This is a genomic window from Saccharopolyspora cebuensis, assembly GCF_039542665.1.
Lineage (GTDB): Bacteria > Actinomycetota > Actinomycetes > Mycobacteriales > Pseudonocardiaceae > Saccharopolyspora > Saccharopolyspora cebuensis.
Window position 1 is genome coordinate 164,493 of sequence record NZ_BAABII010000016.1, and the last position, 56,544, is coordinate 221,036.

A 56,544-nucleotide genomic window follows, 5' to 3' on the forward strand; every position below is an offset into this window, starting at 1 on the left:
ACCGCCCCGGCGCTCAGCCCAGCGCGATCGAGGGCGTGCCGGGGCGGGCGCTGATCACCTCGCCGATCACCGGCGCGCCGGGGACCTCGCCCGCCACCAGCAGGCCGCCGGAGGTCTGGGCGTCGGCCAGCAGCAGCACCTCCTCCTCCGGCACCGCGCCCCGGTGCAGGTGGGCGTCGACCCACTCCAGGTTGCGCCGGGTGCCGCCGCTGACGAAGCCGTCGCGCACCGCCTCGCGGGCGCCGTCGAGGTAGGGCACCGCCGCGTGGTCGACCCGGGCGGCGGTCCCGGAGGCGCGCATCATCTTGTGGAGGTGGCCGAGCAGCCCGAAGCCGGTGATGTCGGTGGCCGCCGCCGCACCGGCGGCCACCGCCGCGGCCGACGCCTCGCGGTTGAGCGTGGTCATCGTCGTGATCGCCTGCTCGAAGCGCTCGCCGGTGGCCTTGTGCCGGGTGTTGAGCACCCCGACGCCCAGCGGTTTGGTCAGCGACAGCGGCGTGCCGGGGCGCGCGGTGTCGTTGCGCAGCATCCGCTCCGGATCGACCAGCCCGGTGACCGCCATGCCGTACTTCGGCTCGCTGTCGTCGACGCTGTGCCCACCGCCGACGTGGCACCCGGCCGCCCCGGCCACCTCGCAGCCGCCGCGCAGCACCTCGGCGGCCAGGTCGAACGGCAGCACCTCGCGGGGCCAGCACAGCAGGTTCACCGCGACCAGCGGGGTGCCGCCCATCGCGTACACATCGGACAGCGCGTTGGTCGCCGCGATGCGCCCCCAGTCGTAGGGGTCGTCGACCACGGGGGTGAAGAAGTCGGTGGTGACCACGATGCCGGAGCCGCCGTCGACCCGGACCACGGCGGCGTCGTCGCCGGTCTCCAGGCCGACGACGAGGTCGGCGCGCGGGTCGACGACCTGCGGCGAGAGCCCGGCGACGACGGTTTCGAGCTCACCCGGCGGGATCTTGCAGGCGCAGCCGCCGCCGTGCGCGTACTGGGTCAGTCGAACGGTCATACCCGCATTGAAGCAGAGAACCGGGGCGGCGGTCCGCGCCCGGCGGCGGGGGAGGTTGGCGGAGACGGACGGGAATCGAACCCGCCGCGCCGAGGTGCTCGGCGCCATCGGCTTTGAAGGCCGTGGGGGCCACCAGGCACCCTGACGTCTCCGCCGAACACCCTAGCGAACCCCGCGGCGTCCCGCGCGTCCCGGGGCGGGTCCACAGTGGCCGCTCGGGCCGCCGGTGCTCAGAGCCGGGACAGCAGCGCGGCGGTGAGCACGGCCCGCTCGGGCAGGCTCGCGGCCACGATCCGCTCGTCGGGCGCGTGCGCCCCGCGCCCGACCGGGCCGAGCCCGTCCAGGCTGGGCACGCCGAGCGAGCCGGTGAGGTTGGTGTCGGCGGCCCCGGACGCCGGGCGGCCGGTGGCCCGCTGCCCGGCGTGCTCGCCCGCTTCCGCCAGCACCCCGGTCAGCGCGCGGTCGGCGCCCGGTTCCGGCCACACCGGCCTGCTGGTGAGGACCTCGGTGGTCACCTCGGCCCCGCTCCGGTGCGCGGTGAGCCCGTCGAGCGCGGCGAGCACCGCCCGCTCGGTGCCGGTGTCGGTGAACCGCAGGCCGATCTCGCACCAGGCCCGGCCGGCGACCACGTTGGTCCGGCCCCCGCCGCCGATGGTGCCCACGTTGCACAGCACGTCCGGGTGCTGCTCGGCCAGCCGCCGGACCGCCAGGACCTGGTCGACCAGCTCCTCGATCGCCGAGGTGCCGTCCTCCGGGGCCAGCGCGGCGTGCGCTTCCCGGCCGGTGACGTCGATGCGCACCCGGGTGCTGCCCCAGCGCGCGGTCTTCACGGCACCGTCGGGGTGCGGCGGTTCGAACCCGAGGGCGGCGACGGCCCCCGCGCAGTGCTCGGCCACCAGGTCGCGGGCCGAGGCCGACCCGACCTCCTCGTCGGCCACCACGATCGCGGTGATCGGCCGGTGCGGCAGACCGCGCTCGGCGAGCAGTTCGAGCGCGGTCTCCAGCACGACCAGGCCGCCCTTCATGTCGTAGACGCCGGGTCCGCGGATGAAGCCGTCCTGCTCGACCCAGGGCACCGCGCCGGTGAGGGTGCCGGTCGGCCACACGGTGTCGTGGTGGCCGAGGCACAGCACCGGTTCCCGGTCGTGCCCGCCGTCGGAGCCGGGGAAGCGGGCGACGAGGTGCGCGCCGGTGTCGCGGGCGTGCCGCTCGACCGCCGCGCCGAGGCCGGCGTAGCGGTCCTGGATCAGGTCGAGCAGCGCATCGAGGGTGTCGGTGTGACCGCTGGGCGTCTCCAGGTCGACGTAGCACTTCAGCCGGTCGCGCATCCGGGCCGCGTCCACGTCGCGCTGAGCATCGAGGGTGTCCACAGATAAGGAACGTATCCTTACCTGATCCGCGCGGCAAGCCGGTTGACTTTCAGGTCGGATGCGCTCATCGTGTTCGACATACGTTACGCAAATTCGTCTCCGGCGGTGCCGGGGAAGGAGCAGGTGGTGTCTCGCGGACAGGGTGACGGGTTCGTCCTGCGGAACCTGGACACGGTGGAGCTGCAGCGGCAGGCCGCCGCGCTGTACCGCCGGGTCTTCGGCTACGGCGATCCGGACTTCGGCCTCAGCCCGCGGCTGCTCACCGGCCTGCTGCGCAACGGCGGATCGGTGGTCGGCGCCGTCGACCGCGACGGCGCGCTGCTCGCCTTCGCCTACGGCATGTGCGCCGCCGACAGCACCGGCGGCTACCACTACTCGCAGGCCGCCGTGGTCGCCCCGGGCAACCAGGGGCGCGGGCTCGGGCGGCTGCTCAAGCAGGCGCAGGCCGAGGTCGCCCGGAGCACCGGGACCCGCCGGATGCGCTGGTCCTACGACCCGCTGGTCGCCCGCAACGCGCACTTCAACCTCGACGTGCTCGGCGCCGTCGGCCGCTGGTACGTGGCGGACTTCTACTTCGACGGCGACTCCGACCGGGTCGTCGTGGAGTGGGACCTCGACGGCCGCGCCGAACCCGTCGCCGCCCGGAGCCCGGAACGGGGGCCGGACCGCTGGGCGTGGGGGCGGACCTGGCGCGAGGGCGACGACGGCTGGCTGGCGGTGCCCGCCGACCTCGACGGGCTGGGCGAAGCGGACCGAATCGAGCTGCGCGACCGCGTGCGGGACGGGTTCCGCGGGTTCCTCGGCGACGGCCTGGTGGCCCGCTCCTGCACCCGCGCGGACCCGGGGACCGCGGTCTACCGGTTCACCGGGCGGGGCGCGGCATGAGCGGGACCGAGGAGGCCAACAACTCGCTGCAGAGCCCCCGGCAGCGGTTCGACGCGCGGGTGCGGCGCCGGTCCGCCGCGGCGCTGCAGGACCGGGTCGTCGCGCAGGAGGTCCGCTCGCTGGACGCGGCGATGGGCTCGATCGTGGGCGACGGCTCGGTGGAACGGGCCGCCGCGCTGGTCGTCGGCGCCCGGCGGCGGTTCATCCTGGGCATGGGCAAGTCCTTCGCCTACGCCTGCCTGCTGGCCGCCGACCTCGGTGCGTCGCTGTCCAACGTGACCACCATCGACGGGCGCATCGTGCAGGCCATCGACGTGCTCACCGAGGTGCGGTCCAGCGACGTGCTCGTGGTGTTCTCGTTGCGGCGCTACCGGCGGGACACCGTCGAGGCCGCCCGCCAGTTCGCCGCCGGCGGTGGCGCGCTCGTCGTGATCACCGACTCCGAGCAGGCCCCGCTGGCCGCGGTGGCCGACGTGCTCATCGTGGTGCAGACGGAGAGCGCCTCCTATTCGGATTCGCCGACCGCCATCGCCGCCGTGGCCCACGTGCTCGCCACCCTGACCACCGCCAGCGCCAAGGGCGCGCAGCGCCGCCTCGGCGAGCGCGACCGGTTCTCCCGGGCGCTGGGCACCTACCTCGACGACGCCGGAACGGAGCTCCCGTGAAGATCGACCAGGCCACCCTGCACCGCGTCCGGCTGCCGCTCAAGCACAGCTTCCAGACCAGCTCGCACCGCAAGGCCCACCTGGAGCACGTGCTGGTGCGGCTGGTCGACGCCGACGGCGCCGAGGGCTGGGGCGAGATCGCCTCCGGCAGCGATCCCTACTACGCGCCGGACACCACCGACACGAGCTGGTTGATCGCCACCCGCTACCTGCTGCCCGCCGTCCTCGGCCACGAGGTCGACCACCCCTCGGAAGTCGCCGCGCTGCACGGCAAGGTGCGCGGCCACCGGTTCGCCGCGGCCGGGGTCGACATGGCCGCGTGGGCGCTGTGGACCCGGCGCCGCGGCGAACCGCTGGCCCGCGCGCTGGGCGGGGTCCGGGACACCGTCGTGGCCGGGGTGTCGCTGGGCATCGAGCCCACCATCGACGACCTGCTGGCGCAGGTCCAGCGGCACGTCGACGCGGGCTACCCGCGGGTGAAGCTCAAGATCGCGCCGGGCTGGGACGTCGAGCCGGTCGAGCAGGTGCGCGCCGCGTTCCCGGACCTCGACCTGCACGTCGACGCCAACGGGGCCTACCTCGACGACCCGGACCACCTGGCCGTGCTGCGCGCGCTGGACCGCTTCGGGCTGACCATGATCGAGCAGCCCTTCGCGCCCCGCGCGCTGCTGCCCTCGGCCGCGCTGCAGGCCGCCATCGACACCCCGGTGTGCCTGGACGAATCGGTGGACACCCTCGACGACCTGCGCACCGCGATCGCCCTCGGGGCGGGCCGGGTGCTCAACATCAAGGTCTCCCGGATGGGCGGCCTGACCACCGCCGTGGCCGCCCACGACCTCGCCCGGGACGCGGGCTGGCCGGTGTGGTGCGGCGGGATGCACGAGTTCGGCGTCGGCCGGATCGCCAACGTGGCGCTGTCCAGCCTGCCCGGGTTCACCCTGCCCTCGGACGTCTCCGCCTCGGACAAGTACTACGAGCGCGACGTCGTCGTCCCGCCGCTGACCGCGGACCGGGGCGTCGTCGCCGTGCCCACCGGCCCGGGGCTCGGCGTCGAGGTCGACACCGACTTCGTCCTCGCCGCCGGCGAGCAGACCTTCCGCACGCGCGCCGGCTGAACCTCGCGCGGTCGGACGCCCGTCCTGTCCCCGAAACCCGCGAGGACGTGAGGCATGGCCCGCTTCGACACCGTGATCACCGGCGGCGAGGTGGTCGACGGCACCGGCGCGCCGCGGCGGCGGCGGGACGTCGGCATCACCGGCGGCCGGATCGCCGAGATCAGCCCCGGACCGCTCACCGGCGGAACGGTCGTGGACGCCGCTGGTCAGGTGGTGGCGCCCGGCTTCATCGACCTGCACTCGCACGCCGACTACACCCTGCAGGCCGCCCCGGCGGCCACCACCCAGATCCGGCAGGGGGTGACCACGCTGATCACCGGGAACTGCGGGCACTCGCCGTTCCCGGTGCGCGACGTGGAGCTGCTGCGCCGGGCGAGCATCCTCGGCGACGCCGGGATGTCCTGGGACTGGCGGGACGCCGCGGGGTTCCGCCGGACGCTCGACGGCACCGCTCCGGCGGTCAACGTCGGCCTCCAGGTCGGGCACCACGCGGTCCGGCTCGCGGTGCTGGGCGACGCCGACCGGGCGCCCGACGCCGACGAGCTCGCCGCGATGTGCGCGCTGGTCGCCGAGGCGGGCAGGCAGGGCGCGGTCGGGTTCTCCACCGGGCTGATCTACGCGCCCGGGGTGTTCGCCGACGCCGCCGAGGTCCGGGCGCTGGTGGCGACCGCGGCCCGGGCCGGGCTGCTCTACTCCACGCACGTGCGCGACGAGTCCTCGGGGCTGCTCGACGCGGTGCGCGAGGCGATCGAGGCGGCCGAGGCGGGCGGCGCCCGGCTGGAGGTCTCGCACCTCAAGGCGACGGGCCCGGGCAACCACGGGGCCGTCGTCGAGGCGCTGGCCCTGATCGACGCGGCGCGGGAGCGCGGCCTCGACGTCGCCGCCGACGTCTACCCGTACGCCGCGTCGAGCACCGCGCTGGTCTCCCGGTTGCCGTCCTGGGCGCTCGCCGGCGGGCGGGCGGCGCTGCTGGCGCGGCTGGCCGATCCGGCGGTCCGGGACCGGATCGCGCGGGAGGTGCGGGCGAGCTTCGGCCACGACGCCGACCCGGAGGGCATCGTGCTGGCAGACCTGCCCGCCGGGCCCTACCGGGGCAGCACCGGTCGCTCGATCGCCGACATCGGGCGCGCGGAGGGCACCGATCCGGCGGAGGCGGCGCTGCGCGTGCTGGCCGCGCACGACGCCGAGGTGACCATCGTCCACCACGGCATGAGCGAGGCGGACGTGGACACCGTGCTGCGGCACCCGGAGGTCTCCGTGGCCAGCGACGGCTGGACGCTCACCGAGCGCGGTGCGGGGCGACCGCACCCGCGCAGCTTCGGCACGTTCGCCCGGGTGCTCGGCCGCTACGTGCGCGAGCGCGGGGTGCTGGAGCTGGAGGAGGCGGTGCGCAAGATGACCTCGCTGCCCGCCTCCCGCCTCCGGCTCGCCGGCCGGGGCGTGCTGGCGCCCGGCGCGGTCGCCGACGTCGTGGTGTTCGACCCGGCCACGATCGTCGACCGCGCCACCTACGAACAGCCGTGGCAGCTCGCCACCGGGTGCACCGCGGTGCTGGTCGGCGGGGTGCCCGCGCTGCTGGCGGGGGAGCCCACCGGCCGCACCGCGGGACGGGTGCTGACCGGGTGAGCGCGGGCGACCGCCGCACCTCGTCACGGACGGGGCGGTCGCGGCGCCGCCCGGGCGGGCGCACCCTGGACGGGCCCGGACGTCGCAGCAGGGGGTCACCATGATCGAGACGCAGGCGGCGGTCGCCCGGCCCGGAGCCGGGGCCTTCACCTGGGAGACCGTCCAGGTCGAGCCGCCCAGGGCCGACGAGGTGCTGGTCCGGATCGTCGCCGTCGGCATCTGCCACACCGACCTCGCCACCCGCGACGGGCTGCTGCACACCCGGCTGCCCGCCGTGCTCGGGCACGAGGGCGCCGGGGTGGTGGAGTCCGTCGGTGCCGAGGTCACCCGGGTCCGGGAGGGCGACGCGGTGCTGCTGACGTTCAGCTCGTGCGGGCGCTGCCGGTGGTGCCGGTCCGGCCATCCCGCCTACTGCGCCACGTTCATCCCGCGCAACTTCGACGCCGCCCGGCCGGACGGCAGCACCCCGTTCCGCGACGCCGGGGGCGAGCCCTTGGGCGGGCGCTTCTTCGGCCAGTCCTCGTTCGCCCGCCGCACGGTCGTCGACGAGCGCAGCGTCGTCCCGGTCGACGCGCGCGACGACGAGGAGCTCGCCCTGCTGGCGCCGCTGGGCTGCGGGATCCAGACCGGGGTCGGGGCGGTCCTCAACGAGCTGCGGCCCGGCGGCGGCGCCGTGGTCGCGGTCTTCGGCGCCGGGGCGGTCGGGCTCTCGGCGGTGCTCGGCGCGGCGCTGACCCAGGCGGGGGAGATCGTGGCGATCGACCAGCACGCCGCCCGGCTCGACCTCGCCCGCCGGATGGGCGCCACCGCGACCATCGACACCGGTGAGCAGGACCCGCTGGCGCGGCTGGGCGAGCTCACCGGCGGCCGGGGCGTGGACCGCGCGGTGGAGTGCAGCGGGGTGCCCGCGCTGCTGCGCTGGGCGGTCGACTCACTCTCGGTCGGGGGAGAGGTCGGGGTGGTGGGCGCCCCGCCGGTCGGCACCGACGGGACCTTCGACGTGAACTTCCTGCTCAACGGGCGGCGGATCCGCGGCATCACGGAAGGCGACAGCGACCCGGAGGCGTTCCTGCCCGCGCTGGTGCGCCAGCACCGCAGCGGTCGGCTGCCCTACGACGGGATGGTCCGGTCCTACTCCGCCGACCGGATCGACGCGGCGGCCGAGGACGCCGCCACCGGGCAGGTGCTCAAACCCGTGCTGCGGTTCGGCTGATCGGTGGGTGTCGCGTCGATCACCCGGTCGGATGCCGCCGGGCCGGAACCGAACGAACCGCTCTTCCGTTGACGAAATGCACACGGGTGATCATCCGCTGCGGTGGTCACCGCGACCCCAGGCGCCGCGCGGCGCCACCACGGCGGAAGGAAGCGGACCGGACATGGTCTTCAAGAAACTCCTCGGCGCGCTCGGCATCGGCGGGCCCTCGGTGGACACCGTGCTGCACCAGGACCACGTCCGGCCGGGTGGGACGGTGACCGGTGAGGTGCGGATCGAGGGCGGCAGCCAGGACGTCGTCATCGAGCGGGTCGCGCTGGGACTGGTGACCCGCGTCGAGACCGAGCACGGCGACCGCGAGGGTTCGGCGGGCGTGGAGTTCCACCAGGTCGACGTCTCCGGACGGCTGGAGCTGGCCGCCTCGGAATCGCAGGTGCTGCCGTTCGAGCTGGCGGTGCCGTGGGAGACGCCGGTGACCGCGGTGTTCGGCCAGCCGATGCCCGGCATGACGCTGGGCGTGCGCACCGAGCTCGCGGTGGCCAAGGCGGTGGACAAGGGCGATCTGGACCCGCTGCTGGTCGAGCCGCTGCCCGCCCAGCAGCGGGTGCTGGACGCCTTCGGCGAGCTCGGCTTCCAGTTCAAGGGCGCCGACCTGGAGCACGGCGTGCTGCACGGCGTCGCCCAGCGGCTCCCGTTCTTCCAGGAGATCGAGTTCTTCCCGCCCGAGCAGCACGCCGGGCGGATCAACGAGGTGGAGCTGACCTTCGTGGCGGGGGCCGAGGGGCTCACCGTCGTGCTGGAGGCGGACAAGCGCGGCGGGTTCCTCAGCTCCGGGCAGGACGTGTTCGGCCGCTACGAGTTCAGCCACCAGGACGCGCTGGAGGCCGACTGGACCCGGCTGGTCGCCGACTGGCTCGAGCAGGTCGCGCAGCGCCGGGGCGGGATGTTCGGCGGCCACGACGGGCACCACGACCACCACGGCCACGACGGGCACCGCGGCCCCGGCATGGGCGGGGTGGTCGCGGGCGCCGCGCTCGGTGCCGGCGCGGGCATCGTCGGTGGGATGCTCATCGGCGAGGCCGTCGAGGAGGTCTTCGAAGGCGAGGAGGACGAGGGCTGACGCGGGCCGGGGCCGTGCCGCGCGGTGCGACGAGGCGGGTGGCGGATTCCGCCGTCATCCGTTCCGGTTAGGTTGTGTCGCGTCAACCCGCCTCTGGACAGAGTGGAAGCGAGTATCGCGATGGCACGTGACGCGGACCGGCGAAATCCCGTTGCTGCGTTCTTCACCCGGATCGACCGGTTCTGCTGGGTTCCCGCGGGGCTGATGCTGGTGCTCGGGTTGCTCTCGCTCATCGGCGGGGTCCCGGTGCTGAGCGTTCTGCTGATCGGCGCCGCCGTCGTGCTGCTGGCCTTCGACGGCGTGGTGAACAGCCGCAAGCCGCGCAAGGGCCGCCGGGGCGGCCGGCGGTCGCGCGACGAGGACGACGAGTTCGACCTCGACCTCGACGAACCGCCGCGCCGGGTGGAGCGGGAGCCGGCGCGCGAGAGCCGGTCCCGTCCGGCCCAGGCCCCGCCGACGCGCCAGCAGCGCCAGCCGGGCGCGCCGCAGCGCCCGCAGTCGGGGGCGCCCCGGCGGGCCTCCGGGCCTCCGGCGGGCGGCCAGCGCCCGCCGCGCGGTGGCGGGCAGCGCCCGGGCACGCGCGCCCGCTGACCCGACGGACGAGGGGCACCTTCCACGCGGAAGGTGCCCCTCGTCCGTTCCCGGCCCCAGCGGCTCACCGCCGGGTGCTCCCGACCGGTGGGCTCAGGTCGCGGCCGGGGTCTGCGCCGGTGCGTCCGAGCGGGTCCGGCCGAGGTCGGCGGTGGGCACCCGGGCGGTTTCCCGGCCCGAGGCCACCGCGATCATGTTCAGCGCGCAGAGCGCGGCGGTGAACACCGCGACGTTGATCCAGCCGCCGGCCCCGGAGCCGAGCGCGGCGGCGATGCTCGGCGCGAACCCGGCCAGGGCGAACCCGATCTGGGTGCCGATCGCCATGCCGGACAGCCGGACCCGGGTGCTGAACATCTCGCCGTAGAAGGCGGGCCAGATCCCGTTCGTCGCGCTGTAGACGATGCCGAACAGCAGGATGCCGATGGTGAAGATCAGCGCGTACTGCCCGGCCGAGACCGCCCACAGGTACGCGAACATGAGCACCGCGCAGCCCGCCGAGCCGCCGAGGAACACCGGCTTGCGGCCGATCCGGTCGGCCAGCGACGCCCACAGCGGGATGGCGGCCAGCGCGACCGCGTTGGCCAGCACCCCGACCCACAGGATCGGGGTCCGCTCCAGCCCGACCTCGTTCACCGCGAAGCTCAGCGCGTAGACGGTGAAGATCGTCTGCACGCCGGAGATCAGCGAGGCCACCACGATGCGCAGCACGTCGGCCCAGTGGTCCCGGAACAGGGCGGCCAGCGGGATCCCGGACCGCTCGGTGGAGGTGGCGGCGACCTCGCGCTCGAACACCGGGGTCTCGTCCAGCGTGCGCCGGATGACCAGCCCGGCGATGACCACGAACGCGCTGAGCCAGAACGGGACCCGCCAGCCCCAGGTCATCAGGTGCTCCTCCGGCAGCGCCGCCACCGGCAGGAACACGGCGGTGGCCAGGATCTGCCCGGCCTGGGTGCCGCTGAGCGTGAAGCTCGTGTAGTAGGCGCGGCGGCGCTCCGGGGCGTGCTCCAGCGACATCGAGTTCGCCCCCGCCTGCTCGCCCGCGGCCGAGAAGCCCTGGAGCAACCGGAGCACCACCAGCAGCACCGGTGCCAGCACCCCCACCTGGTCGTAGGTGGGCAGGCAGCCGACGAGCACCGTGGACAGGCCCATCAGCAGCACGGTGAACACCAGCACCCGTTTGCGGCCCAGGGTGTCGCCGACGTGGCCCAGCACGAAGGCGCCCACCGGCCGCGCCAGGTAGCCGACGCCGAAGCTGGCCAGCGCCAGCAGGGTTCCGGTGGCGGGGGAGGCCTCCGGGAAGAAGAGGTCGTTGAAGACCAGCGCGGCAGCCGTCCCGTAGATGAAGAAGTCGTAGTACTCCAGGGCGCTGCCGACCCACGCCGCCAGCGCCGTGCGGCGCGGCTGCGCGGTGGCGTTCGATCGCTGCGTCACCGATGTGCCTCCAGGAAATCGTGCACCTTCGCCCGACCCGGTGCTAATGAACCATCTAGTTAGTCCTCTAGAGGCTGCGGGTGGGAACCCCCGCTGTCAACAGTCATTTCGCAGGCGTTCCGCCGGCCGCCCGGTCGCGGGTCAGCGCGCGGTCAGGTGCGCGACCACCAGATCGCCGAGCATGGTCCGGTAGTGCTCGCGGTCCCGGGCGGCGAGCATGTCGCGGCCGAAGATCGCCAGGAAGGTGTGCCGGTTGGCGGTGCGGAACACGCAGAACGCGCTGATCACCATGTGCACGTCCAGGGCGTCGACGTCGGCGCGGAACAGCCCCGCCGTCCGGCCGCGTTCGAGCACGCCGCTGAGCACCTCCAGGGCGGGGCCGGCCAGGCCCGGGAGCGCTTCGGACTTCGCCAGGTGTTCGGCGTGGTGGATGTTCTCGATGCTCACCAGGCGCAGGAAGTCGGGGTGCGACTCGTGGTGGTCGAAGGTGGCCTCGGCCAGCCGCCGGATCGCGGTCACCGGCTCCAGCTCGTCGAGGTCCAGGCCGCGCTCGACCTCGCGGATCACCGCGTAGGCGTTCTCCAGCGCGGCGAGGTAGAGCTGCTCCTTGCCGCCGAAGTAGTAGTAGATCATCCGCTTGGTGGTGCTGGTGCGGGCGGCGATCTCGTCCACCCGCGCCCCGGCGTAGCCCTTGTCCGCGAATTCCCGGATGGCCACGTCGAGGATCTCCGCCCGGGTGCGTTCGGCGTCGCGCTTGCGGTCGGGACCTGCGTCGGAGGTCGGTGCGGCCACGGTGGTCTCCCTGTGCTCGGCTCCGCGGTGGGGACACTGTAGTGCAGCGGCTCCTTGCGGATCCGCGACTGCGGCCTACAATTAACTCACCGTTTCGTACATTACCCCGGGAGAGACGTGGACGCTGCGGACAGCTACCTCATCGGGCTGGTGGGATCGGGCATCGCTCCCTCGCTGAGCCCGCCGCTGCACGAGCGCGAAGCCGCCGAGCTCGGCCTGGCCTACCGCTACACCCGGTGGGACCTCGACGAGCTGGGCAGCGCGCCCGAGGAGGTCGGGGACCTGCTCGCCGAAGCGCGGGCCGCCGGGTACCGCGGGCTCAACATCACGCACCCGTGCAAGCAGCTCGTGGTCGAGCACCTCGACGAGCTGTCCCCGGACGCCGCCGCCCTCGGTTCGGTGAACACCGTCGTGTTCGAACCGGGACGCGCGATCGGGCACAACACCGACTGGTCCGGCTTCTCCCGCAGCCTCACCCGCGGCCTGCCCGGCGCACCGCTGGACCGGCTCGTGCTGCTCGGCGCGGGCGGTGCCGGATCGGCGGTCGCCCACGCGCTGCTGTCCCTCGGCGCCGCCGAGCTGACCGTCGTCGACGTCGACGCGGACCGGTCCACCGCGCTGGCCGACGGGCTGCGCGCCCGGTTCGGCGACGACCGGGTCACCGCCGGGACCGAGCTGACCGCCGCGGTCGCCGCCGCGGACGGGCTGGTGCACGCCACCCCCACCGGGATGGCCGAGCACCCCGGCCTGCCGCTGCCCGCCGAGCTGCTGCGCCCGGACCTGTGGGTCGCCGACGTCGTCTACCGCCCGCTGCGCACCGAGCTGGTCGAGGCCGCGCACGAGCGCGGCTGCCGGGTGCTGCCCGGCGGGGGCATGGCGGTGTTCCAGGCGGCGGACGCGCTGGAGCTGTTCACCGGGGTCCGCCCCGACGTCGAGCGGATGCTGCGGCACTTCGCCGAGCTCGTCGACCCGGTCGCGGGGGGTGCCGGTGCGCGCGCATGACCACCGCAGGGTGATCGCCACCGTCTGCCTGTCCGGCACGCTGGAGGACAAGCTGACCGCCGCCGCGGCGGCCGGGTTCGACGGGGTGGAGCTGTTCGAGAACGACCTGATCGCCTCGGCGATGCCCCCGGAGCAGGTGCGCGAGCGGTGCGCCGAGCTGGGCCTGGGGATCGACCTCTACCAGCCGTTCCGCGACTTCGAAGCGGTCCCGCCGGACGTGCTGGCCGACAACCTGCGCCGCGCCGAGCGCAAGTTCGACGTGGTGGAACGCCTCGGCGCGACGACCGTGCTGGTGTGCTCGACGGTCTCGCCGGACGCCGTGGACGACGACGAGCTCGCCGCCGAACAGCTCCGGGCCCTGGCCGAGCGCGCCGCCGCGCGCGGGATGCGCGTCGCCTACGAAGCCCTGGCCTGGGGGCGCTTCGTCAACACCTACGAGCACTCCTGGCGGATCGTGCGCCGCGCCGACCACCCGGCGCTGGGCCTGTGCCTGGACAGCTTCCACGTGCTGTCCCGGGGCGGTGATCCGGCGCTGATCCGCACCATCCCGGCCGACAAGCTGTTCTTCCTCCAGCTCGCCGACGCCCCCGAGCTGGACATGGACGTGCTCCAGTGGAGCAGGCACCACCGGCTGTTCCCCGGGCAGGGCTCGTTCGACCTGCCCGCCTTCACCGCCGCCGTGCTCGACACCGGGTACACCGGTCCGCTGTCGCTGGAGGTGTTCAACGACGTCTTCCGGCAGGCCGACCCCGGTCCGGCGGCGATCGACGCGCGGCGGTCCCTGCACCTGCTGGAGGAGCAGCTCGGCGGGACCGGGATCGCCCCCGCACCGGAGCTCACCGGCTACGCCTTCGCCGAGCTGGCCACGGCGGGCGCTCCGGAGTTCGCCGAGGCGCTGGCCGCGCTGGGCTTCGCCCGGACCGGTCGGCACCGGAGCAAACCCGTCGAGCTGTGGCAGCAGGGCGAGGCGCGGGTGCTGCTCAACGCCGCCCCCGCGGCGGAGGTGGCCATCGCCGCGCTGGGCGTGGACACTGCCGACCCCGCGCGCTCGGCCGAGCGCGCCGGGTCCATGCTGGCGCCGATCCTGCCCCGCGAACGGGGCGCCGACGAGGCGGGCCTGTCCTCGGTGGCCGCTCCGGACGGCACCGCGGTGTTCTTCTGCCGCACCGAGGACGGCGGCGGCTGGACGCAGGACTTCCAGGCCGCGGCGGAGGAGGGCGAGGGCATCGGGATCAGCGGCATCGACCACGTCGCCCTGACCCAGCCGTTCGACCACTTCGACGAGGCGGCGCTGTTCTACCGCTCCGTGCTCGGGCTCCGGCCGGGCGCGCTGGTGGAGTACGCCGCGCCGTTCGGCATGGTGCGCAGCCGCAGCGTGCAGGACCGGAGCGGAGCCGTCCGGCTCACCCTCGACGGCGCGCTGGTCCGCCGGGGCCGGTGGGCGCCCGCGGTGCCGCACCCGCAGCACGTGGCCTTCGCCGTGGACGACGCGGTGGCCGCCGCGCGGGCCCTGCGCCGCCGCGGAGCCCCGGTGCTGCCGATCCCGGACAACTACTACGACGACCTCGACGCCCGTTTCGGCCTGGCCCCGGACTTCCTCGCCGAGCTGCGCGAGAATTCGGTGCTCTACGACCGCGACGACTCCGGTGCCCTGCTGCACGTGTTCACCCGGCTGCTCGGTGGCCGGGTGTACTTCGAGCTGGTCCAGCGCGTCGACGGCTACCGGGGATTCGGCGTGGCCAACGCGCCGGTGCGGATGGCGGCCCACCGCAGGCACCGGGGCTGAGCCCCGGCCGACGTCGCCACCACCCGAACGTGACGTGAGTGAGGGGCACCCTTGCCCGAGTAAGGACTGTTTTCAGAATGGCCTGCGTGGCGGTGCGGGTGGCGGAACCTCAGCGGTCTTCTCGCTCCGGGCGCCCTTCTTGATGTATGCCAATACACGGCATCAGGGCGTCCTCGCGAGAAGACCGCTGAGAACCCGCGGCGGTGCCGGTTGACGGCCTCACCGCATGCGGCTCCGCCGCATTCTGAAAGGACCGCTAACTTGTGGCAAGGGTGCCCCTCACTCGATTCCCGAGCGGGCGGTGTCACACCCGGAGTACGCCGATCTGGTGGCCTTCCGGGTCGGCGAACATGCCGATCTCGATCTCGTCGCTGACCTGTTCGGGACCCATGGTCCGGCGGCCGCCGAGCTCCTCGGCGCGGGCCAGCGCGGCTTCGACGTCGGGGACGCCGACGTAGAAGGTGACGTGCCCGGGGTAGTCGGACGGGCCCGCGGCGATGCCGCCGCCGATCCCGGTCCCGTCCTCGGCGGTGTTGCCCTCGCGGGGCACGATGCCGTAGTTCATCGGGTTGTCGGCGTCGACGTCCCAGCCGAACAGCCGCGAGTAGTAGTCGGACAGCCGCTGCTGGTCCTGGCCGACGATCTCGAAGTGGACCACTGGTCGTCCCATGATGGCTCCTCGATGCGCGGGGATTCCTCCTCCCCACCGTGCGTCGGCGGCGGCCGGTGCGCCCGGGTCGATGGTCCCGGTCCGCTCACCGGTCCCGCAGCGCTTCCCGGATCCGCTCGCGAAACCAGTCCACGCCGGGTGCGGGCAGCGCGCGCCGGTAGGTGTAGAGGGCCACCTCCACGTCCGGGATGCCCAGCGGCAGGGCGAAGGTCCGCACCGCGGAGGAGCGGGTGAACAGGCCCGCGACCCGGCTGGGCACCGCGGACAGGTAGTGGGTCCGGGCCAGCAGTTCCGGCAGCACCGAGAAGTGCGGCACCCGCACCGCCACGTCGCGGTGGTGGCCGCGCCGCCGCAGCTCCTCGTCGGCGTCGACGTGCCCGGCCGCGGCGTGCACCGCGATGTGCCGCTCGGCGAGGTAGTCGGCCAGCGCCGGGCGGTCGCCGATCCGCGGGTGCCCGGTGGCGCACAGCCCGACGTAGTGCTCCTGGAACAGCGGGTCGCGGCGCAGGTCCGGTGCGTCGATGCGCGGCGTGCAGATCACCGCGTCGGCGGCGCCCTCGCGCAGCGCCCGCGCCGCCCCCGCCACGTCGAGCTGCTGGACCTCGACCGAGCAGCCCGGCGCCCGGCGCTCCAGCCGGGACAGGATCGCGGGCAGCAGGCTGATCTCGCCGAGGTCGGTGGCGCGGATCCGGAACGTCCGGTCCGAGGTCGCCGGGTCGAATTCGGCGACGTCGGCGACGGTCTCGGCGATGACCTCGAGCGCTTGGTGCAGCCGCGGGTACATCCGGTCGGCCGTCCCGGTCGGTTCCAGGCCGCGCGGCGAGCGGACGAACAGCTCGTCGTGGAACTGCCGCCGCAGCCGGCGCAGCGCGTGGCTGACCGACGGCTGGGTGAGCACCAGCGCCTCCGCGGTGCGGGTGACGCTGCGGGTCTCGTAGAGCAGCACGAAGGTCTTCAGCAGGTTCAGGTCCACCTCCGCCACGCAGCGAGGATAAGCCCGGTCTATGGGCGGATCAACAGCATTCATTAGGACCATGCGGCCGCCCTCCCTAGGGTGACGGGCACCACTCCACCGACGCTGACGGAGGCGGGCCTGATGGCCGATGTGCGGGACGTGACCTACGAGCTGCTGCGGGCGCGCGGGCTGACCACCCTGTTCGGCAACCCCGGTTCCAACGAGCTGCCCTTCCTGGCCGGGATGCCCGCGGACTTCCGGTACGTGCTCGGTCTGCACGAGGGCGCCGTCCTGGCGATGGCCGACGGCTACGCCCAGGCCTCCGGGCGTCCGGCGCTGGTCAACCTGCACGCGGCGGCGGGCACCGGCAACGCGCTGGGCGCGCTGACCAACTCGGTGTACTCGCACAGCCCGCTGGTGATCACGGCCGGTCAGCAGGTCAGGTCCACGATCGGCCAGGAAGTCATGCTGGCCAACGTGGAGGCGGCCACGCTGCCCCGACCGCTGGTGAAGTGGAGCTGCGAGCCCGCCAGCGCCCAGGACGTCCCGCGCGCCCTCAGCCAGGCGCTGCACCTCGCCGAACTGCCCGCGAAGGGCCCCGTCTACGTCTCCGTGCCCTACGACGACTGGGCGCACGAGGCGCCGCCGGAGGCCCGGCACCTGCTCGCCCGCCGCACCGCGGCAGCGGGCGCGCTGACCGCCGAGCAGTGCGAGGAGCTGCTCGCCGACCTCGACGGCGCGGCGAACCCGGTGCTGGTGCTGGGCCCCGAGGTGGACGCCGAACGCGCCAACGACGACGCGGTGCGGCTGGCCGAACGGCTGGGCGCCCCGGTCTGGATCGCCCCGTCGCCGTCGCGCTGCCCGTTCCCGACCCGGCACCCGGCCTTCCGGGGCGTGCTGCCCGCCGCGGTGCGGGGCGTCACCGAGGCCCTGCGCGGGCACGACCTGATCCTGGTGGTCGGGGCGCCGGTGTTCCGCTACCACCAGTTCGTGCCCGGCGAACACCTCCCGGACGGTGCCCGGCTGCTGCACCTGACCGGGGACCCGGGTGAGGCGGCGCGGGCGCCGATGGGGGAGGCGCTGGTGTGCTCGGTCGCCGACGCGCTGGCCCGGCTCGGCGCCGCACCGGGCGGCGCCCGCCGCGCTCCGGACCCGCTGCCGGAACCGCCGCCGGTGCGCGACGGCTCGCCGGTGGACCCGGCCGCGCTGTTCGCGGCGCTGCGCGAGCACGCCCCGCACGACGCCGTCTACGTCAAGGAGTCGACCGCGACGACCGGCGACTTCTGGCGGCAGGCGGACCTGCGGCTGCCGGGCAGCTACTTCTTCCCCGCCTCCGGCGGGCTGGGCTTCGGGCTGCCCGCGGCGGTCGGCGCGCAGCTCGCGCACGACGAGCTGGGCACCGGCCGCCGGGTGATCGGGCTGATCGGCGACGGCTCGGCCAACTACGGGATCACCGCGCTGTGGACGGCCGCGCAGCAGCAGGTTCCGGTGATCTTCGTGGTGCTGAAGAACGGCACCTACGGTGCGCTGCGCTGGTTCGCCGGGGTGCTCGACGCGGTCGGCACCCCGGGGATGGACGTGCCCGGCATCGACTTCGCCGGGATCGCCCGCGGCTACGGCGTGGACGCGACCTCGGTGCGCACCACCGCGGACTTCACCGCCGCGTTCACCCGCGCCCTCGACCAGCGGCGACCGGTGCTCATCGAGGTCGAGACCGAACTCACCGAACCCTGATCCCCCACGGCAGCGGAGGAACCATGTCCCAGCGGACCGTCACGTCCGTGGTCGGCGGCGCCCGGCTCAACGGATTCCACTTCCGGGTGCTCGGCCTGTGCTCCCTGCTCATGATCATCGACGGCTACGACATGGTGTCCTACGGCACCGTCATCGCGCACCTGATGGACGAGTGGGGCATGGACCCGGTGACCGCCGGGACGCTCGGCTCGATGGCGCTGGTCGGGATGCTCGTCGGCGGCATGGGCGTGGCGCCGCTGGCCGACCGGTTCGGCAGGCGGCCGGTGATGATCACCTGCGTCGCGGTGGCCAGCCTGGCGGCGCTGGGCTGCGCGTTCACCACCGGACCGGGGCAGCTCGGGGCGCTGCGGTTCGTCGTCGGTGTCGCGCTCGGCGCCCTGGTGCCGAACTTCAACGCGATGGCGGGCGAGTTCGCGCCGAAGAACTCGCGGGCGCTGTTCGTGACGCTGGTCTCGTCGTTCTACTCGGTCGGCGGCATCGGCGCGGCCGTGTTCGCGATCTACGCGGAACCGGTGTGGACCTGGCGCGGCGTGTTCGTCCTGGCGGGACTGCCGCTGCTGCTGGTCCCGGTGCTGCTGCGCTACCTGCCGGAATCGCCCGAGCACCTGGCGGCCCGCGGCGACCGGGCCCGGCTGCTGGCGGTGCTGCGCCGGATCGATCCGCACGGCGACCACACCGACGTCGTGGTCGAGCCGAAGGCCGCCGCCGACAAGGCGCCGCTGCGCCGGTTGTTCGCCAGGGGCAACGTGCTCAACAACGCGCTGATCTGGGTGTTCTTCGCGATGTGCATGCTGCTCAGCTACGGGCTCAACACCTGGCTGCCGGAGCTGATGCAGACCGCGGGCTACCCGCTGGGCTCGGCGCTGTGGAACCTCGTGGTGCTCAACCTCGGCGGCATGGTCGGGGCGGTGTTCGGCGGCTGGCTGGCGGACCGGTGGAACTACCGCGGCACCCTGGTGATGTACTTCGGGGCGGCGTCGGTGTCGCTGGTCGGGCTCTCGTTCGACCCGAACGCCGCGGTGCTCAACGCGCTGCTGTTCGTGGCGGGCGCGGCGACCGTCGGCGTGCTGGCGATCATCCACGCCTTCGCCGTGGAGTTCTACCCCGCCGGGGTCCGTTCCACCGGCGTGGGTTGGGCCGCGGGCGTGGGTCGCATCGGTGCGATCGGCGGTCCGACGCTGGGCGGCGCGCTGCTCGCCTTGGAGCTGCCCTTCCAGCAGAACTTCATCGCGGTCGCGGTGCCCGGGGTGATCGGCGCCATCGCGGTGGCCGTCGTGGCCCGGCGGAAGTTCCGGCTCCCGGCGTCCCCGCCCGCCGCCGAGGCGGCGGCGAACTGAAAGCCTGCGCGGGAACCCGCCGCGGCGTGGTCGCGGGCGGGCGCTGAGAACGAAGCGAAGGGAAAGCTCGACATGGCATTGCTCGATCCCGCCGTCTGGGAGAAGAAGGTGTTCACCGGCCGGTGGAGCGAAGCCGGGGGCGCACCCGTGGAGGTGACCGAACCGGCCACCGGGCGGTCGCTGGGCACCGTGGGCGCCGCGACGCCCGAGGACGTCGCGGCCGCGTGCGCGGGCGCCGCCGCGGCGCAGCGGGAGTGGGCGGCCGCGCCCTTCGACGAACGCGCGGCGGTGCTGCGCCGCGCGGGGCGGCTCTTCGAGGAGCACGCCGAGGAGATCCGCGATTGGCTGGTGCGGGAGGCCGGGTCGATCCGGCCCAAGGCCGAGCTGGAGGTGCGCACGGCGGCCGGGGAGTGCTACGAGGCCGCCGCGCTGCCCTCGCACGGCAGCGGTGACCTGCTGCCCTCGGCCGAGGGCAAGCTGAGCTTCAGCCGCCGGGTCCCGGCCGGCGTGGTCGGGATCATCGCGCCGTTCAACTTCCCGCTGATCCTGTCGATCCGCGCGGTCGCTCCGGCGCTGGCGCTGGGCAACTCCGTGGTGCTCAAGCCCGACTCCCGCACGGCCGTGTGCGGCGGCGCGGTGCTGGCCGCGATCTTCGAGGCGGCGGGGGTGCCCAGCGGTGCCTTCCAGGTGCTGCCCGGTGGCGCCGACGCGGGCGCGGCGCTGGTGGCCGACCGGCACACCCGGGTCATCGCGTTCACCGGTTCCACCGGCGCGGGCCGCAAGGTCGGCGAAGCCGCCGCGACCCACCTCAAGCGCGCCCACCTGGAGCTGGGCGGCAACAACGCGGTGATCGTGCTGCCCGACGCCGACCTCGACGCCGCCGTCTCGGCCGCTGCCTGGGGCGCTTTCCTGCACCAGGGCCAGATCTGCATGGCGGCGGGCAGGCACCTGGTGCACGAGTCGATCGCCGACGAGTACGTGGCCAAGCTGGCGGCCAAGGCCGAGGGCATGGCCGTCGGCGACCCGCACACCGAGCAGGTCGCCCTCGGGCCGATCATCGACGCCAAGCAGCGCGACAACGTCCACCGGCTGGTCACCGAGAGCGTCGAGTCCGGCGCCCGGGTGGCGGCCGGGGGCGGTTTCCAGGGCCTGTTCTACCGGCCCACCGTCCTCGACGGCGTCACCCGGCAGACCCCGGCGTTCCGCGAGGAGGTGTTCGGCCCGGTGGCGCCGGTGATCCGGTACTCCACGGTGGACGAAGCCGTCGAGATCGCCGCCGACACCGAGTACGGGCTGTCGCTGAGCGTGCTCGGCGCCGACGCGATGCGGGCCTGGGAAGTCGCCCAGCGGATCCCCAGCGGACTGGTGCACATCAACGACCAGACCGTCGGGGACATGCCGCACGTCCCGTTCGGCGGGGTGAAGGACTCCGGCAACGGCGGCCGGATCGGCACCGCGGCGGCCAACCTCGAGTCGTTCACCGAGACGCAGTGGGTGACCCTCCAAGGATCGATCGAGCGCTACCCGTTCTGAGCTCCTCGGTCCCGTCCCGCTCAGCCACCGCTCCCACTGGCTCGACGACCGGGCGGCCCGGCCCCGGGGAGGGTCGGGCCGCGGCGGATCACAAGTTGAAGAGGATGCTGTTGTCGTAATGCGCGCCGAAGGCGCCGAGCGTGTCGGTGAAGAACCCGCCGGCCTCGGTCAGCTCCGGCGCGGTGTAAGGGGTGGTCTCGTCCACGGTCCTGCCTCCTCGGCGTAGGCGGTGCCGCTGGTGGTTCGCGGCACCTGCCCTGGTCGTCGGCACGATGCCCCCGGTGCCTTGACGGTCCCGGGGGCGGCCTCACCCGTGTTCCGCGGCTGATCACCCGGCCGGCCCCCGCTGCGCCGGTTCGCAACCCGACGGGGTGGGCGGACCGTGCCCGGAAACGGGACCGCGCGTCTGGCGAGCGTCACTCCACAGGGCGAAAATCGCGCGCGCACGTCGCGGAACAGCAGGTCCGCGGGCCGTTCGCCCGTCCGGAACCTTGTCGTCGCGCTCCGCGGATCGCTAGCCTCCTCGGTTGTTCCGATCTTGTCGATCGGCTTCGCCGAGCGGTGGGGGAACGGCTCCGGCGCGGGTCCTGCGGCGATCGGGCCGGAGCGCGGCGGTGGGGGGAACCAGAGTGGCCATCCGGGTGTTGATCGTCGACGACCAGGTCGTGGTGCGCCGCGGCCTGCGCGCGGTGCTCGACGCCGCACCGGACGTCGTCGTGGTCGGGGAGGCCGGCGACGGCGCCGCAGCGGTGCGGGAGGCGCAGCGGTTGCGCCCCGACGTGATGCTGATGGACGTGCGGATGCCCGGCCTCGGCGGCATCGAGGCGGTCCGCCGGCTGGTGGAGCTGTTCGGCGATGCGGTGCGGATCCTGGTGGTCACCACCTTCGACCTCGACGAGTACGTCTTCGAGAGCCTCCGCGCCGGGGCCCGCGGCTTCGTGCTCAAGGACATCGAACCCGAGGCGCTGGTCACGGCGGTGCGGGCGCTGCACGCGGGGAAGACGGTGCTGGACCCCAGCATCACCGGCCGGGTGACCGAGGAGTTCGTTCGGCTGGCGGCCGGCCAGGGCGTCCCGGTGCCGACCGCCCGTCCCGATCCGCCCGTCGACGAGCTCTCCGCCCGGCAGCGCGAGGTGGTCGCGCTGGTGGCCCGCGGGCGCAGCAACGCCGAGATCGCCGCGCAGCTGCACCTGTCGGAGACCACGGTCAAGACCCACGTCTCCACGGTGCTGGCCAAGTGGGGCCTGCGGGACCGGGTGCAGCTCGTGGTCCGGGCCTTCGAGACGGGCGTGGTGCTGCTCGACCGCGGCGAGGTCTGAGTGCGTCCCGGCGGTGCGGGGACCGCGGTGCACGGCGTGCGGGCCGCCCCCGGACCGGGGCGCACCGGCGGTGATGCCGGTTGACGAGCGGGGCCGCCGCGCCGCGGGAGCGGAGCACCACGGCCGGGGTGCGGCGGTGGCGCCCGGGAGCGCTCCGGTTCGCCCCGAGGCACTGGCTGGTGGTCGGGCTGCTCGCCCACGCCGGGCTGGTCGGCGTGCTGCTGGTCCCGCGCGGGATGTGGGGTGCCGCGGCCGTGCTCGCGCTGGCCGAGGCGCTGCCGGTGCTGTGGGCGCGGCGGTACCCGGTGCTCGCGCTGAGCGCCCACCTCGCCGTCAAACCGCTCACCTACCTGTGGCGGATGCCGGTGGGCGAGCTCGCCTGGCTGGTCCTGGTCCACTCGGTCGGCCGCTACCGCAGGCCGCGCGTCGCGCTGCCGGTGCTGGCGGGCACCGCGCTGCTGGTGCCGGTGCTGCTCGCGGCGTGCTTCCCGGCGCACGCCATCACCACCGGGGTGCTCGTCGGGCTGGTCCAGCTGGTGGCGGCGTGGGCGCTGGGCTTCGGCACCCGGCTCGCCGACGAGCGGGAGCAGCGCGCGCGGCGCGACGGCGAGCGGGAACGGCTGCACCGGTCGCTGGCCGCCGAACGCGCCACCATCGGCGCCGAACTGCACGAGATCGTCGAGAAGCAGGTCCGCCGGATCCTCGCCGGGACGACGGAGCTGCGCCGGGGCCGCCCGCCCGGCGCCGAGCCGCTGCGCGGGTTGCACCAGGAGTGCGGCGCGGCGCTGAGCTCGCTGCGGTGCATGCTCGGCCTGCTGCGCACCGACGTCCCGGACGCACCGGCTCCTCGACCGGAGCGCCGCCGCGTCGAGCGGCCGCCGGGCTCGCCGCACGACGACGTGCTGGTGGTGCTCGGCGCGGTGGTCACCGCGGTCGTGCTGCACCTGTCGGCCCCGCCGGGCCTGGCCGCCGACGCGCTGGTGATCAGCACCCTGTTCGCGCTGCCGTCCACCCCGCACCTGCCGGACACGGCGATCGGTCTCGCGCTGGTGCTGCTGCAGATCCTCCCGCTGGGCTGGCGCAACCGGTTCCCCGTGACGGCGCTGCTGGTCACCACAGCCGGGGTGGCGCTGGGCCCGGCCGCGGCGGCGAACTCCGTGGTGGGGCACCTCTGCTGGTTCGCGCTGGCCTATTCGGTGGGCGCGCGGGGGCTCCCGAGGTCGGTGCCCGCCGTCGGTGCGGCGGTGCTGGCCTGGATGGCGGGCAGCGCTTTCCTGGCGGGTGCCGGGGACCAGGCGGTCGCGGGCAGCCAGCTCTACGGCGCGCTGCTGGTCGGCGGGCTCGCCGTCGCCGGGAACGTGCACCGGCGGATCCGCGCGGCGCGGCAGAGCGCCGAACGCGCCGAGCAGGACCACCGGATCCACGAGGAGCTGCGGCGGGAGCGCAGCCGGCTGGCCTGCGAGGTGCACGACCAGGTCTCGCACCACGTGTCCGGCATGGTGGTGCAGGCCGGGGCGGCGCGGGCGCTGGCCGGGTCCCGGCCGGAAGGCGTCGACGAGGCGCTGCGCGAGATCGAGGACAGCGCGGAGCTGGCGCTGCGGGCGCTGCCGCGCCTGCTCGACGTCCTGGGGCCGGAGCCGACCGGACCGACGCGCCTCGACGGGGTCGAGCTCGAACACCTGGTGCGTCCGCTGCGCGACCTCGGGGCGCGGGTCCGCGCGGAACTGGCCGGGGACCCGCGCCGGACCGCGGGCGACCGCGCCGAACTGGGCTGCCGGGTGGTCCAGGAGGCGGTGCGCAACGTGATCCGGCACGCCGGTCCGACCGCCACCCGGGTCCGCGTCGAGCACCACCCGGCGCACCTGCTGGTGGAGGTCGCCGACGCGGGGGCGGTCGCCGGGCACCACCGGGCCGATCCGGGCTGCGGGCAGGGCCTGGCCGGGCTGGGGGAGCGGGTCGAGCTGGTCGGCGGGCGGTTGCGGGCCGGGCCGCGCGGCTCGGGGTGGCGGGTGACCGCGCTGCTGCCCCTCCGTTCCGGCTCCTCCGCAGGGAGGAAGCCGGAACCGATCACCGCCGCCGCGGAGCCGGAAATGGTCCTCGGGGACGAGGTTTCCGGCCGCCGTCGTGCCTAACCTGGGAATTGCTTGACGCACAAGGCCTTTCGCTGAGAGGCCGGGTTCATCCGACCGTGGAGGTACCGCCATGTCCGCTCCGGTTCAGGACTTCGATCTCGACGTCGACACCACCTCGTTCGCCGCGCCCGGCGGCGGTGCGCTGTCCGAGGACGGCATCGAGGCCAGGGGCCCGATCACCTTCGGCACCACCTGCTGGGGCACCCCCTGCCCGAGCGCCAACACCGTCTCCTGCTGAGCCGGGCCCGTGCGCGGCGGCCCGGTGATCGCCGCGCGCGGGCTCACCCGCCCCGCCGCCGGTGGGGCGCTCGTCGCACCGGCCCTCCGAGCCGAGGGCCGCTCCTCGATCGTGGAGGTACCGCCATGTCCGCTCCGGTTCAGGACTTCGATCTCGACGTCGACACCACCTCGTTCGCCGCGCCCGGCGGCGGCGCGCTGTCGGCCGACGGCATCGAGGCCAAGGGGGTGCTGACGTTCGGCACCACCTGCTGGGGGACGACCTGTCCGAGCAACAACACCATTTCCTGCTGATCAGCCCGTCCGGCGCCGCGAGCGCGAACCGGCGTGCGGTGGCTCGGGAGGCCGCCGCACGACCGCCGTCCCAGGAGGTGTGCCGTGGTGTTCGGAGGCAGGACCGCGGTGTCGGCGGATCCCACCGGGTGGTGGGCGGCGGCCCCGCCGCTGGGGGTGCTGGAGTACCTCGACCTCGACGACGACCGGCCGGTGCGGCTCAAACGCCGCGCCGCCTTCGCCAGCACGCTGCTGGCCGAGGACCTCGGCTACCGCAGGCTCTGGATCCCGGAGCACCACGGGACCGGGGTGCCGAGCACCAATCCCGCACTGCTGGCCGCCGTGCTGGCCAGCCACACCACGCGGATCAGGGTCGGCACGGCGGTGAACCTGGCGCGGGTCCGCGACCCGCACCTGGTCGCCGAGGACCTGGTCACCGCCGGGTCCTTCGCCGGGGACCGGCTCGACGTCGGCTTCGGCCGAGGTGACGTGTCCGGTCCGGCCGCCACCGCGCTGGCCGGGCTGCGCAAGGACGACGTCGCGACGGAGGCGGCGATCGGCACCGCGGTGGCCGCGCTGCGCGGCGGTTGCGACTGGATCGACCCGCTGGAGGTGCCCTGCCAGATGTGGATGCACGGCGCCGGGACCCGCTCCGCGGAACTGGCCGCGCGGTGGGAGTTCCACTACTGCCACGCGATGTTCTTCAACCCCGACCTGGACGCGTGCGCCAGCACCCTCGCGCGGTACCGCGCCGGATTCCCCGGCGGCCGCACCGCGGTCGCGGTCGCGGTGGTCGCCAACGACGACGCCCGCACCGCCCGCACCGACGGCCTGCGCGCCGGGATCTCGGTCGGCTGCGCCGGAACCGCGCGGCAGTGCGCCGCGACGATCGAGGCGCTGCTCGACGGCAGCGGCGCCGACGAAGTGGTGCTCACCGAGCTCTCCCGCGACGCCGGGGACCACCACCGCGCGCTGCGGGACATCCACGCCCACGTCGCCGGAGCACGGCGGTCCGCGTGCGGGGGAGGTCCGCGATGAGCCCGCACACCGGCCTGCTGCGGATCGCCGCCCTCAGCGTCGAGGACGCGGCCCGGTTGATCGCCGAGGACCGCATCGACGCCCCGGAGGTGGCCGACGCGATCGCGCTGGCCGCCGGACCGCAGTTGCTCGGCGACGCCGCGCACCGACCGCGCGCCCGCACCAGCGCGCTGCGCTACATCGCCAGGATGGGCGGCCGGGCGACCCCGTTCGGGCTGTTCGCCGGGACCGCACCGGTGCGCATCGGGCAGCGCAGGCACCTGGTGCTCGGCGACCGGCACCGGGTGCGCGTGCGGATCGACGTCGCGGCGCTGGAGGCGCTGGTCGGTCGCGCGCTGGCGGAGGCCGACCCGGCGCGGACGCCGTTGCGGGTCAACCCCAGCGCGCGGATCGCCGGGCCATCCCTGCGCTTCGCCCGCCCCGGCGACGCCACCGCCGAGGTGGTGGAGATGCGGGCCACCCCGCTGCTGCTGGAGGTCGTGGAGCTGCTGGACTGCGGTGCCGCGCCGGGGGAGGAACTCGTCGCCCGGCTGCGGGGCCGCCACCCGGGCCTGCCCACCGCGAAGCTGAGCGGGTTCCTCGACGCGGTCGTGGCGGGCGGGCTGCTGGTCCCGGCGGCCGACCTGATCGAACCCGGCGTCGAACCGGCGCGGCGGGCGCTCGACCTGCTGGAGCGGATCGGGGACGCGCCGCGGGCGGCGCTGCTGCGCTCGCTGCTCGCCGAGACCGGTGAGCGTCCCGCGGCGCCGGGGCTGGTCGCGCGCCTCGGCGCGGCGTGGCGCACCGCGACCGCGACCGAACCCGCGCTCGCCGGCATCGCCGCCAACGCCCGGTTCGACGTGCAGTTGCGGACCTGCGCCCCGGCGGCCGAGCTGGACGACGCCACCGCCGAGGACCTGCGCGGCGCCGCACTGCGGCTGGAGGCGGTGTGCGCCGAACCCGGGGCCCGGCCTCCGGTTCCCGGCGCGCTGGACCCCGCCGCCTTCCGCGCCGCGTTCCGGGCCCGCTACGAGGACGCCGAGGTGCCGCTGCTGGAGGCCGTCGACCTCGAATCCGGGGTGCTGCGGACCTGGCAGCGCGGGACCTCGGAGCTGGCCGGCGAGGCGGGGGTGGTGGCCGAAGCGGCACCGGAGGCGCCGGACCTGCCCGCGACCCCGTTGCGGGTGCTGGAGCGCTGGATGCGCGAGGGTGGGGACGTCGACATCGCCGATCTCCCGCCGGTCGAGCGCCCCCGGTCCCGCGCGGTGCTCGCGCTGCTGCTCGACGACGCCCGCGGCCCGTTCCACAGCGTGCTGGTGGGCGCGGTCGGCCGGTCCCCGCACGCGCTGTCGGCCCGCTTCGCGATGGACCGCCCCGAGCTCGCCGACGCCCTGCGACGCGAAATCCAGGGCAGCGGAATCCCGGGCAGCGAAGTCCCGGGCGCCGCGAGCGAACCGATCCGCGCCGAACTGGTGCACCACGGCGGTGGCCGGATCGGCAACGTGCTGATCCGGCCCAGGCTGCTGACCGACGCGATCGCGCTGGGCGGGGCCGCGGGCGGCACCCTCCGACCGGACCGGCTGCTGCTGCGGCTGCGCGGGGACGAGTTCCTGCTGCGCGACTCGGTCACCGGGCGGCCGGTCGTGGTGGAGCTCAACAGCGCGCACAACGTGGACCTCCACGGGCTCGACCCGCTCTACGCCGTGCTCGGCCACCTGGCCTCGGACGGCGGGGCGGGGTGGTCGTGGGGACCGCTGGCGCGGCTGCCGCACCTGCCGCGGGTGGTGTGCGGACGGGTGATCGTCGCCCCCGAGCAGTGGCGGCTGCGCGGCGAGGAGGTCCGGGAGGTGCTCACCGCGGGCGATCCGGCCGGGCGGCTGCGCAAGCTGCTGCGCGGGGCGGAGGACCGGCGCTGGGTCGGTACCGGCAGCCAGGACCACGTGCTGCCGATCGACCTGGACTCGTCCCGCTCGGTGCTCGCCGCGCTGAGCCGGGACGGTGCCGCCGACCACCTCCGGCTCGTCGAACTGCCGCAGGTCGAGGCGCCCGCCGTCACCGGCCCGACCGGCGGGCACGTCGCGGAGGCGGTGGTGCCGCTGGGGCCCGTCCACCGCACCGCCCGGTCCGAAGTGGACATCGCCGCGCCCGCGGCCGCGCGCGCGGCGAACTGGGTGTACTTCCAGTACTTCGCGGGGCAGGCCGCCTCGGACGAGGTCGTCGACCGCGCCGCCGCGCTCGCCGAGGAGCTGCGCGGGCAGGGCCTGGTCGGGGACTGGTTCTTCCTGCGGTACCAGGACGACGGTTACCACGTCCGGGTCCGGATGCGGGCCACCTCGCCGGCCGCCCGGCCGAGCGTGCTCACCGCGATGGACGCGTTCGGGCGGCGGCTGCGCGCCACCGGACTCGCCACCCGGGCCGTGCTGCGCGACTACGTCCCGGAGATCGCCCGCTACGGCGGGGAGGCCGGGCTCCCGCTCGCCGAATCGCTGTTCACCGCCTCCAGCGAACGGGCGGTGGCGCTGCTGGCCCGGGGCCGCGACGAGGAGGGCCGGTTGTTCCGCACCGTCGCCGACGTCCTGCACTGGACCGGCGCGTTGTTCCCCGACCCGGACCGCCGGCTGGAGTTCCTGCGCCGCTGCCAGGGCGGGCTCGGGGTGGCGTTCACCCCCACCGGCAACCGGCACGGCAAGTTCGCCCGGGCGCACGGCGCCCGGCTCGAGGAGCTGCTCGCCGGCACCTGCCCCGACGAACGGGTCGACGCGGCGTTGTCCCGGCTGGCCGACTCGGTGCGCGAGCGGTTGCCCGAACGGCGCGCGTGGTCGGTGTTCGGCTCGGCGCTGCACCTGCACTGCAACCGGATGTTCGCCTTCGACGCGGTCCGGCTCGAATACCTGGCCCACGAGCTGGCGATCCGCGCGGTGCGCCGGCGCAAGGCCTTGGACGGCAACGGCACATCCGGAGAGCGGGGCGCGGCGGTATGACGGCGGTCGTGGTGGCGGAGCAGGTGCGGTTGGCGCGGCGGTTGCACGCCGACGCCGCGGCGCAGGTGGCGGAGCGGCCCACGTTCCCGCTGCTGCTCGACCAGGCGCTGACGGCGATGGAGTTCGCCGCGGCGCTGGGCGAGGACGTCGACGCGCGCACCCCGTTCCGGGAAGCGATGGCCGCGCTGCGCGCCGGGACCGAGGTGGGGCCGTGGCTCTACCGGGGTGCCGCGCAGGCCGGCTGGGTCGCGATCCAGCTCGCCCGGTTCCGAGGTGCTACCGCCACCGGGCTCGGGCCGATCGACGACGCGGTGCTGGGCTGGCTGGAGGCGTTCCCCGCCGAGCACGATCTCGACCTGCCGATGGGCGCCCTCGGGCTCGGCGTCTACGGGCTCGTGCACCCCGACCCGGCGGTCCGCGACCGGATCACCGCCGGGGTGCTGGACGTGGTCGAGGACCGCACCGAACGGGACGACGCCGGGCGGTACTTCCGGCTGTCCGACTCCCCGGCGCGCCGCGCCGACGGTTCCGCCGGATCGCGCATCCTCGGCGCGGCGCACGGGGCGGCCGGACTGGTGTCCTACCTCGCTTCGGCCGCGCTGGCCGGAGGCGCTCCCGGCCCCCGGGCCCGGTGGCTGCTCGACGAGGCGCGGAGGTGGCTGGTGGGCCACCGCGCCGATGTCGGCGGCACGGTCTTCCCGCACCGCGTCGAGACCCGCTACGTCCCGTCCCGGGCGACCTGGTGCACCGGCGACCCGGGCATCGGGCTGGCGCTGTCGGTGGCCGCCGAGGCGACCGGGGATGCCGGGACCGCGGCGCTGGCCGAGGAAGTCGGCCGCCGGACGCTGGCCCGCGCCCCGCAGGACTGCGGGGTGCTCGACGGCTGCCTGTGCCACGGTGCCGCCGCGCTGTGCTGGTACGGGCGGCGGCTCCGCGACGACCACGGCGCCGACTCGGAGGGGTTCACCGCCCGCTGGGCCGGTTGGCTCGCCGAGGCGCGCGCCGAGGGGCCGCTGACCTACTTCAGCCCGGACGGCATGGTGCGCAACGCCTCGTTCCTGGAGGGCGACGCGGGCGTGGCGCTGGCCCTGCTGCACGCCGCCACCGGTGGTTCCCCGAGCTGGCAGCAACTGCTGCTGGCCGCGCCGGTCCGGTAGCCGGGTGCGCACGATCCCGGCTGGCCGCGCGCGCTCCGGCGACGGCGGTGCTCCCACCGCATGCTGGGCCGGTGCCGCGGCTGCGCGCACCGGTTTTTCGATCACCGGGTTTTCGATCACCGGGCGCGACCGGGGACGCGTCGTCCGCTGCGGACCTGCGCCCGCGTCCCGGCCTTCGCGCGGGTGGGGATCACCGGCTCGGGAGGGCCCAACCGATCGCGAGGTTCCACGACGCGACCACCGGGCAGGTCGCGTTGGAAGCGTCGACGTGCGCGAGCACCGGGTGCTGCGGCGGGGGATCGGGCCGGTGCCGCAGGTGCGCACCGGCACGGACGCGGACGAACGTCCGCTGCGGACGCCCGGAGGCCGACCGCGCGGCGGTGCAGGCGGCGGTGCGCGCGATCGGCGCGCTACCGGCCCTCGCCGCACCGCCCGGCGGTTCGGCTACGAGGTGGGGGAGCGGGGCGACGGCTGGCCGCGGGGCAACGGCAGCTCGTCGCACCGGCGCGGGCCGAGCTCGTCGATCCGGGCGTGCTGCTCGACGAGCCGACGGCCGCGCCGGACCATCTGAGCGAGGCGGCGGTGCTGGCCACCGCCGAGCGGGTGTCCCGCTCCCGCACCACCTTCGTCGTCGCGCACCGGCCGGGCGCGGCGGAGCGCATCGCGGTGCTCGACGGCGGCCGACCCGTCGCGCTCCGGGAGCTCGACGCGGCCGGTGGGCACGAGGCGCGGCCGTGGCGCCACGCCCGGGGCAACCCGGTCACCACGCGACCGGCAGGCGGTGCACGCCGTAGATCGACATGCCGTGCCGCATCGGCAGCGCGGTGACCGGTTCGGCCAGGCGCAGCTCCGGGAACCGGTGCAGCAGCGCGGTGTAGCCGATCCGCAGCTCCAGGCGGGCCAGCTGGTGTCCGAGGCAGTGGTGCGCCCCGTGGCCGAAGGCGAGGTGCCCGCCGGACGGCGTCCGCAGGTCGAGCACCTCGGGGTTCCGGAACCGGGCCGGGTCGCGGTTGGCGGCGGGCAGCGACAGCACCACCGCCTCGCCCGCGGCGATCCGCGCGCCGCCGAAGTCGAAGTCCTCCAACGCCACCCGCATCGCGCCGAACTGCATGATCGTCAGGTAGCGCAGCAGCTCCTCGACCGCGTCGTCGGCCAGCGCCGGTTCGGCGCGCAGCGCCGCGAGCTGGTCGGGGTGGGCCAGCAGCGCCAGCACGCCCAGCGCGAGCATGTTCGCCGTGGTCTCGTGACCGGCCACGAGCAGCAGGAAGGCCATCGCGGTGAGCTCGGCGTCGGTGAGGTCGCCGTCCCGGACCAAGCCGCCGAGCAGGTGGTCCCCGGGTTCGCGGCGGGTGCGCACGACGAGCTCGCCGAGGTAGGCGTTGAGCTCGGACAGCGCGGCACCGACCTGGTCGGGCCCGGCGGTGAGGTCCAGCGCGGTGGCCGTGCTCCGCTGGAAGACCTCCCGGTCGGGGTAGGGCACGCCGAGCAGTTCGCAGATCACCAGCGACGGGACCGGCACCGCGAAGCCCGGCACCAGGTCAGTGGGCGGACCGTGGTCGGCCACGGCGTCGAGGTGCTCGTGGGTGATGCGCTCGATCCGCGGAGCCAGCAGCTCCATCCGGCGCGGGGTGAACTGCGCCTGCAGCATCCGGCGGTACCGGGTGTGCTCCGGCGGGTCCATCCGGACGAAGAAGCCCGGCGCGGCGGCCGGGGGCGCGGGCTGTCCCGGCGGCGTGGTCCGGATGTCCTGGCGCGCGCTGAACCGCGGGTCCAGCAGCGCCGCGCGCACCTGCTCGTGCCCGGTGACCAACCAACCCGCGGTGCCGTCGGGGAACGACAGCGGGGCCACCGGGGTGCGGGCGCGCAGCGCGCCCAGCTCCGCGGGCGGGTCGAACGGGCCGCTGCGGGTGGTGGGCAGCGGCACCCGGGAGGTGGTCACGGCCGGATCTCCTCGCCGTCGCGGGCGGCCGCGGCCAGCGCGGACACCACCGTCGTGTGGTAGCAGGTGCGGAACACGTAGGAGGTGGCGCCGAGACCGGAGCGCTCGGTCAGCACCGCCTCGCGGAACGGGGGCCCGGGCAGCGTCCCGCGCTCGTGCTGGGCCGCGAGCAACCGGCGCCAGCCCTCGGCGGTCGCCGCGGCACCGCCCGCCCCGGTCAGCGCGGCGCACAGCAGCAGCTCGGCGACCAGGTCGAAGTGGCCCTCGCGCCGGTAGCGCTCCACCAGCGCGAGGACGAGCTGCCCGGTGCGGCGGCGGGCGCCCTCGTCGGCGAACGGGACGGGGGCGCGGCCGAAATCCGTGGCGTAGAACAGCACGTGGGTGATCTCGTAGGCGGTCTCGTCGTCGACCAGCGCGGGGTCGCGGTCGGCGATCCCGCAGCGCGCGAACAGGTCCGGGACCGCGGGCAACCGGCAGTCCACCGCGCAGAGGTCGAGGGCGTAGCGCAGTTCGAGCTGCCACGCCGGGAAGTCGCGCCACGGCGCCCGCGCGTCCCACGGCTCGCCGCGCCGGAGCACCCGGGCGATCTCCGCGCGCCACCAGGGCACCGGCCGACCCAGCCGGTGCAGCAGGCCGACGAGCCACGCGTGGTAGGTGAACTGCTCGTCCGCGGCGCGCAGTCCGTCGAGGAAGGCGGGGTCGGCGACCACCTCCTCGGCCAGATCCGCCGCCGCCGCGGTGAAGTCCCGGTGCCGCGGCCCCAGCGACCGGCACAGCAGCAGCAGTTCCAGCGCGGTGGTGCCGGGGAAGTCGCGCGGCGGGAAGTGGGCGTCCCAGGTGGCGGGCCGGAACCAGTCGAGGTGCTCGGTCAGCCAGCCGATCGAGCGGTCCAGCAGCGCGGTCGTCCCGCTGCCCGGCGATGTCGTCCCCCGCACCCGCATCCCCCTTCCCCTCGTTGTTTCGGCACTTCCCCGGCGGAACTTGATCGGTCCGCGCCGACGGCGTGGTCCGAGGTCGAGTTAAGGGCGACTGTGACTTCAGTGGAGACCGAAATCAATCCTCGGTCGACCACCGGCGAACCCCGCTGCGGCAGCCGGGGGATTGCCGCGAACCGCCGCCGACCGGTACGACGGAGCGATGGCCGGACAGCACGAGGTGACGATCGTCCGCTGCGGAACCCGCGAGGTCACGCGCGGCGAGGTGTTCCTCAACCACCACCTCTACGGCGAACCGGACGGGCCGTTCACCGTCGACTACTTCTTCTGGGTCGTGCGGGGCGGGGAGCGGACCATCCTGGTCGACACCGGGTTCGACGCGGCGGTCGCCGCGGCGCGCGGGCGGACCGCGCTGGTCGATCCGGTGGCCGCGCTGCGGGAGCTGGGCATCGACCCGGCCGGGCGGCACGACGTGATCGTCACGCACGCGCACTGGGACCACATCGGGAACCTGCCCGCCCTGTCCGGCAGCCGCATCCTGATGTCGCGCAACGAGTACCGGTTCTGGAACTCCGCGATGGCCCGCCGCCCGCTGTTCGCGCACTTCGCCGAGGAGTCGGAGATCGCCCACCTGGCCGAGGCGCGCCGGGCGGGCCGGCTGGAGTTCGTGCCCAGCGGGTACTCGCCGGCGCCCGGGGTGACCGTGCTGGAGGTCGGCGGGCACACCCCGGGGCAGCTCGTGGTCCTGGTCGACACCGCCGAGGGCACCGTGCTGCTGGCCTCCGACGCGGTGCACTTCCACGAGGAGCTGGAGCGGGACATGCCCTTCCTCGCGGTGTCCGACCTGCCGGGGACCTACGCGGGCTACGACACCGTGCGCGAGCTGCTGGGCCAGCGGGCCCGCCACCTCGTCACCGGGCACGATCCCACGACCCTGGAGCGGTTCGGCGCCCGGCCGGAGCTGCTGGGCGGCAACGCCGCCCGGATCGGTTGACCTGCCCGACGCGCCGCGCCTCGGTCCCGCCGGTGCGGTCGCGGATGCGTAGCGTCCGGTCGCGTGACGGAATCGGTTGACGCGGACGCCGGATCGGCGCCGCTGCGCTTCGCGGTCGGCATCGAGGACACCTTCGTGCCGCACGAGTTCCCCGGGCAGCGGCGGCTCGACGAGTACGAGCTGACCCAGCACTACCAGTTCTGGGAGCACGACCTGGAACTGGTGGCCGAGTCCGGCGCGGGATCGCTGCGCTGGGGCGTGCCCTGGTACCGCGTGGAGCCGGAACCGGGCCGGTTCGAGTGGGACTGGGTGGACCGGGTGGTGGCCCGGTTGGCCGAGCTCGGCGTGGGCTGCATCGTCGACCTCGTGCACTACGGCACGCCGCTGTGGCTGGACAACGCCTTCCTGCACCCCGATTACCCGAAGCGGGTCGCCGAGTACGCGGTCGCCCTCGCCGAGCGGCACGGCGACGTGCTGCGCGAGTGGACGCCGCTCAACGAGCCGGTGGTCAACGCCGAGCGCTGCGGTCAGGAGGGCGCCTGGCCGCCGTACCTGCGCGGCGACACCGGTTTCGCCGCGGTGCTGCTCCGGCTGGCCGAGGGGATCTGCCGAACCCAGGAGGCGCTGGCCGAGGTCCGCCCCGGCGCGTCGTTCGTGCACGTGGACGCGGGGCTGCGCTACACCGGGGAGCACGGTCGGCGGGAGTTCCTGGAGCACCGCCGGTTCCTCGGACTGGACCTGGTGACCGGGGCGGTGCGCGACGGCCACCCGCTCGCCGCGTGGCTGTCGGCCGCGACCGGGGACGACGCCCGGCTGGCGTGGGTGCGCGACCACGCGGTCATCCCCGACGTGGTGGGCGTCAACTACTACCCGGCCTTCAGCACCACCGGGTTCGACGAGCACGGCGGCACCCGCCCGGTCGAAGCCGGGACGGCGGGACTGGCCGAGCTGCTGCGGCTGTACTGGGAGCGCTACCGGCTGCCCGTGATGGTGACCGAGACCAGCCGGGACGACACCGTCTCCGCGCGGCGGGAGTGGCTGGCCGACAGCGTCGCCTGCGTGCGGGAGCTGCGCGCCCAGGAGGTGCCGGTGGTGGGCTACACCTGGTTCCCGTTCCTGGACATGGTCGCGTGGCGCTACCGGGAGTCCACCGCGCCGCTGGAGGACTTCATGAACCGGATGGGACTGGCCGGGCTGCACCGGGAGCCCGGCGGGGGGAGCCTGCTGCGGCGGGCCACCGAGGCGCTCGACGACTTCCGCCGCCTCTCCGGCGGGTAGCGGACCGCCCGCCCCGCTGCTACTTTCCTGAGAGGAATTCACGTTCGCTCGCCGCGCGTGGAGGGCGGGCAGCCGTCGGCGGAGCGGAGCTGGCCATGCCCGGGTGGGACCACGAAGTCGACTTCCTGGTGGTGGGCAGCGGCGGCGGGGGGATGGCCGCCGCGCTGTCCGCCGCCGACGCCGGGATGAGCGCCCTGGTCGTCGAGAAGGCCCCGCACTTCGGCGGCAGCACCGCGCTGTCCGGCGGCGGGATCTGGATCCCGAACAACCCGACGCTGCTTGCGGCCGGGCTGCACGACACCCGCGACTCGATCCGGGCCTACCTGCGCCGCCTCACCGAGGGCCGGGTGCCCGAAGCCCGCATCGACGCCTACGTCGACCGGGGCCCGGAGCTGATGGCGCTGCTGGAGCGCAGCCGGTGGCTGGAGTTCGCCTGGGTCGAGGGCTATTCCGACTACCACCCGGAGTACGAGGGCGGTCGCCCGCGCGGGCGGTCGGTGGAGGCCCTGCCGCTGGACACCCGGGTGCTCGGCGAGCTGGAGGGCGACCAGCAGCCGCACGCCCTGACCGGACCCCTCGGGCTGTGGGTGACCGCCGCCGACTACCACGACCTGGCGATGGCCACCCGCACCTGGCGCGGCCGCCGGGCCGTGGCGGTGGCGGCGTGGCGGGTCGCCTCCAACCTGGTGCGGCGGCGGCACATGGCCACCGGCGGGCGCGCCCTGTCCGCCCGGCTGCGGTTGGCGCTGCGCGATGCCGGGGTGCCGCTGCGGCTGCGCACGCCGATGCGCGGGCTGATCACCGAGGGCGGTGCGGTGACCGGGATCGAGGCCGAATCCGGTGGGCGGCCGGTGCGGCTGCGCGGGCGCCGCGGCGTGCTGCTGGCCACCGGCGGCTTCGAGCACGATCCCGCGATGCGCGCCGAGCACCTGCCCGAAGGGGGCCGGGAGGACCGCAGCGCCGGGGCGGGGGAGAACACCGGCGACGGCATCCGGGCGGGGGCGGCGCACGGGGGCGCGCTGGACCTGATGGACGACGCGTGGTGGATGCCGTCGGTGCGCGAGCCGAGCGGTTCGCTGTTCCCGCTGGTGTCGGAGCGCGCGATGCCGCGGTCGCTGATCGTCTCGGCGGCGGGGCGCCGCTTCACCAACGAATCCGCGCCCTACGTCAACTTCGTGCACGACCAGCTCGCCGACGGCAACCTGCCCGCCTGGTTCGTGATGGACGCGACCGCCCGCGCCCGCTACCCGTTCGCCGGGGTGCTGCCCGGACGTCCCTTCCCGGCCGGGTACCACCGCGACGGCGTGGTGCACCGCGCCGCCGACCTCGGGGCGCTGGCCAGGTCGATCGGGGTGCCCGCCGAGGAGCTGGTCCGCACCGTGGCCCGGTTCAACGGCATGGTCCGCGCCGGGCGGGACACCGATTTCGGGCGCGGCGAGAGCGCCTACGACCACTACTACGGCGATCCCACGCTGCCGAACCCGAACCTGGACGTGCTCGACCGGCCGCCGTACTACGCGGTCCGCATCGAGGTCGGCGACCTCGGCACCAAGGGCGGGCTGGTCTGCGACGAGCACGGCCGGGTGCTGGACGCCGAGGGCGCGGCCCTGCCCGGCCTGTACGCCACCGGGAACACCTCGGCGTCGGTGATGGGGCGCGAGTACGCCGGGCCGGGCGCGACGATCGGCCCGGCGATGGTGTTCGGCCACCTGGCGGCCCGGCACGCGGCGGGCCGCTGATCCGCCGCGGTCAGCGGCGCCCGAGCACGCGCCGCCACCACGGCGCGCGGGCCGGGGCGGGCTCGGTGCCGGGTGCGGCGGCCGGGGTGGTCGGGGCGGTCGGGACCGGTCGGGCGTCGCGCCAGCCGCGCACGACCTCCTCGGCGTCGACGGGTCCGATCACCACCGGCGGGCCGGACGGCGCCCGCAGGTGCTCGGCGATCCGGCGGTTGAGCTCGGCGACCGCGTCGCGGACCGCCCGTTCGGTGGGCAGCTCGGAGACCGTCTCGGGCAACCGCTGGACCTCCTTGCGCAGCCGCAGCGACGGCGGCAGCAGCGCCTCCCCGGAGAGCCCTTCCCGCCGCAGGTAGCCCTTGATCCACCAGGCCTCGCCCTCGTCGCCGCGGGGCAGCGGCTTGCCCGCGCCGGGCAGGTCCTCGAAGTCGCCGCGCTCCTGCGCCTCCCGGATCTGCTTGTCGATCCAGGACTCGAAGCTGACCTCGGGCGGCTTGCGTTCGGTCATGCCCCCATCATCCAGGTCCGGAGCCCGGAGGGCGAGCACCCGCGGGGACGTCAGCGCTCGCGGGCGGGCACCGGGATCCGCATCAGGTCCTCGGCGACCACGATCTCGCCGTCGAACACCGCCGCCGCTTCGTCGTGGAACCGGGCGATGTCGTTGTAGCGCTGCGAGAAGTGGGTGAGCACGAGCGTGCGGACCCCGGACTCGGCGGCGATCCGCCCGGCCTGGGCGGCGGTGAGGTGCCGGTACTGCTCGGCGAGGCGGGCGTCCTCGGCCAGGAACGTCGCCTCGGCCACCAGCAGGTCGGCGCCCTCGGCCAGGGCGAACGCGGCGTCGCAGAGCCGGGTGTCCATGACGAAGGCGAACCGCTGCCCCGGGCGCGGCGCGCTCACCTCCGCCAGCGCGACGCGCTCGCCGTCGACCACGAGTTCCCCAGCGCGCTGCAGCTCGCCGACCCGGGGGCCGGTGATGCCGCGGCTGCGCAAGCGGTCCGGCAGCATCCGGACCCCGTCCGGTTCCACCAGCCGGTAGCCGAAGGTCTCGATCCGGTGGTCCAGGCGGGCGGCGTGCAGCTCGCCGAAGCTCCCGGTGGCGATCAGCCCGTCCGCGCGCACCGGGCACTGCTCGAGCACCGCCGCGTCCTGGAACGGCGTGGCGTGCCGCAGCCGTTCGAAGTAGTGCTCGCCATCGGCCGGGTAGTGCGCCCGCACCGGGTGGTCGACCTGGTCCAGGGACATCCGCTGGATCACACCGGGGACGCCGAGGCAGTGGTCGCCGTGGAAGTGCGTCAGGCACAGGTGGTGGACGTCCTGGGCGCTGACCCCGGCGAACCGCATCTGGCGCTGGGTGCCCTCGCCCGGGTCGAACAGCAGTCCCACGCCGTCCCAGCGCAGCAGGTACCCGTTGTGGTTGCGCCGCCGGGTCGGCGTCTGGCTCGCCGTCCCCAGCACCACGAGTTCGCGACCCGACACGCCCGCCACCCTAGCCGGTCACCAGCGGCGCTCGGCGTCGGTCAGCGGCCGCGCTCCAGCACGCCGCGCACGAACGCGGCCTGGCCGACGTGCTGCATGTCGTCGCCGACCACGCTGACCAACCGCACCCCGGCGGTCACCGGCGGGTCCCACCCGGGGTCGACGACCTCGTCGAGGTCCTCGTCGGTGATCCCGGCGAGGTACTCGGCGGTGCGCTGGTGCACCGCGTCGTGGTACTCGGTGAGCAGCGCCACCCGGTCCACCCGCACGGCGGCGACGTCGTCCGGGGAGTCGCCGAACCCGGTGGCGTCCGCGGGCAGGCCGAAGCGCTCGTGGAACCGCGCCCAGGCCTGCTCCTGCTCGGCGAGTTCGGCGACGTGGTCGTCCTGCACCCGGGTCAGGTGCCACACCAGCCAGGCGATCGTGTTCGCCGCCGGGTCCACCCGGAACACCACGTCCTGCGGGGACAGCCCGTCGACGACCTCGTGCACGGTCTCGCGGATCCGGCTGAACGCGTCGAGGAGCACTTCGGGACCGGTCATCGCCCCACGATAGGACGCGGGGCGGCCCTCAGCAGCGCGCCGCCGGGCGGGCGGGGACCCTCACGACTTGACCAGCCGGGCGATGGCGTCGCTGGCCTCGCGGATCTTGGCCTCGGCGTCCTCGCCGCCCTCGCTCATCGCCTCGGCGACGCAGTGCTTGAGGTGCTCGTCGAGCAGGCCGAGCGCGACCGCCTGCAACGCCCGCGTGGTGGCCGAGACCTGGGTGAGCACGTCGATGCAGTACTCGTCGTTGTCGATCATCCTGGCCAGGCCGCGCACCTGCCCTTCGATGCGCCGCAGCCGCTTGGCGTAGTCGTCCTTGTCATGGGTGTAGCCGTGCATGGTCCCCTCCGCCCGGAGGCCGGGTCATCGCGTCGCCGGTCCACCTCCTTTGTACCCCAAGGGGGTATCAGACCGGTCTCGGCCACGTCCCGGGGGCGCTCACTGGCGGTAGTTCTGCACCTCGTGGGCCGGTCGGGGCTGCGCGGCGTCCGGGTCCGCGCCGAACTCCTGGCGGGCCCGGCGCTGCCGGAGCAGGTCCCAGCACTGGTCGAGCCGGCGTTCGATGGTCCGCAACCGGTCCTGCTCGGTGGCGGGGTCCACCTGCCCGCGCTCGGTGCCCTCGCGCAGCCGGTGCTCCTCGTCGACCAGCGCGCCGATTCGTTCGAAGATGTCGTCCTCGGCCATGCGAATGCACTCCTCGCCCCGCGTCGGTCAGCGACCCGGCCAGTGTCCCCGCCCCGGGGGTGGCCCGCACGGGCACGGCCGGTGCCCGTTCGGGCCGTGCCACGGGTGCGCGCGGGGCGCGACTGCCGGTTGGCGGTTGACGCCGATGATCGTCGGGCTTTGAATGCTCGCCATGCGAGGGAGCGGAGACGGGCGAGGCCGTCGTGCCGGGCTGGCGGTGGCCGTGGTGTCGCTGCTGCTCGCGCTGAGCGGATGTGCCGGCGCCGGGGCGCTCGGGGCGTCCGGGCGCACCCTGGTGATCGCCATCGTGTCGAACCCGCAGATGGAGGACGCGATCGCGCTGGCCGACCGGTTCGAGGAGGCGAACCCGGGCATCCGCCTGAAGTTCGTGTCGTTGCCGGAGAACCAGGCCCGCGCCAAGATCACCGCCTCCACCGCCACCCAGGGCGGGGAGTTCGACGTGGTGATGATCAGCAACTACGAGACGCGGGACTGGGCGGCCAACGGCTGGCTGGAGAACCTGCAGCCCTACGTCGACGGCGATCGGGCCTACGACGGCGGCGACTTCATCCCGAGCATCCGCGAATCGCTGTCCTACCAGGGCTCGATGTACGCGGTGCCGTTCTACGGCGAATCGTCCTTCCTGGCCTACCGCGAGGACCTGTTCGCCGAAGCCGGGCTGACCATGCCGGAGCGGCCCACCTGGCCGCAGATCGCCGAGTTCGCCGCCCGCCTCGACGACCCCGAGTCCGGGGTCTCCGGGATCTGCCTGCGCGGCAAGCCCGGCTGGGGCGAGAACATGGCGCCGTTCACCACCGTGGCGCACACCTTCGGCGCCCGCTGGTTCGACGAGAACTGGAACGCGCGGCTGACCTCGCCGGAGTTCCGGGCCGCGGCGCGGTTCTACGTCGACCTGGTCCGCGAGCACGGCCAGCCCGGGGCCTCCAGCGCGGGCTTCGCCGAGTGCGGCACGCGCTACGCGCAGGGCCAGGCCGCGATGTGGTACGACGCGACGTCGATGGTCAGCACCACCGAGGACCCGAGCAGCAGCGAGGTCGTCGGCAAGTCCGGGTACGCCCCGGCGCCGGTGCTGCGCACGCCCAACAGCGGGTGGCTCTACACCTGGTCGCTGGCCATCCCGAAGGTCACCGAGGACAAGGACGCCGCGTGGCGGTTCGTCCGCTGGATGACCAGCAAGGAGTTCGTGCACCAGGTCGGCGGGACCTTCGGCTGGAACCGGGTGCCGCCGGGGTGCCGGCTGTCCACCTACGAGATCCCGGAGTACCGGCGCGCCGCCGAGGCCTACGCCGAACCCACGCTGCGGGGCATCGACCAGGCGTCCCAGCAGAACAACATCAGCGCGCCGGTGCCCTACCGGGGCATCCAGTTCGTCGGCATCCCCGAGTTCCAGGACCTCGGCACCCGGGTCGGCCAGCAGCTCTCGGCGGCCATCGCGGGGCGGATCACCGTGGACGAGGCGTTGCGCCAGTCCCAGGAGTACGCCCGCACGGTCGGCGAGGCCTACCAGGAGGACCGATGAGCGCGATCGCGTGGCGCCGCCGCGCTCCGCTGCTGCCCGCGCTGGTGTTCACCATCGCGGTCACCCAGATCCCGTTCCTGCTCACCATCGTCTACTCGTTGCAGTCGTGGAACCTGGTGCGCCCCGGTTCGCAGCACTTCGTGGGCCTGGCCAACTACGTCGACGTCTTCGCCGACAGCCAGTTCCGCGGCGCGCTGTTCAACACGGTGGTGCTCACGGTCGGCTGCGTGTTCCTGTCGATGCTGCTGGGGCTCGGGTTCGCGCTGCTGCTGGACCGGGCGTTCCTCGGGCGCGGCGTGGTGCGCACCCTGCTGATCACGCCGTTCCTCATCCTGCCCGCCGCGGGCGCGCTGCTGTGGAAGACGACCATGTTCGACCCCACCTACGGGCTGCTCAACTTCGTGCTGGGCACCGAGGTCGACTGGCTGTCCCAGTTCCCGCTGGCCGCGGTGATGACCCAGATCATCTGGCAGTGGACGCCGTTCATGATGCTGCTGATCCTGGCCGGGTTGCAGGCCCAGTCCGCCGAAGTGCTGGAAGCCGCCCAGGTCGACGGGGCGGGGCGGTGGCGGGTGTTCATCGCGATCACGCTGCCGCAGCTCGCCCGCTACCTCCAGCTCGCCGCGCTGCTCGGCGCGATCTACATCGTCAACAGCTTCGACGCGGTGTACCTGATGACCCAGGGCGGGCCGGGCACGGCGAGCACGAATATGCCGTACTACATCTACCAACGCGCTTTCGAGGGCTTCGACGTCGGGCAGTCCTCGGCGATGGGAGTGGTGGTCGTGGTCCTGACGCTGATCGTGGCGACCTTCGCGCTGCGGTTGATGTTCCGCTCCTTCGGGGTCAGCGGGGCGACGCGGTGAGCCGCCGGAGCGGGACGCCGCTGGGCCGGGCCGCGCTGACCGGGGCGACCTGGCTGCTCGCGCTGGTGTTCGTCTTCCCGCTGATCTGGATGGTGCTCACCGCCTTCAAGCAGGAGTCCGAGGCCTCCACCGACCCGCCCACGCTGCTGTTCACCCCGACCCTGGAGCAGTTCACCGCGATCGTCGACCGCGGGTTCCTGCCGTACCTGCTCAACTCCGCGTTCGTCTCGGTGACCTCGACGGCGTTCGTGCTGCTGCTGGGCGTGCCCGCGGCCTACGCGCTGTCGCTGGCGCCGATCCCGAACACCCGGGGCGCGCTCGGGTTCTTCCTGTCCACCAAGATGCTGCCGATCGTGGCGGCCATCATCCCGCTGTACGTGATCTCGCAGAACGTGCGGCTGCTGGACCACGTCTGGGCGCTGGTGGTGCTCTACACCGCGATGAACCTGCCGCTGGCGGTGTGGATGATGCGGTCGTTCTTCCTGGAGGTGCCCGGCGAGATGATCGAGGCGGGCCGGGTGGACGGCGCCGGGCTGCCGACCCTGCTGCGCCGGGTGATCCTGCCGGTGGTCGCGCCGGGCATCGCCGCGACGGCGCTGGTGTGCCTGATCTTCTCGTGGACCGAGTTCTTCTACGCGGTCAACCTCACCGCGGCCCGCGCGGGCACCGTCCCGGTGTTCCTGGTCGGCTTCATCACCGGCGAGGGCCTGTTCTGGGCGCAGCTGTCGGCGGCGGCGGTGCTGGCCTCGCTGCCGGTGGTGGTGGTCGGCTGGATCGCGCAGAACCACCTGGTGCGGGGACTGTCGATGGGCGCGGTCAAGTGAGGCTCACCGCTCCACCGCGGGCCGGTCGCCGGGCAGCTCGCTGATCCGCCGGTCGATGTGCCGGTCGAGCTCGGCCAGCCGGGCCTGCAACGCGGCCTCGTGCCGCCGCGAGGCGCCCGGGAGCTGCGCGGCGAGGTGCCCGTACTCGGCGAGCAGCGTCGGCAGGTCGTTGTCGCCGGGCGGGCGCGGGGAGACGTCCATCCCGCAATGGTGCGGTTCGGCCGGTGGTTCGTCGACTTGATCAGCGCGGACCCGCGGCGCGGTGATCGTTCCCGGCTATGCTCGGCGCGATGAACGGCACCACGACCAGCGCCCGGCGGGCGCGCGAGCTGCTGACCGACCACCCGGTGTTCGACGGCCACAACGACCTGCCGTGGGCGCTGCGGCAGCACTGCGGCTACGACCTCGACCGGTGCGACATCGCCGAGGACCGCTCGGCGGTGCTGCACACCGACCTGCCGCGGCTGCGGGCCGGCGGCGTCGGTGCCCAGTTCTGGTCCGTGTACGTGCCCGCCGAGCTGCGGGGCGACCGCGCGGTCAGCGCGACCCTGGAGCAGATCGACTGCGTCCGCGCCCTGCTGGACCGCTACCCGGGGACGCTGCGGCGGGCGCTGACCGCCGACGACGTGGTGGCCGCCCGCGCCGAGGGCCGCATCGCCTCGCTGATGGGCGCCGAGGGCGGTCACTCGATCGACTGCTCGTTGGCGACGCTGCGCGCGCTGCACGCGCTGGGCGTCCGCTACCTCACCCTCACCCACAACGACAACGTGCCGTGGGCCGACTCGGCCACCGACGTCCCCGCCGCCGGTGGGCTGACCCGCTTCGGCGTCGAGGTCGTCCGGGAGATTAACCGCACCGGGATGCTGGTCGACCTCTCGCACGTCGCGCCCGCCACCATGCGCGACGCGCTGGCGGCCACCCGCGCCCCGGTGATCTTCTCGCACTCCTCGGCTCGCGCGGTCTGCGACCACCCGCGCAACGTGCCCGACGACGTGCTGGCGGAGCTGGCCACCAACGGGGGCGTGGCGATGGCGACGTTCGTGCCGCAGTTCGTGCTCCCGGCCGCGGTCGAGTGGTCGGCCGCGGCCGAAGCGCACCTGCGCGAGCGGGGTCTCGACCCCGCCGCCGAGAGCCCGGAGGTCGACGCCGCCCGTCGCGCCTACGCCGCGGCGCACCCGCGCCCGGTGGCGACCCCGGCCACCGTCGCCGACCACCTCGACCACATGCGCGAGGTCGCCGGGATCGACCACGTCGGCATCGGTGGCGACTACGACGGCGTCGCGTTCACCCCCGCCGGTCTCGACGACGTCTCCTGCTACCCGAACCTGCTCGCCGAACTGCTGGACCGGCGCTGGTCGGAAACCGACCTGGCGAAGCTGACCTGGCACAACGCCCTGCGGGTGCTGGGCGAGGCGGAGCGCACCGCCGCCGCGCTGGGCGAACGCGAACGGCCTTCGACGGCGACGATCGAGGAGCTCGACGGCTGACCCGGGGCGTCAGCCTGCCGGGCGATCGCGGGCCGTGATCGTTGCCGGGGTGCGGGCGCGCTGGCACCCTTCACCGGGTGGGCGAGAGCGAACGCTTCGCGCGGCTGCGCCGCATCCTGGCACTGGACGCCGATCGCGACTGCGAGGAGATCTTCCGGCTGCTCGCCGAGCACGAGTTCCCGTGGGACATCGGCAAGGCGCTGGAGTTCGCGCTGTTCCGCACCTACGCCGTCCCGGCCGTCGGCAGGCTGCTCGACCGCACCGGCGAGTTCGTCCGCTGCCCGCAGCGCCGCTACGACGACACCACGCTGCTGCTCTACGAGATCTTCCACTCCGGACCCAGCGGCGCGCGCGGCCGGGAGGCGCTGGCGCGGCTCAACGCCATCCACGGGCGCTACCGGATCAGCAACGCCGACCACCTCTACACGCTGTCCACCTTCGTGGTGACGCCGACGCGCTGGCTCGACCGCTACGGCTGGCGGCGCCTGCACCCGCACGAGGTCCGGGCGCTGACCAACACCATGCGGCGGATGGGCGAGGGGATGGGCATCACCGGCATCCCGGAGGACCACGCCGGGTTCGTCCGGCTGTTCGACGACTACGAGCGCGACCACTTCGGCTTCCACCCCGGCGGGCGCCGGGTCGCCGAGGCCACCCTGGCGCTGTTCGCCTCCTGGTACCCGCGCCCGCTGCGCCCGGCCGTCGTCCGGGCCGCGCGGTGCGCGATGGAACCGCACCTGCTGGCCGCGTTCGGCTTCCCGGAACCCTCCCCGCTGGGCCGCGCGCTCGTCGACCGCGCGCTGCGGACCCGGGCCGCCCTGGTGCGCCTCGGCCCGGTGCGGCCGGACTCCCGCCCCGCCGCACCCGTCCCGCTGTCCTACCCGGACGGGTACCGGATCGGCGACCTCGGTCCGGCGTCCTCGCGCCGACCCCGCCGGGAGGGCGGTCGTACCGGGCGCGAGCACCCGGACCAGTGCCGGACAGGTCCACAGTGATCATCCGAAGGGGACGCCGCTGATCGAACGTCCGCGCGAGGGCCCCGAATCCTGACCTTCTCGGCCTGCGACCGCACTGCCGTGCTCATACGATGCCGGTTGCGCCTCCTGGTCGTCGGATGGAGGAGGGTCCATGGTCATGTCGCTGCCTGACCACGCGCTGTCGGGCGACGATCCCGAGCCCCCGGATGCGCCGCGGTCGGCGGACCTGCCCCGCGGTGAGGCGGTGCTCGCCCGGATGCGGACGGAGAACTTCCCGGTCGCCTCCCGGATGCTGCCGCAGGGGGTGCGGGAGCACCTGCACGCCCTCTACGGCTACTTCCGCCTCATCGACTACGCGGGCGACGAGGCGCCCGGGCCGCGCGCCGAACTGCTGGACCTGCTGGAGAACGACCTCAAACGGGTGTACCAGGGAACCGCGCGGGTGCCGGTGCTCCAGGCGTTGACGCCCACCGTGGCCGAGTGCGGCATCCCCTTCGAGGTGCTGGTGAAGCTGATCGAGGCGAACCGGCGGGACCAGCGGGTGCTGCGCTGCGAGACCTTCGACGAGCTGATGGACTACTGCGCGCTGTCGGCGGATCCGGTCGGCGAGTCGGTGCTGCACGTCTTCGGCCGGGCCGAGCCCGCGCTGGTGGCCATGTCCAACCGGATCTGCAGCGCGCTGCAGGTCCTGGAGCACTGCCAGGACATCGGCGAGGACCTCCGGCAGGGGCGGGTCTACCTGCCCGCCGAGGACCTGCGGCGCTTCGGGTGCACCGACGAGGACCTGGCCGCCGACCGCGCGAGCACCCGGCTGCGCGGGCTGGTGCGGTTCGAGGTGCGCCGGGCCCGCCGGATGCTCGACTCCGGCGCGCCGCTGATCAGCCAACTGCCCAACCTGGGGCGGATCGCGGTTTCCGGCTACGTGGCAGGGGGACGGGCCACCGCCGCGGCCTTCGCCCGCGCGGACTTCGACCCGCTGGGCGTCGACGTCCGCCCGAGCAAGGCGCGGACCTTCGCCGAGTGGGCTCGGCTCTACGTGTTGGGGGGTTCACGGTGAGGACGACGGACAGGCTCCGCGCCGCGTACGCGGAGTGCGAGCGGATCACCCGCGCCCAGGCGCGCAACTTCTCCTACGGGATCCGGCTGCTGCCGGGGCCGAAGCGGCGCGCGTTGTCGGCGGTCTACGCCTTCGCCCGCCGGGTCGACGACATCGGCGACGGCGACTTGCCGACCGAGGACAAGCTCCGCGAGCTCAAGCAGGCCCGGTCGGCGGTGCACGCGGCGGGTTCCGATCCGCACGACCCGGTGCTGCTCGCGCTGGCCGACTCCGCTGAGTCGATGCCGCTGCCGATGGCGGCCTTCGACGAGCTCATCGACGGCTGCGAGGCCGACGTGCGCGGCGTGACCTACCGGACCTTCGACGAACTGGTGCACTACTGCCGGTGCGTCGCCGGGTCGATCGGGCGGCTGTCGCTGGGCGTGTTCGGCGCCACCGACCACGCCATCGCGCAACCGCGGGCCGACGCGCTGGGCGTGGCATTGCAGCTCACCAACATCCTGCGCGACGTCCGGGAGGACCAGCTCGCCGGCCGCGCGTACCTGCCCACCGAGGACCTGGCCACCTTCGGCGTCCGGCTGGAGCCCGGTGGCGGCGACGTCGGCGACCCGGACCAGTGGGACGCCCTGATCCGTTTCCAGGCGCACCGGGCGGAGTACTGGTACACCGAGGGGCTCCGGCTGCTGCCCATGCTGGACCGCCGCAGCCGCGCCTGCTGCGCCTCGATGGCCGGGATCTACCGCGCGATGCTCGGCCGCATCGTCGCCGACCCGCACCAGGCGCTGCACCGGCGCACCTCGCTGCCGACCTGGACCAAGGTCGAGGTCGCGGCGCGGTCGCTGGCCGGGATCGCCCCGTGAACCGGGGCAGCGTGCTGGTGATCGGCGGTGGCCTGGCCGGCATCACCGCCGCGCTGGACTGCGCGGCCGCCGGGTTCCGGGTCTCGCTGCTGGAGGCGCGTCCGCGGCTGGGCGGTGCCACCTACTCGTTCCGGCGCGGCGAACTGGTCGTCGACACCGGCCAGCACGTGCTGCTGCGGTGCTACACCGAGTACCTCGGGCTGCTGGACCGGCTCGGCGTCGGCGACGCGGTGCCGGTCCAGCACCGGCTGCACGTCCCGGTGCTCGCGCCGCAGCGGCGGCCGACCGCGCTGCGCCGCTGGGCGCTGCCCGCACCGGCGCACCTGCTGCCCGCGCTGCTGGGTTACCGGGCGCTGCCCGCGGCCGAGCGCGCCGGGGTCGCCCGCACCGCGCTGCTGCTGCGCCACCTCGATCCGGACGACCGGGCCCTCGACGCGCTGAGCCTGGGGGAGTGGCTGCGCGCTCGGGGCGAGTCGCACCGCACCATCGAGGCCCTGTGGGGGCTGCTCGCGGTGGCCGCGCTCAACGCGGAACCGGACGAGGCGTCGATGATGCTGGCCGCCAAGGTGTTCCGCACCGGCGTGCTGGACCGCGCGGCCAGCGCCGACATCGGCGTCCCGCGCCGTTCCCTCGGGGAGCTGCACGGCGAGGCCGGGCTGCGCGCGCTGGAAGCGGCGGGCGTGGCGGTGCGCACCCGGTGCAAGGCGCGCGGAATCCGCCGCTGGGGCGAGGGGTTCCGCGTCGCGGTGCAGGACTCCGGCGGTGCGTCCACCGTGGACGTCGACTCGGTGGTGCTGGCCGTCCCGCATCCCGCGGCCGCCGCCCTGGTGGCCGACCTGCCGGTCCCGGAAGCCGCCTCGTGGTCGCGGTTGTCCTCGGCGCCGATCCTCAACGTCCACGTGCACTACGACCGGAAGGTCACCGGGCGGGCGATGGCCGCGGCGCTGGACTCGCCGGTGCAGTGGGTCTTCGACCGCACCTCGATCTCCGGGGTGGAGCGGGGCCAGTACCTCGCGCTGTCGCAGTCCGCGGCGCACGACCACATCCACCTGCGCACCGAACGGCTCCGGGAGCTCTTCCTGCCCGCCTTGGCCGAGCTGTTCCCCGCGGCGCGGCGGGCCGAGGTGCTGGACTTCTTCGTCACCCGCGAACCGCACGCCACCTTCCGCCAGGCACCGGGCACGGCGGCGCTGCGGCCGCCGACCCGGACCCGGGTGCCCGGGCTGGTGCTGGCCGGGGCGTGGACGGCGACCGGGTGGCCGGACACCACCGAAGGCGCGGTGCGCAGCGGGGCGCGCGCCGCCGTGGTCGTCGACCTGGACCAGCGAGCACGACACGGCGTGGAGGTGACGGCATGACCTCAGTCCTGCCACCCGCCCTGGAAGCGGGCCGCGAGCTCGTCGAACCCGCGCTGCGCAAGGCCGTGGCGCGGCTGGACGCCGACACCAGGCAGGTGTGCGAGTACCACTTCGGCTGGAGCAACGCCGACGGTTCCCCGGCGGGCGGGGGCGGCAAGGCGCTGCGCCCGGCGCTGGTCCTGCTGTCCGGTCGCGTCGTCGCGGGCGACCCCGACGACGTGCTCGCCCCGGCCGCGGCCGTGGAGCTGGTGCACAACTTCTCGCTGCTGCACGACGACGTGATGGACGGCGACACCGAGCGGCGGCACCGGCCGACCGCCTGGACGGTCTTCGGGCGTTCCCCCGCGCTGCTGGCGGGCGACGCGCTGCTGGCGCTGTCCACCGACGTGCTGCTGGATCCCGCCACCGAGTACGCCGCCGCCGCGGTGCGCGCGCTGTCCGGCGCGACCCGCGAGCTCATCGCCGGGCAGGCCGCGGACCTGGACTTCGAGGAGCGCACCGAGGTCGCGCTCGCCGAGTGCCTGCGGATGGTCCACGACAAGACGGCGTCGCTGCTGGGCTGCTCGACCGCCCTCGGGGCCTGCTTCCTCGGCGCCCCGGGGGAGACCGTGCGGCGGCTGCACGCCTTCGGCACCGAGCTCGGGATGGCCTTCCAGCTCGTCGACGACCTGCTCGGGTTGTGGGGCGACCCGCAGGTCACCGGCAAACCCGTGCTCGCCGACCTGCGCGCCCGCAAGAAATCGGTCCCGGTGGTGCACGCGCTGGTCTCCGGCGGCGCGGCGGCGCGGCGGCTGCGCGAGCTCTACGCCCAGCCGGAGGCGCTCACCGAGGACCAGCTCGAGGAGGCGGCCGAGGCCGTGCGGGAGTCGGGCTCCGAGGAGTGGACCCGCGCCGAATGCGCCCGGCGGCTCGACCGCGCGCACCAGCAGCTCCCCGAAGGCGACCCCGATGCCGTCCGATCGCTCACCGAACTCGCCGAGTTCATCGTACGGAGGAAACATTGACCGATCAGCTACAGCAGCCGGCGACCACGACCACCGAGGTCACCGACGTCCACCAGGCGGTGGTGGCCGCTCGCGAGCACTTCCTGTCCCTCCAACACCCGGAGGGCTGGTGGAAGGGCGAGCTGGAGACCAACGTGACGATGGACGTGGAGGACCTGCTGCTGCGGCAGTTCCTCGGCATCCGCACGGACACCGAGACCGAGGAGGCCGCGCGGTGGATCCGGTCCCAGCAGCGCGCCGACGGCACCTGGGCCAACTTCCGCGGCGGACCCGGCGACCTGTCGACCACCGTCGAGGCCTACGCGGCGCTGAAGCTCGCCGGTGACGACGTCGAGGCCGACCACATGGTCACCGCCCGGCGCTGGATCCTGGCCAACGGCGGGCTGGAGGGCACCCGGGTGTTCACCCGGATCTGGCTGGCGCTGTTCGGCGAGTGGTCGTGGGACGAACTTCCCGCGATGCCGCCGGAAATGACCCTGCTGCCCGCGTGGTTCCCGTTCAACGTCTCGGACTGGGGGTGCTGGGCGCGGCAGACCGTGGTGCCGCTGTCCGTGGTGTGCACGCTGCGGCCGCGCCGCCGCCTGGGCATCACCGTCCGGGAGCTGCGCACCGGCCGGGCGCGGCCGAAGCTCCGTCCGCAGTGGAGCACCGGGTACGCCTTCCAGGCGCTCGACAAGGGCCTGCACGCCTACCACCGGCGAGCGCTGCGCGGGCTGCGCCGCTACGCGATGCGCCACGCCGCCGAGTGGATCGTGGCCCGGCAGGAGGCCGACGGGTCGTGGGGCGGGATCCAGCCGCCGTGGGTGTACTCGCTGCTGGCGCTGCACCTGCTCGGCTACCCGCTGGACCACCCGGTGCTGCGCGAAGGGCTGGCCGGGCTCGACCGGTTCCTGGTCCGCGAGCAGACCGCGCAGGGCCCGGTGCGGCGGATGGAGGCCTGCCAGTCCCCGGTGTGGGACACCGTGCTGGGGATGCTCGCGCTGCGCGACGCCGACCTGCCCGCCGACCACCCCGCGCTGCGCCGCGCCACCGACTACGTGCTCGGCGAGGAGATCCGGGTCAAGGGCGACTGGTCGGTGCGGCGCCCGGACCTGCCCGCCGGTGGCGCGTGGGCGTTCGAGTTCGACAACGACAACTACCCGGACATCGACGACACCGCCGAGGTGCTGCTCGCGCTCGACCGGGTGGTGCACCCCGACCGCGCGGCGGTGCGCAGCGCGATCCGCCGGGGCACCCGCTGGCTGCGGGGGATGCAGTCGCGCGACGGCGGCTGGGCCGCCTTCGACGCCGACAACACCCGCACCACGCTGCGGAAGCTGCCGTTCTGCGACTTCGGCGAGGTGATCGACCCGCCGTCCGCGGACGTCACCGCGCACGTGGTGGAGGCGCTGGCGGTGCTGGGGCGGACCGAGGACCAGGCGGTGCGCCGGGGAGTGCGGTGGCTGCTGGACAACCAGGAGGAAGGCGGTTCCTGGTTCGGCCGCTGGGGCGCCAACCACCTCTACGGCACCGGCGCGGTGGTCCCCGCCCTGGTGCGCGCCGGGCTGCCCACCGACCACCCGGCGCTGTGCCGCGCGGTGCGGTGGGTCGAGGAGCACCAGAACGCCGACGGCGGCTGGGGGGAGGACCTGCGGTCCTACCGGGACCCGGCCTGGATCGGCCGGGGCGACTCCACCCCGTCCCAGACCGGTTGGGCGCTGCTGGCGCTGCTGGCCGTCGGCAGGCACGACACCGACGCGGTCCGCCGCGGCGTGGAGTTCCTGACCGCGTCCCAGCGGCCCGACGGCGGCTGGGACGAACCGCAGTTCACCGGCACCGGTTTCCCCGGCGACTTCTACATCAACTACCACCTGTACCGGGTGATCTTCCCGCTCACCGCGCTCGGCCGGTACCAGCGGGCGGCGGGATGAGCGGCGCCGACCTGCTGGTGTGCGCGCCGCTGCGGCTGGAGGCGCGGGCGCTGCGCGCGGGGTTCGGGCCCCGGGTGCGGCGCACCGGCTGCGGTCCGCGGCGCAGCGCCGAGTGGGCCGCCGCGCACGCCGCGGACGACTTCGACGCGCTGCTGATCGCCGGGCTGGCGGGCGGCACCGCGCGCTGGGTCCACCCCGGCGACGTCGTGGTCGCCGACGAGATCCGGGGGCCGCGCGGCACCACGACCTGCTCCCGGGCCCCGGCGCTGGCCGAGGCGCTGCGCTGGTCCGGGCTGCGGGTGCACCTGGGGCCGGTGCGCTCGGCGGCCCGCCTCGCGGTCGGGGCGCGGCGGACCGCGCTCGCCCGGGAAGGGGTGCTGGCCGCCGACCTGGAATCGGCGTGGCTCGCCGAGGCGGCGGGCGACCGGCCGGTGGCCGCGGTGCGGGTGGTGGTCGATGCCGTCCGACGGCCGCTGCCGAGCCCGGGCACGCCCGTCCGCGCGCTGCGCGCGCTGTCCCGGCTGCGCGAACTCGCGCCGGGTCTGCACGCGTGGCGCCTGCAGCTCAACGTCCAGTCGAACGAGGAGGTGTCCTGATGGGCATTCCGGTGCGCCAGGCGATGCGCGTGGGCGCGTACCTGCTCAAGCAGAAGATCGCCAGGAGGGAGAAGTACGCCCTCACCCTCGAGCTCGAACCGCTGTTCGCCTGCAACCTGGCCTGCGCCGGCTGCGGCAAGATCCAGCACCCGGCCAGCGAGCTCAAGAAGCGGATGCCGGTCGAGCAGGCCGTCGCCGCGGTCGAGGAGTGCGGCGCCCCCGTGGTCTCCATCGCGGGCGGCGAGCCGCTGATGCACCCCGAGATCGAGGTCATCGTCGAGGAGCTGATCAAGCGCAAGAAGTTCGTCTACCTGTGCACCAACGCGCTGCTCATCCCGCGCAAGCTGGACAAGTTCCGGCCGTCGCCGTTCTTCTCCTGGGCGGTGCACATCGACGGGCTCGAGGAGCGCCACGACGAGTCGGTCTGCAAGGAGGGCGTGTTCGCCGAGGCGGTGGCCAACATCAAGGAAGTGCAGCGGCGCGGGTTCCGGGTGACCACGAACAGCACTTTCTTCACGCACGACACACCCACCTCGGTGGTCGAGGTGCTCGACTTCCTCAACAACGACCTCAAGGTCGACCGGATGATGCTCTCGCCCGCCTACGCCTACGACAAGGCGCCGGACCAGGACCACTTCATGGGGGTGACCGAGACCCGCGAGCTGTTCCGCAAGGTCTTCGCCGACGGCCGCCGCCGCAAGTGGCGATTCAATCACTCACCCCTCTTCCTGGACTTCCTGGAAGGTAAGGTGGACTACGAGTGCACGGCATGGGCCATCCCGTCCTACTCGTTGTACGGGTGGCAGCGGCCCTGCTACCTCATGTCGGACGGGTACGCGCAGAGCTACCGCGAACTCGTCGAGGACACCGATTGGGAGTCCTACGGTCGCGGACGGGACTCCCGCTGCGCCAATTGCATGGCACACTGTGGATACGAGCCGACCGCGGTCCTGGCGACGCTGGGCTCCCTGAAGGAGTCGATCCGTGCGATGCGCGGGTAGTGCTGACGGTCGTGCCGCCGGAGAACCCGACCCACGGTCGCGGCGAGAGCCGGACCGCGAGGAATCGATGGACACGAATCAGCTGACCGTGCAGTTGCACGGCCTGCCGACCCACCTGTGGCACGCGGCCAAGCACTTGGTCGAGACGGTGCTGGCGCCGCTGCTGCTGTTCTACGCGCTGTTCCAGGTCACGGACTTCACCGGCGGCCTGCTGGCGGCGCTGGGCTGGGTGGTGGCCGCCCTGGTGTTCCGCTTCTCCATCGGGGCGAAGATCCCGATGGTCCTGTGGCTGACGGCCGCGGTGCTCGTGGTGCGGACGGGACTCGGGTTCGCCACCGGGAGCACGTTCGTCTACTTCCTGGAACCGAGCGTGCAGAACTTCCTGCTCGCGGCGGCGCTGCTGGTGTCGGTGCCGTTCGAACGGACGTTCCTCGCGAAGCTGGCCGCCGATTTCTGCGTGCTCCCGCCCGAGCTGACCGGGCACGCCCGGGTCCAGCGCTTCTTCCGCCGCGTCTCGCTGCTGTGGGCGCTGGTGTTCACCGTCAACGGGCTGACGACGCTGTGGGTGCTGGGCCAGGCCACCCTGGAGCACTTCATGCTGGTCAGCACCGTGGGCTCGTTCGCGCTGGTGGCGCTGGCCGCCGTGGCCTCGCTGGTGTGGTTCCGCCGGGAGCTGCGCGGCGAGGGCATCCGGCTCAGCTTCGGCAAGCCCGCCGCCGCGGCGGCCTGAGCCCGCCCGGCCCGGTGCGCCCGCGCACCGGGCCGGTTCAGCCGAAGGGCCGGTTCAGCCGAACCGCTGGGACAGCCGTTCGAAGGTGCCGGGCAGCGCGCCGCCGACCCGCGCGGCGGCGCCCAGCCAGCCCGGCACGAAGACCTCGCGCCTGCCGCGGCGCACCGCCCGCAGCACCGCGCGCGCGACCGCCTCGGGCTCGACCAGCCGGGGGAAGCCGCGCTCGTAGCGGCCCCGGGTGTCGAAGAACGGGGTGCGGACCGCACCGGGGAGCACGGTGCTCACCCGGACCGGACCCGCTGCGCAGCGCAGGCTCGCGGCGAAGGCCCGCACCCCCGCCTTGGTCCCCGCGTAGACCTCCTCGTCGCGCACGCCCACCGCGGCGATCGAGGCGACGAACACCAGGTGACCACCGCCGCGCCGGCGCATCCCGTCCAGCGCCGCGGTGCTCAGCAGCACCGGCGCGGTGAGGTTCAGCGCGATCATCGCCTCCGCCGTGCCCGGCGGCATCGCCGTCACCGGACCGGCCCAGCCGACCCCGGCGCTGTGCACCAGCAGGTCGGCCCCGCGCGCGTGTTCGACGGCCGCCGCCAGTCCGTCCGGCGCGGTCAGGTCGGCCGGCTCCGCCCGGCCCCCGGTGGCGGCGGCGACCTCGGCCAACCGCTGCTCGTCCCGGCCCAGCAGCACCAGCTCGCAGCCCGCACCGGCCAGCGCCCGCGCGGTGGCCGCGCCGATGCCCGACGACGCACCGGTGACCACCGCGCGGCTTCCCGTCAACCCCACGAGGACTCCGGCGGGTCGCGCCGCTCGGCGGCCTTGCGGAGCTGCTCGCTGCGGCGGGACAGCACCACGATGCCGCCGACCAGCACCACCGCGGCCAGCACCTCGCCGAGGACGACGCCGGGGGTGGTCTCGATGCGCTCGCCGAGCCAGCTCACCCCGATCGCCGCCGACACCAGCGGGTCGACGGTGGTGATGACCGCCAGCGCCGGTGAGATCACCAGACCGCGCTGGAAGGTCTGCTGGCTGAGCAGGAACCCGATCGGGCCGATCAGGCACACCAGGTAGAGCGACCAGTGCTGGAACGGAGCGGCGATCCCGCCCGCCCGCGCCTCCCCGGCGACCACCTTGATCAGGCCGGCCGTGATGCCGTAGAGCACGCCGGTGGCCAGCGCCCAGGCCACCACCCCGATCTCGCCCGCGGAGAACCGCCCCAGCAGCAGAGCGGCGATCACCAGCAGGGCCAGCACCGAGGCCAGCGGCGCCACCGGGTCGCCGGTGAACCCGGTGCCCTCGCCGGAGGGCCGGGCCAGCACCAGGAAGGCCGACAGCCCGCCGATGCAGGCCAGCCCGCCCAGCAGGAGCACGACGTCCAGCTTGCGGTGCGCCATCCAGGCCGCGAACGAGGCGCCGAACAGCACCGAGGTCACCAGCAGCGGCTGCACCAGCACCAGCGGGCCGAACGCCAGCGCGATGACCTGCAAGGACAGCCCGACCACGACGGTGCCGATGCTGAGCACCCAGATCGGCTTGCGCACGAGCTGCCACAGCAGCCGCGGGTTCAGCGCGTTGACCCGCGGCACCTGCTTGGTGACGCGGTGCTGGATGGCGCTGGCCAGCCCGAAGCTGGCGGCGCCCAGCACCGCGGCGGGCACGGCGATGGCCAGCTCGGTGCTGTCCGCGGTCATCCGCGCGCTCCGAGCCGCCGCAGGTCGCCGAAGGCACCGCGGACGTGCTCGGCGAGGGCGTCGGCGTGCGGGGCCAGGCCGGGGTCGGTGGTGATGCCGAAGCCGACGCCCTCGCCCCAGTTGATGGCCCCGATGCCGATGCCGACCCCGTCGGCCAGCGAGAGCACCGGCAGCACCTGCTCGATCAGCGCACCGGCCACGTGCGCCGGGCTGCGGCGGCCGGGCATCACCGACACCACCGCGTGGAAGAACCGCTTCCGGTAGATCGTGCGCACCACGAGGGCGTGCAGCGGGGCGGGCAGCGCGCCGAGCGCCCGGAGCACCGCGACCGCCGCCGCGGGGTGGTCGCCGCGCTCCGCGGCGGCCAGCCGGGCGGTGACCTCGGCGAGCCGCCGCCGCACCGGCATCGGCCCGACCGGCAGGTCCACCGCGAACGACGCGGTGTGGTTGCCCGGCGCGTCCAGGCCCGCACCGCCCCGGGCGGTGCGGATCGTCTTGGGCACCATCACCCGCATCCGCTGCTCCGGGGCCGCCCCACCGGCGTCGTCCAGCAGCCGGTGCAGCCCCTCGGCCACCGCGGCCAGCAGCAGCGCCGAGCTGCTCACCCCGCGTTCCCGGGCGGTGGCGCGCACCTCCCGGGCGGACAGCTCCAGCCAGCCGAAGGTGCGGTCCGGGGTGCTGCGCCCGGTGAACCCGCCCGCCGGCGCCGCACCGACCCGGGCCAGGCTCACCAGACCGCGCAGCACCGTCCCGGCGCGGCGGTACCAGGGCGGGGCGTCGTCGGGGCGGCGGGCGTGCGGCGGCGGCACGTCGCAGAGCAGCCGCACCAGCGTCCCGTTGACCGCGATGCCGTCGCCGAGCGCGTGGTGCATCTTGGCCAGCAGGGTGGCCTCCTCGTCGCCTTCCGCGTGGATCAGCAGCAGCTCCCACGGCGGCCGGTCGGTGCGCACCGGCGTGCGGAAGAACTCCTCGACCAGATCGGCGTGCTGGCGGCCCGAGCGGGGTTCCCGGCAGCGCAGGTGGTCGGCGGGGTCGATCGAGGCGTCGTGCACCCACTCCGGACGGCGGCCGCGGCGCCGCACCAGGCGCCG

The 56,544-nt window shown here is 74.5% G+C and carries 54 protein-coding genes and 1 tRNA gene (2 of these 55 running past the window's edge); 36 read left to right on the plus strand and 19 right to left on the minus strand.

All coding sequences use genetic code 11. From position 1 onward, the window contains the following. Position 1, plus strand: partial view of a GntR family transcriptional regulator gene (locus ABD976_RS20935; RefSeq protein ID WP_345365790.1) — a 1-nt sliver only. 683 nt of this gene lie to the left of the window's left edge; a 1-nt sliver of its 684-nt coding sequence is all that appears in the window; its start codon lies off the left edge, out of view; its stop codon straddles the left edge of the window (only 1 of its three bases is visible, at position 1). Between the two features lie 12 nt (positions 2–13). Here the strand turns inward: ABD976_RS20935 and selD are convergent, their stop codons facing one another. The 3 genes from selD to ABD976_RS20950 form a co-directional block, all read right to left on the minus strand. Then, positions 14–1,009 carry a selenide, water dikinase SelD gene (selD, locus tag ABD976_RS20940; protein WP_345365792.1) on the minus strand — a complete coding sequence of 332 codons (996 nt, stop codon included), beginning with the start codon at positions 1,007–1,009 and terminating at the stop codon, positions 14–16. Between the two features lie 56 nt (positions 1,010–1,065). After that, a tRNA-Sec gene (locus ABD976_RS20945) sits at positions 1,066–1,161 on the minus strand. 78 nt (positions 1,162–1,239) lie between these two features. Next, on the minus strand, positions 1,240–2,379 hold the full coding sequence (locus ABD976_RS20950; protein ID WP_345365794.1) for a M20/M25/M40 family metallo-hydrolase: 1,140 nt from the start codon (positions 2,377–2,379) through the stop codon (positions 1,240–1,242). Between the two features lie 126 nt (positions 2,380–2,505). Here ABD976_RS20950 and ABD976_RS20955 point away from each other — a divergent pair, with 126 nt between their 5' ends. The 7 genes from ABD976_RS20955 (at position 2,506) to ABD976_RS20985 (ending at position 9,594) form a co-directional block, all read left to right on the plus strand. Further along, positions 2,506–3,264 carry a hypothetical protein gene (locus ABD976_RS20955; RefSeq protein ID WP_345365796.1) on the plus strand — a complete coding sequence of 253 codons (759 nt, stop codon included), beginning with the start codon at positions 2,506–2,508 and terminating at the stop codon, positions 3,262–3,264. Next, entirely contained in the window at positions 3,261–3,929 is a 669-nt protein-coding gene (locus ABD976_RS20960; RefSeq protein ID WP_345365798.1) for a MurR/RpiR family transcriptional regulator, read from the plus strand. The genes ABD976_RS20955 and ABD976_RS20960 overlap by 4 nt, the downstream gene beginning before the upstream one ends. After that, positions 3,926–5,044 (plus strand): o-succinylbenzoate synthase, encoded by a 1,119-nt coding sequence (gene menC / locus ABD976_RS20965; protein WP_345365800.1) that lies wholly within the window; start codon positions 3,926–3,928, stop codon positions 5,042–5,044. Before ABD976_RS20960 ends, menC begins: the two co-directional genes overlap by 4 nt. A 54-nt stretch (positions 5,045–5,098) precedes the next feature. Further along, entirely contained in the window at positions 5,099–6,670 is a 1,572-nt protein-coding gene (locus ABD976_RS20970) for an N-acyl-D-amino-acid deacylase family protein (RefSeq protein WP_345365802.1), read from the plus strand. Between the two features lie 100 nt (positions 6,671–6,770). Next, a complete protein-coding gene (locus tag ABD976_RS20975) occupies positions 6,771–7,883 on the plus strand; it encodes an NAD(P)-dependent alcohol dehydrogenase (RefSeq protein WP_345365804.1) in 1,113 nt (370 codons plus the stop codon). A 163-nt stretch (positions 7,884–8,046) separates the two neighbouring features. After that, positions 8,047–9,003 carry a sporulation protein gene (locus ABD976_RS20980; RefSeq protein WP_345365806.1) on the plus strand — a complete coding sequence of 319 codons (957 nt, stop codon included), beginning with the start codon at positions 8,047–8,049 and terminating at the stop codon, positions 9,001–9,003. 120 nt (positions 9,004–9,123) lie between these two features. After that, positions 9,124–9,594, plus strand: a complete 471-nt coding sequence (locus ABD976_RS20985; RefSeq protein WP_345365808.1) for a hypothetical protein — start codon at positions 9,124–9,126, stop codon at positions 9,592–9,594. A 93-nt stretch (positions 9,595–9,687) separates the two neighbouring features. Here ABD976_RS20985 and ABD976_RS20990 read toward each other — a convergent pair whose 3' ends face one another. After that, positions 9,688–11,025: an MFS transporter gene (locus ABD976_RS20990; RefSeq protein ID WP_345365810.1), complete on the minus strand. Its 1,338-nt coding sequence runs from the start codon at positions 11,023–11,025 to the stop codon at positions 9,688–9,690. A 141-nt stretch (positions 11,026–11,166) separates the two neighbouring features. Then, the gene (locus ABD976_RS20995; protein WP_345365812.1) at positions 11,167–11,817 is read right to left on the minus strand and encodes a TetR/AcrR family transcriptional regulator; all 651 of its coding nucleotides are present in this window, start codon (positions 11,815–11,817) and stop codon (positions 11,167–11,169) included. 117 nt (positions 11,818–11,934) lie between these two features. On the opposite strand from ABD976_RS20995, the gene ABD976_RS21000 reads away from it, so the two are divergent. Together ABD976_RS21000 and ABD976_RS21005 are read left to right on the plus strand one after the other, a co-directional pair. Further along, a complete protein-coding gene (locus ABD976_RS21000) occupies positions 11,935–12,819 on the plus strand; it encodes a shikimate dehydrogenase (RefSeq protein WP_345365814.1) in 885 nt (294 codons plus the stop codon). Positions 12,820–12,829: 10 nt separating this feature from the next. Beyond that, entirely contained in the window at positions 12,830–14,605 is a 1,776-nt protein-coding gene (locus ABD976_RS21005) for a sugar phosphate isomerase/epimerase and 4-hydroxyphenylpyruvate domain-containing protein (RefSeq protein ID WP_345365816.1), read from the plus strand. A gap of 304 nt (positions 14,606–14,909) precedes the next feature. Here the strand turns inward: ABD976_RS21005 and ABD976_RS21010 are convergent, their stop codons facing one another. Together ABD976_RS21010 and ABD976_RS21015 are read right to left on the minus strand one after the other, a co-directional pair. Then, positions 14,910–15,275 carry a VOC family protein gene (locus ABD976_RS21010; protein ID WP_345365818.1) on the minus strand — a complete coding sequence of 122 codons (366 nt, stop codon included), beginning with the start codon at positions 15,273–15,275 and terminating at the stop codon, positions 14,910–14,912. 85 nt (positions 15,276–15,360) lie between these two features. Then, entirely contained in the window at positions 15,361–16,257 is an 897-nt protein-coding gene (locus ABD976_RS21015; RefSeq protein ID WP_345365820.1) for a LysR family transcriptional regulator, read from the minus strand. A gap of 114 nt (positions 16,258–16,371) precedes the next feature. Here ABD976_RS21015 and mdlC point away from each other — a divergent pair, with 114 nt between their 5' ends. From mdlC to ABD976_RS21065, 10 genes are all read left to right on the plus strand, one after another. Then, on the plus strand, positions 16,372–17,964 hold the full coding sequence (mdlC, locus tag ABD976_RS21020; protein WP_345365822.1) for a benzoylformate decarboxylase: 1,593 nt from the start codon (positions 16,372–16,374) through the stop codon (positions 17,962–17,964). A 23-nt stretch (positions 17,965–17,987) separates the two neighbouring features. Next, positions 17,988–19,322, plus strand: a complete 1,335-nt coding sequence (locus ABD976_RS21025) for an MFS transporter (protein ID WP_345365824.1) — start codon at positions 17,988–17,990, stop codon at positions 19,320–19,322. Between the two features lie 72 nt (positions 19,323–19,394). Beyond that, positions 19,395–20,855, plus strand: a complete 1,461-nt coding sequence (locus ABD976_RS21030; RefSeq protein ID WP_345365826.1) for a benzaldehyde dehydrogenase — start codon at positions 19,395–19,397, stop codon at positions 20,853–20,855. Positions 20,856–21,484: 629 nt separating this feature from the next. Further along, a complete protein-coding gene (locus ABD976_RS21035; RefSeq protein WP_345365828.1) occupies positions 21,485–22,174 on the plus strand; it encodes a response regulator in 690 nt (229 codons plus the stop codon). 80 nt (positions 22,175–22,254) lie between these two features. Continuing rightward, positions 22,255–24,306: a sensor histidine kinase gene (locus ABD976_RS21040; protein ID WP_345365832.1), complete on the plus strand. Its 2,052-nt coding sequence runs from the start codon at positions 22,255–22,257 to the stop codon at positions 24,304–24,306. A gap of 70 nt (positions 24,307–24,376) precedes the next feature. Beyond that, positions 24,377–24,544 carry a hypothetical protein gene (locus ABD976_RS21045; protein ID WP_345365834.1) on the plus strand — a complete coding sequence of 56 codons (168 nt, stop codon included), beginning with the start codon at positions 24,377–24,379 and terminating at the stop codon, positions 24,542–24,544. A 125-nt stretch (positions 24,545–24,669) separates the two neighbouring features. Further along, positions 24,670–24,837, plus strand: a complete 168-nt coding sequence (locus ABD976_RS21050) for a hypothetical protein (protein WP_345365836.1) — start codon at positions 24,670–24,672, stop codon at positions 24,835–24,837. Between the two features lie 87 nt (positions 24,838–24,924). Continuing rightward, complete coding sequence (locus ABD976_RS21055) at positions 24,925–25,854, plus strand: LLM class flavin-dependent oxidoreductase (protein ID WP_345365838.1); 930 nt, start codon at positions 24,925–24,927, stop codon at positions 25,852–25,854. Beyond that, positions 25,851–28,814 (plus strand): lantibiotic dehydratase, encoded by a 2,964-nt coding sequence (locus ABD976_RS21060; RefSeq protein ID WP_345365840.1) that lies wholly within the window; start codon positions 25,851–25,853, stop codon positions 28,812–28,814. The genes ABD976_RS21055 and ABD976_RS21060 overlap by 4 nt, the downstream gene beginning before the upstream one ends. Then, positions 28,811–29,971 (plus strand): lanthionine synthetase LanC family protein, encoded by a 1,161-nt coding sequence (locus ABD976_RS21065; protein WP_345365842.1) that lies wholly within the window; start codon positions 28,811–28,813, stop codon positions 29,969–29,971. Before ABD976_RS21060 ends, ABD976_RS21065 begins: the two co-directional genes overlap by 4 nt. A gap of 444 nt (positions 29,972–30,415) precedes the next feature. Here ABD976_RS21065 and ABD976_RS21070 read toward each other — a convergent pair whose 3' ends face one another. The 3 genes from ABD976_RS21070 to ABD976_RS21080 are packed head-to-tail and all read right to left on the minus strand — an operon-like array spanning position 30,416 to position 32,845. Continuing rightward, positions 30,416–30,694 carry a hypothetical protein gene (locus ABD976_RS21070; RefSeq protein ID WP_345365844.1) on the minus strand — a complete coding sequence of 93 codons (279 nt, stop codon included), beginning with the start codon at positions 30,692–30,694 and terminating at the stop codon, positions 30,416–30,418. A 37-nt stretch (positions 30,695–30,731) separates the two neighbouring features. Continuing rightward, the gene (locus ABD976_RS21075) at positions 30,732–31,910 is read right to left on the minus strand and encodes a cytochrome P450 (protein WP_345365846.1); all 1,179 of its coding nucleotides are present in this window, start codon (positions 31,908–31,910) and stop codon (positions 30,732–30,734) included. After that, on the minus strand, positions 31,907–32,845 hold the full coding sequence (locus tag ABD976_RS21080; protein WP_345365848.1) for a DUF6895 family protein: 939 nt from the start codon (positions 32,843–32,845) through the stop codon (positions 31,907–31,909). The genes ABD976_RS21075 and ABD976_RS21080 overlap by 4 nt, the downstream gene beginning before the upstream one ends. Positions 32,846–33,047: 202 nt before the next feature. Between ABD976_RS21080 and ABD976_RS21085 the strand changes: the two genes are divergently transcribed. The 3 genes from ABD976_RS21085 (at position 33,048) to ABD976_RS21095 (ending at position 36,856) form a co-directional block, all read left to right on the plus strand. Next, entirely contained in the window at positions 33,048–33,839 is a 792-nt protein-coding gene (locus tag ABD976_RS21085) for an N-acyl homoserine lactonase family protein (RefSeq protein WP_345365850.1), read from the plus strand. Between the two features lie 63 nt (positions 33,840–33,902). Next, the gene (locus ABD976_RS21090) at positions 33,903–35,117 is read left to right on the plus strand and encodes a family 1 glycosylhydrolase (protein ID WP_345365852.1); all 1,215 of its coding nucleotides are present in this window, start codon (positions 33,903–33,905) and stop codon (positions 35,115–35,117) included. Between the two features lie 95 nt (positions 35,118–35,212). Further along, complete coding sequence (locus ABD976_RS21095) at positions 35,213–36,856, plus strand: FAD-binding protein (RefSeq protein ID WP_345365854.1); 1,644 nt, start codon at positions 35,213–35,215, stop codon at positions 36,854–36,856. Between the two features lie 10 nt (positions 36,857–36,866). Here ABD976_RS21095 and ABD976_RS21100 read toward each other — a convergent pair whose 3' ends face one another. The 5 genes from ABD976_RS21100 to ABD976_RS21120 form a co-directional block, all read right to left on the minus strand. Continuing rightward, the gene (locus tag ABD976_RS21100) at positions 36,867–37,358 is read right to left on the minus strand and encodes a DnaJ family domain-containing protein (RefSeq protein WP_345365857.1); all 492 of its coding nucleotides are present in this window, start codon (positions 37,356–37,358) and stop codon (positions 36,867–36,869) included. Positions 37,359–37,408: 50 nt separating this feature from the next. Continuing rightward, complete coding sequence (locus ABD976_RS21105; RefSeq protein ID WP_345365859.1) at positions 37,409–38,326, minus strand: ribonuclease Z; 918 nt, start codon at positions 38,324–38,326, stop codon at positions 37,409–37,411. 41 nt (positions 38,327–38,367) lie between these two features. Beyond that, positions 38,368–38,868, minus strand: coding sequence for a mycothiol transferase (locus ABD976_RS21110; RefSeq protein ID WP_345365861.1), 501 nt, complete (start codon positions 38,866–38,868; stop codon positions 38,368–38,370). Between the two features lie 60 nt (positions 38,869–38,928). Further along, positions 38,929–39,210 (minus strand): metal-sensitive transcriptional regulator, encoded by a 282-nt coding sequence (locus ABD976_RS21115; RefSeq protein WP_345365863.1) that lies wholly within the window; start codon positions 39,208–39,210, stop codon positions 38,929–38,931. Between the two features lie 99 nt (positions 39,211–39,309). After that, positions 39,310–39,555 carry a DUF2630 family protein gene (locus ABD976_RS21120; protein WP_345365865.1) on the minus strand — a complete coding sequence of 82 codons (246 nt, stop codon included), beginning with the start codon at positions 39,553–39,555 and terminating at the stop codon, positions 39,310–39,312. A 172-nt stretch (positions 39,556–39,727) separates the two neighbouring features. Between ABD976_RS21120 and ABD976_RS21125 the strand changes: the two genes are divergently transcribed. Genes ABD976_RS21125 through ABD976_RS21135 form a run of 3 tightly spaced genes read left to right on the plus strand, consistent with a single transcriptional unit; the run spans position 39,728 to position 42,785 of the window. After that, entirely contained in the window at positions 39,728–41,095 is a 1,368-nt protein-coding gene (locus ABD976_RS21125) for an ABC transporter substrate-binding protein (RefSeq protein ID WP_345365867.1), read from the plus strand. After that, positions 41,092–41,961 (plus strand): carbohydrate ABC transporter permease, encoded by an 870-nt coding sequence (locus ABD976_RS21130; RefSeq protein WP_345365869.1) that lies wholly within the window; start codon positions 41,092–41,094, stop codon positions 41,959–41,961. Before ABD976_RS21125 ends, ABD976_RS21130 begins: the two co-directional genes overlap by 4 nt. Beyond that, on the plus strand, positions 41,958–42,785 hold the full coding sequence (locus ABD976_RS21135) for a carbohydrate ABC transporter permease (RefSeq protein WP_345365871.1): 828 nt from the start codon (positions 41,958–41,960) through the stop codon (positions 42,783–42,785). Before ABD976_RS21130 ends, ABD976_RS21135 begins: the two co-directional genes overlap by 4 nt. Positions 42,786–42,788: 3 nt before the next feature. Here ABD976_RS21135 and ABD976_RS21140 read toward each other — a convergent pair whose 3' ends face one another. Next, on the minus strand, positions 42,789–42,986 hold the full coding sequence (locus tag ABD976_RS21140; RefSeq protein WP_345365873.1) for a hypothetical protein: 198 nt from the start codon (positions 42,984–42,986) through the stop codon (positions 42,789–42,791). Positions 42,987–43,075: 89 nt separating this feature from the next. Between ABD976_RS21140 and ABD976_RS21145 the strand changes: the two genes are divergently transcribed. From ABD976_RS21145 to ABD976_RS21190, 10 genes are all read left to right on the plus strand, one after another. Further along, a complete protein-coding gene (locus tag ABD976_RS21145) occupies positions 43,076–44,272 on the plus strand; it encodes a dipeptidase (RefSeq protein ID WP_345365875.1) in 1,197 nt (398 codons plus the stop codon). Between the two features lie 77 nt (positions 44,273–44,349). Beyond that, entirely contained in the window at positions 44,350–45,267 is a 918-nt protein-coding gene (locus ABD976_RS21150) for an oxygenase MpaB family protein (protein ID WP_345365877.1), read from the plus strand. 139 nt (positions 45,268–45,406) lie between these two features. Next, the gene (gene hpnC / locus ABD976_RS21155) at positions 45,407–46,306 is read left to right on the plus strand and encodes a squalene synthase HpnC (protein ID WP_345365879.1); all 900 of its coding nucleotides are present in this window, start codon (positions 45,407–45,409) and stop codon (positions 46,304–46,306) included. Further along, positions 46,303–47,166 carry a presqualene diphosphate synthase HpnD gene (gene hpnD, locus ABD976_RS21160; RefSeq protein ID WP_345365881.1) on the plus strand — a complete coding sequence of 288 codons (864 nt, stop codon included), beginning with the start codon at positions 46,303–46,305 and terminating at the stop codon, positions 47,164–47,166. The genes hpnC and hpnD overlap by 4 nt, the downstream gene beginning before the upstream one ends. Then, positions 47,163–48,524, plus strand: a complete 1,362-nt coding sequence (hpnE, locus tag ABD976_RS21165) for a hydroxysqualene dehydroxylase HpnE (RefSeq protein WP_345365883.1) — start codon at positions 47,163–47,165, stop codon at positions 48,522–48,524. Before hpnD ends, hpnE begins: the two co-directional genes overlap by 4 nt. Beyond that, the gene (locus tag ABD976_RS21170) at positions 48,521–49,528 is read left to right on the plus strand and encodes a polyprenyl synthetase family protein (RefSeq protein ID WP_345365885.1); all 1,008 of its coding nucleotides are present in this window, start codon (positions 48,521–48,523) and stop codon (positions 49,526–49,528) included. Before hpnE ends, ABD976_RS21170 begins: the two co-directional genes overlap by 4 nt. Further along, positions 49,525–51,438, plus strand: a complete 1,914-nt coding sequence (gene shc, locus ABD976_RS21175; RefSeq protein WP_345365887.1) for a squalene--hopene cyclase — start codon at positions 49,525–49,527, stop codon at positions 51,436–51,438. Before ABD976_RS21170 ends, shc begins: the two co-directional genes overlap by 4 nt. Continuing rightward, entirely contained in the window at positions 51,435–52,034 is a 600-nt protein-coding gene (locus tag ABD976_RS21180; RefSeq protein ID WP_345365889.1) for a nucleoside phosphorylase-I family protein, read from the plus strand. The genes shc and ABD976_RS21180 overlap by 4 nt, the downstream gene beginning before the upstream one ends. Next, positions 52,034–53,035 (plus strand): adenosyl-hopene transferase HpnH, encoded by a 1,002-nt coding sequence (gene hpnH, locus ABD976_RS21185; protein ID WP_345365891.1) that lies wholly within the window; start codon positions 52,034–52,036, stop codon positions 53,033–53,035. Before ABD976_RS21180 ends, hpnH begins: the two co-directional genes overlap by 1 nt. 67 nt (positions 53,036–53,102) lie before the next feature. Beyond that, the gene (locus tag ABD976_RS21190; protein ID WP_345365893.1) at positions 53,103–53,765 is read left to right on the plus strand and encodes a VC0807 family protein; all 663 of its coding nucleotides are present in this window, start codon (positions 53,103–53,105) and stop codon (positions 53,763–53,765) included. A 54-nt stretch (positions 53,766–53,819) separates the two neighbouring features. Here the strand turns inward: ABD976_RS21190 and ABD976_RS21195 are convergent, their stop codons facing one another. The 3 genes in view from ABD976_RS21195 to ABD976_RS21205 are tightly spaced (each overlapping or abutting the next) and all read right to left on the minus strand, a layout consistent with a single transcriptional unit that may run on beyond the window. Next, positions 53,820–54,548, minus strand: a complete 729-nt coding sequence (locus ABD976_RS21195) for an SDR family NAD(P)-dependent oxidoreductase (RefSeq protein WP_345365895.1) — start codon at positions 54,546–54,548, stop codon at positions 53,820–53,822. After that, positions 54,539–55,453, minus strand: a complete 915-nt coding sequence (locus tag ABD976_RS21200; RefSeq protein WP_345365897.1) for a DMT family transporter — start codon at positions 55,451–55,453, stop codon at positions 54,539–54,541. The genes ABD976_RS21195 and ABD976_RS21200 overlap by 10 nt, the downstream gene beginning before the upstream one ends. Beyond that, positions 55,450–56,544, minus strand: the 3' end of a protein-coding gene (locus tag ABD976_RS21205; RefSeq protein ID WP_345365899.1) for a wax ester/triacylglycerol synthase domain-containing protein. Its footprint extends 1,299 nt past the window's final position; only the last 1,095 of its 2,394 coding nucleotides appear in the window; its start codon lies off the right edge, out of view — the gene reads right to left on this strand; the stop codon is at positions 55,450–55,452. Before ABD976_RS21205 ends, ABD976_RS21200 begins: the two co-directional genes overlap by 4 nt.

Bases quoted from the DNA above. Each gene is read 5' to 3' on its own strand.
- selD (WP_345365792.1), bottom strand. From the start codon at position 1,009: ATGACCGTTCGACTGACCCAGTACGCGCACGGCGGCGGCTGCGCCTGC.
- ABD976_RS20960 (WP_345365798.1), top strand. From the start codon at position 3,261: ATGAGCGGGACCGAGGAGGCCAACAACTCGCTGCAGAGCCCCCGGCAG.
- ABD976_RS20970 (WP_345365802.1), top strand. From the start codon at position 5,099: ATGGCCCGCTTCGACACCGTGATCACCGGCGGCGAGGTGGTCGACGGC.
- ABD976_RS20975 (WP_345365804.1), top strand. From the start codon at position 6,771: ATGATCGAGACGCAGGCGGCGGTCGCCCGGCCCGGAGCCGGGGCCTTC.
- ABD976_RS20980 (WP_345365806.1), top strand. From the start codon at position 8,047: ATGGTCTTCAAGAAACTCCTCGGCGCGCTCGGCATCGGCGGGCCCTCG.
- ABD976_RS20985 (WP_345365808.1), top strand. From the start codon at position 9,124: ATGGCACGTGACGCGGACCGGCGAAATCCCGTTGCTGCGTTCTTCACC.
- ABD976_RS21010 (WP_345365818.1), bottom strand. From the start codon at position 15,275: ATGGGACGACCAGTGGTCCACTTCGAGATCGTCGGCCAGGACCAGCAG.
- mdlC (WP_345365822.1), top strand. From the start codon at position 16,372: ATGGCCGATGTGCGGGACGTGACCTACGAGCTGCTGCGGGCGCGCGGG.
- ABD976_RS21025 (WP_345365824.1), top strand. From the start codon at position 17,988: ATGTCCCAGCGGACCGTCACGTCCGTGGTCGGCGGCGCCCGGCTCAAC.
- ABD976_RS21030 (WP_345365826.1), top strand. From the start codon at position 19,395: ATGGCATTGCTCGATCCCGCCGTCTGGGAGAAGAAGGTGTTCACCGGC.
- ABD976_RS21045 (WP_345365834.1), top strand. From the start codon at position 24,377: ATGTCCGCTCCGGTTCAGGACTTCGATCTCGACGTCGACACCACCTCG.
- ABD976_RS21050 (WP_345365836.1), top strand. From the start codon at position 24,670: ATGTCCGCTCCGGTTCAGGACTTCGATCTCGACGTCGACACCACCTCG.
- ABD976_RS21060 (WP_345365840.1), top strand. From the start codon at position 25,851: ATGAGCCCGCACACCGGCCTGCTGCGGATCGCCGCCCTCAGCGTCGAG.
- ABD976_RS21065 (WP_345365842.1), top strand. From the start codon at position 28,811: ATGACGGCGGTCGTGGTGGCGGAGCAGGTGCGGTTGGCGCGGCGGTTG.
- ABD976_RS21085 (WP_345365850.1), top strand. From the start codon at position 33,048: ATGGCCGGACAGCACGAGGTGACGATCGTCCGCTGCGGAACCCGCGAG.
- ABD976_RS21095 (WP_345365854.1), top strand. From the start codon at position 35,213: ATGCCCGGGTGGGACCACGAAGTCGACTTCCTGGTGGTGGGCAGCGGC.
- ABD976_RS21100 (WP_345365857.1), bottom strand. From the start codon at position 37,358: ATGACCGAACGCAAGCCGCCCGAGGTCAGCTTCGAGTCCTGGATCGAC.
- ABD976_RS21110 (WP_345365861.1), bottom strand. From the start codon at position 38,868: ATGACCGGTCCCGAAGTGCTCCTCGACGCGTTCAGCCGGATCCGCGAG.
- ABD976_RS21115 (WP_345365863.1), bottom strand. From the start codon at position 39,210: ATGCACGGCTACACCCATGACAAGGACGACTACGCCAAGCGGCTGCGG.
- ABD976_RS21120 (WP_345365865.1), bottom strand. From the start codon at position 39,555: ATGGCCGAGGACGACATCTTCGAACGAATCGGCGCGCTGGTCGACGAG.
- ABD976_RS21125 (WP_345365867.1), top strand. From the start codon at position 39,728: ATGCGAGGGAGCGGAGACGGGCGAGGCCGTCGTGCCGGGCTGGCGGTG.
- ABD976_RS21130 (WP_345365869.1), top strand. From the start codon at position 41,092: ATGAGCGCGATCGCGTGGCGCCGCCGCGCTCCGCTGCTGCCCGCGCTG.
- ABD976_RS21140 (WP_345365873.1), bottom strand. From the start codon at position 42,986: ATGGACGTCTCCCCGCGCCCGCCCGGCGACAACGACCTGCCGACGCTG.
- ABD976_RS21145 (WP_345365875.1), top strand. From the start codon at position 43,076: ATGAACGGCACCACGACCAGCGCCCGGCGGGCGCGCGAGCTGCTGACC.
- hpnC (WP_345365879.1), top strand. From the start codon at position 45,407: ATGTCGCTGCCTGACCACGCGCTGTCGGGCGACGATCCCGAGCCCCCG.
- ABD976_RS21170 (WP_345365885.1), top strand. From the start codon at position 48,521: ATGACCTCAGTCCTGCCACCCGCCCTGGAAGCGGGCCGCGAGCTCGTC.
- ABD976_RS21180 (WP_345365889.1), top strand. From the start codon at position 51,435: ATGAGCGGCGCCGACCTGCTGGTGTGCGCGCCGCTGCGGCTGGAGGCG.
- hpnH (WP_345365891.1), top strand. From the start codon at position 52,034: ATGGGCATTCCGGTGCGCCAGGCGATGCGCGTGGGCGCGTACCTGCTC.
- ABD976_RS21190 (WP_345365893.1), top strand. From the start codon at position 53,103: ATGGACACGAATCAGCTGACCGTGCAGTTGCACGGCCTGCCGACCCAC.
- ABD976_RS21200 (WP_345365897.1), bottom strand. From the start codon at position 55,453: ATGACCGCGGACAGCACCGAGCTGGCCATCGCCGTGCCCGCCGCGGTG.